Source organism: Streptomyces sp. NPDC006458, assembly GCF_040612135.1.
Lineage (GTDB): Bacteria > Actinomycetota > Actinomycetes > Streptomycetales > Streptomycetaceae > Streptomyces.
Window position 1 is genome coordinate 227,558 of sequence record NZ_JBEXPR010000009.1, and the last position, 48,744, is coordinate 276,301.

The window sequence follows — 48,744 nt, forward strand, 5'->3', positions numbered from 1 at the left end:
CCCTGAGGGGTTGGGTGGTTCGGGTGGGTTGTGGGGTGCGGGGCCGTCGTGGTTGTTCGCGCAGTTCCTCGCGCCCCTTGGGGAGGTGGGTTTCGTATTGTTCGCGCAGGTACCGCGCCGCTTCGAGGCGGCTCGGGTGCACCTCCCCAGGGGCGCGGGGAACTGCGCGACCAGCCACGGGCGGGCCGCAGTCGAAGTCCTTGAGGGGCGCGGGGAACTGCGCGAACAGCCATGGGGCACCCGCGCCCGGCCGGCGACGGAGGTCACACCCCGTCCACCCGCGCCAGCAGCCCGGCGAGGGCCACGTCGAACTCCGCGGGCCGTTCCAGGTTCGGCATGTGGGCCGCGCCCTCGACGACGCGCAGGGCGGAGTCGGGCAGGGCGGCGCGCAGCGCCTCGGCGTCCGCGACGGGTGTGTACTCGTCGTCCGCGCCGACCACGACCAGGGCCGGGACGGCGACCCGGTGTCCCGACAGTCTGGCCGCCGCCCACCGGCGTGCGCCGCTCTCCGCCCTCTACGTGCAGCCCGCCCTGCACAATCCGACCTCGTTCACGATGTCGGACGCGGGTCGGCGCCGACTGGCCGCGCGGGTCGCCGAGTTGGGTGTTCCGGTCGTCGAGGACCGCATCTGGTCCTTCCTGCGGCCCGGTGACACCCCGCTGGCCGCGTACGCCCCGCGGCTGACCCATGTCGTCGACGGTCTGTCCAAGCGCGTGGCCCCCGGACTGACCGTGGGCTTCCTCGTCGTACCGCCCGGCCGGGTCGAGCCGGTGGCGGCCGGCTTGCGTTCGGGCGGCTGGGGCGCGGCCCGGTTCGCGCTGGAGGCGGCCGTGCGCTGGATCGCGGACGGCACGGTGGAGCGGCTGGTCGCGGCCAAGCGAGCGGACGCGGCCGCGCGGCAGCGGCTGGTCGCCGAGCAACTGGCGGGCTTCGCCGTACGGTCCGACCCGCACGCCTACTACGCCTGGTGGGAACTGCCCGCGCCCTGGCGGGCGGACACCTTCACCGCCGCGGCCGCCGCGCACGGCATCGCCGTCACTCCGGGACCGGCCTTCGCCGTCGACCCCGGCCGCACCCCCGACGCGGTCAGGCTCGGGCTCGCGTCTGCTCCTCCGGACGATCTGGCGCGGGCGCTGCGGACGCTCGCCGCCGTCGCCCGGGGCGGACCCGGTCCGCGTAGCGGGTGAGCCAGGTCAGCCCTGCCACCGTGAGACCCAGGGCCAGCAGCAGCCAGGACACCGTGCGCAGGGTCTCGGTGAGGGCGTCGTAGACCGCGCCCGCGGCCGCGGCGGAGACCTCGGCGGGCAGGCCGGTCACGGTCAGATGTCGTCCCACGGCCACCGCGACGCCGAGCAGCGCGCCGCCGAGGGCCGTGCCGAGGGCGGTCGCGGTGACCGCGCGGCGGCGGCAGGTGGCGGCCGCGATCCCGGCGACGGCGAGCACGGCCGCGCTCAGCGGCAGCCAGAACGCGGCGATCTCCAGCACCCTCAACCCCTTCCGCATGCCGCTCAGTTCATCGGCGGGCAGCACGGCCACCGCCCGGTGCGTGACCGGGATGCGCCGGGCCAGCGGCACGTGTTCGGCGGCCAGTTGGTGTTTCACCCGGGCCGTGACCTGCGCCAGGTCCACGGTGACCGGGCCGGCGCCCTCGCCGTGCAGGGCGCGCAGCACGGCGTCGTGCGCGGACCGGTTCGCCTGGTCCCAGCCCGCGCGGAAGGCCGCGGTGCCGGCGAACGACCGTACGGCGTCGCGGAGATAGGACCGGGCGATGCCGGTGCCGGTCTCCCGGGCGAGTCCGTCCCCGACGGTGTCCGCGACCGCGTCCTGCACGGCCGGGTCGTCGGCCAGCGGTCCCATGGCGCGCACATAACGCCCGGTGTCCGCCAGCCCGTACGCCGCCCAGGCCGCCAGCGCGCCGAACGGCAGCAGCAGACAGGCCAGGCCGACGAGGGCGGCGGAGAGGGCGGTTCGCAGACGGGGGGACACGCCTTCCAGCCAAGTCGCGGCCCGCGTGCGGCGCGAGCGGGGCGCGGCCGTACGGGTGCCCAGGCGGCCCAAGGCTCTGGCATATGCCAGATGGGCTTTCAGGTACGGTCCCGAACGGCCCCCGGAACGCCCCGGAACGGGGTCCTAGCTGGGCGTTCCCCCCTCCGGTGGAGGGTTCACCCGAACGGGTGTTTCCTGGTTCTGGGGAAAGGAGGTCGATCATGCGCACCACTCCGGCCCTGCGGACCCTGACCGCGGCCCTGCTCGCAGCAGGTGGCACGCTCGCCGTCGCGGCGGCGGGCACCACGGCGGCAGCGGCGACCCCACCGGCGTACGCCGACGGACAGCACGACGGACACGGCGGCCGATCCCACGATCCGATCTGGGGCACTGTCGTCTCCGGCACCGACCTCAACCTGAGGCAGGCGCCCACCACCCACGCGCCGGTCGTCGGCTCGCTCTCACCGGGCAGCCAGGACCGCGTCCAGTGCAAGGTCATCGGACAGAGCGTCAACGGGAACCCGTACTGGTACTGGCTCGTCGGCGCCCAGGCATGGGCGAGCGCGGCCTTCGTCGAGACCGACGGTCACCACGTGCCGACCTGCGCGGACCCCTGTCCGCAATGGAAGGACGGCGAGTGGACCAACTGGGACGACCCGTTCTGGAACGACTCCTGGAGCGTTTCCGGCTCCGGGTCGTGGAGCGCCTCCGGCTCCGCCACCGGTTCCGGATCGTGGAGCGTGGGCGGCTCATGGAGCTGGAGCGTTTCCGGAGCCTCGTCAGGCGACTGAGACAGTCCCGGTCACCTGGTGAGTGGAGGGATGAGGGAAACGTGGACCCCGGCGACACACCGCCGGGGTCCACGGCCCTCTCCGACAAGCTCGACGGGACAGGCTCGACGGGGTGTCAGGAGATCCGATGCCCCTCGGCGTCCTCGTGCGTGTAGTAGCGGTAGAACAGCACCGCGAACACGCTCGCCGACACCACCAGCGACATCACGACCGAGCGCACGATGGACTCCCCGGTCTGCGCGTACAGGAAGCCGAAGGCACAGCCCGAGAACGCCGCCCACAGCACGGCGTGCAGCTCCCGGGGCAGCCCCGAGGCGACTGCCCGCACAGCGATCCACAGCACCGCGAACGCGACCGTGCTGACGAATCCCAGCAGGATGTTCCATCCGGTGATCTCGCCACCGGCGCGGTTGTTGGCCGCGACCCAGTAGCCGTAGATCAGCCCGAGTGTGACGGGCAGGGCCCAGTGCATGATCTTGTGGGTCCGTGCGCTGAACACGTCGGGCAGCCCGGCGGCGTTGACGCCGACGGGCACGGGTGCCGCATGAGCCATGAGAGGACTCCTCTCTCTCCTCGCCCCCGCCTTCCAGGGCACACCTGTGCGGGGTCGAAGGCAAGTCGATGGTCGCGGTGGTCGCTGCGCGGGCGAGCCGTGGTCACCGCTGGGTGGGGTGGTGGCTGTGTGTCTGTGGGTGCGGGTCGTTCGTGGCCGTTCGCGCAGTTCCCCGCGCCCCTGAGGAGCTGGGTGGCTCGTGCCCGTGCGTGGGTGCGGGTTGTTGGTGGGCGTTTGCGCAGTTCCCCGCGCCCCTGAGGGGCTGGGTGGCTTGTGCCTGTGCGTGGGTGCGGGTTCGTCGTGGCTGGTCGCGCAGTTCCCCGCGCCCCTAAAGACCGGCTGGTCCTCCTGAGGGGCGCGGGGGACGGCGCAGGTTCTTTAGGGGCGCGGGGAACTGCGCGGCTTTTAAGGGGCGCGGGGAACGGCGCAGGCTTTTGGGGGGCGCGGGGAACGGCGCAGGCTTTTGGGGGGCGCGGGGAACGGCGCAGGTTTTTTGGGGGCGCGGGGAACTGCGCGGGTTTTTGGGGGCGCGGGGAACTGCGCAAGCTTTTGGGGGGCGCGGGGAACTGCGCAGGGTTTTAGGGGGCGCGGGGAACTGCGTGGGTGGGGTGCGAACGGGCGCGGTCGGGTATGGACAGGACCCCGCCACTCAGCGCGCCCTCAGCGGAGCGGATGCGGCGCGTCCGGGCACATGCTTCGCTGAAGCCGTGAGCGGTGACGGCGGGCGGCGGCTGCTCGACCGGTATCCCCGGGCCGGGCACCGGGATGCCGTGCCCCGCAACGAACTGCTGCGGATCGGCGGTCACAGCGTCGCCTGGGTCCCCCCGCTGGTGCTGCTCATCGCCATCGTCGCCATCGACTACCAGACCCCGCGCGGCTTCCGGATCATCTCCTGGCTGGTGCTCGTGCCGGGCATCGCCGCCGCGATCTGCGGGCTGCGCGGCACCGTCGTCTACGCCGTGCTCGCCCCGGCCGTCTACCTGCTCGCCGACAGCACGCTGCCGGGCCAGTATCAGGCCGGCATGGCCGACTTCGTCCTCGCCACGCTCGGCGGCCTCCTCGCCATGGCCGCGTGCGGGGTCCGGGTCCGCGGGGAGCGCCGCATGGTGCACATGCGGGACATCGCCGACGCCACCCGCCGCACGGTGCTGCGCCCGCTGCCCCCCGGCTTCGGCGGCCTCGACCACGCCTTCGTCCACCTCGCCGCCGACACCGACGCCCGCGTCGGCGGGGACTTCTACGACATCCAGCCCGGCCCGCACGGCACCCGGGTGCTCCTCGGGGACGTCCAGGGCAAGGGCCTGGCCGCGGTGGACGTGGCGGCCGCGCTGCTCGGCACCTTCCGCGAGGCCGGGTACCACGAGGCGGACCTGGGCACGGTCGCCGACCGACTGGAGGTCCGGATGATCCGGCACCGGGCCCGTCTCGCCGAGCTCGGCAGTTCGGAGGGCGACCGCTTCGCCACCGCGGTCCTGCTCGCCTTCCCCGACGAGGCCCCGGACACGGTCGACGTGATCGTCTTCGGCCACGATCCCCCGCTGATCGTCGGCCCGCGCGGCGTACGCGCCCTCCCGCCCGGCGACACACTCCCCCTAGGCCTGGCCGAACTCAAGTCCGCAGCCGGCCCGCCGCCGGTCAACCGCGTGCCCCTCGGCCCCGGCGAGACGCTGTTGATGACCACCGACGGCGTCACCGAGGCCCGCGACCGCCACGGCGTCTTCTACCCCCTTGAGGACGAGGTCGCCGGGGTCGTGGCCGCCGATCCACGGACCGTCGAACCGCACCGCCTGGTGACCTTCGTCCGGGACGGGACGCTGCGGCACTGCGGCGGCAGACTGGCCGACGACACCACCGTGTTCGCCGTCCGGCGGCTGCGCTAGCGGACTCGCCCCCCGACGCCCTGTGTCGCGACCCGTTACGGTGTGGCACCGGTACGTGATCTACAGGGAGGCGACCATGCCCGGAACCGTGCTGCTGCTCGCGGCCTCGCCGGTGGGCCGGGGCAGATTCGTGGACGCGGCCTCGGTGCTGCCGGTCCTCGCGGCCGTGGCGCCCGCCGTGCTGGCCGGCACGGACACCGCGAACGTCGTCGAACTCGCCGACCCGCTGGACCCGCAGGCCGTGCTGACCCGGCTGCGCGCGGCCGCGGCCGCCCCGGGCCCGCTCACCGTCTTCGTCAGCGGCCAGCTCCAGCTCGACCGCCGTCAGCGCCTGCCCCACCTGGCCCTCGCCCGCACCACCCCGGCGACCGTGCGCTACACGGCCCTGCCCTGGCACTGGTTCCGGGAGGAACTGCGGCTGCGCTCGCCCGGGACCACGACGCTGGTGATCGACCTGCACGCGGACGCCGAGGCCTGGGAGCACCTGACGGCGCACCCCCTGGACTGCGGCCGCGACACGGCGGTGTACGGGCGCCTCGCCCCGCCGCCGGGCAGACGGACCGTGGCGCGGCCCTCGTACATGAAGGCCGTCGCGAGCGTGCTGCGCAGCGGTCACCGGCCGCCGCTGGAGCGGCTGCACGAGGAGGCGCTCGGCCGGGTGGCAGCCGAGGGCGAGACCGTCGGGACGGTGCTGAGCACGTGCCCGCCCGCCGCTCCCGGTGATCCGCACGTGGCGCTCACCAGCGCCGTGCGGGCCGGGCGGCACGCCGACGCCGACGCGCTGGCCGCCGGGTGGGAGCAGTCGGCCGTACGGGCGCACGGGCCCGGGTCGGCCGAGGCGCTGCACTGGACGGAGGTGCGGGCCGATCTGGCGATGCTGGCCGGGGACCCGGTGCGCAGCTGCCACACCTGGCTGGCGGTCGCCGCCGCGCGGCTCGCGGCCGGGCAGGCGCCGGACGCGCCCGCCGTGGAGGCGGCGGCCGACCGGGCGCATCACCAGTGGGGCCGTATCGACGACGGAGCGCGGGCCCGTGAACTCGGACCCGCGCTCGCGGAGTTGCGCTCCAGGGTGCCCGGTCGCAGGCAGGGCGCCCTGGAGGATGTGCGCGGGCGGCTCAGCCGGCTGGAGCCGGTGCCGCCGCCCGGCGCGGTTCAGTTCGTGAAGTAGAAGTACTTCCAGGCTCCGTGGGTGGTGGAGTTGACCGAGTCACCCGAGCTGCCGTTGATGTACGAGGCGCGGGCCCGCAGGCGCCAGCCGGTCTCGTGCGGGCCGAGCAGCTCGACCTTGGAGACGCCGGTGGAGCTCAGCGGGAAGTAGTAGCTGTTCGCGTCGTACCACGTGCCCTGGTAGTAGATCTCGAACGCGAGCTTCTGCTGACGGCCGGGGTACTTCGACATGACCGTGGTGAAGATCGGGTTCTTGGACTTCTTGTAGAAGTGGTAGGTCTGACCCCACGTGGACTTCTTCTGGTAGTAGCCCGTGAGGCCCAGCGAGACCCGCACCTTGGCGCCGACCGTGCTGGTCACCGTGCGCGGCTTGTAGCGGGAGTCGCCCGCGAACTTCGCGGTGATCTTGGCGTCGCGGGTCATGTCCAGGACGACCGAGAGGTTGCCGCTGGAGTTCACCGTGCCGGACCTCACCAGCCGGTTGGGCTTGTCCGCGCCGAACGGGTCGGCCCAGATCTCGACCTTGCGGTTCTTGTACGTGGTGCCCAGGTGCGCGGTGAAGCGTACGTCCGCGCCGTAGCTGTACACCTTGCCGTTGTTGTTCAGCGTCAGCGCGGGCGTGGCCCGGGAGACCTCGACGCTGTCCGTCGCGGAGGCGGCGAGGTGGGTGGCGTCACCGGCGTACGTCACCTTGTACGTGACCCTGGCGCCGGACAGCGGGGTGTCGCTGAAGGAGAACTTGCCGCCGGTGCCGAGGGACTTGGTGCCCAGGGACTTGCCGTTCGGGGACTCCAGGTCCGTGCGCACGACCGTGATCGGCGTGCCCGCGGGCAGCTTGGAGCCGGAGACCAGCGTGCCGCTGACCGTGAGGGGCTTGGCGCGCGGGGCGGTCGTCGGGACGTTGACCGTCGCCGTGGTCGGGTACTTGCGCGGCTCGTCGATGCGGCGGAAGCGGGTGCTGTCGCTGTTGCCGGTGAGCACGAACAGCTTGGCGCCGTCGGCGGACCAGTTCAGCTGGTGGCCCCACTCCGGCATCCACTGGTGGGTCAGGTTGCGCACGCTGGCGGGCTTGGCCGCGCCGCCGCTGAAGACGTACGTGTCGCCGAGGTCGTCCACGTCACGGACGGTCGCGGCGACCGTGCCGTCGGGGGCGACGTCCACCATCAGCGGCTGGTCCTTGGTGGGGTAGGTGCGCACCACGGACAGGTCGGACAGGCGGTACTCGGTCACCGCGCGGGAGCCGGGCCCGGCGACGACGACCGACTGGCCGTCCGGGGTGAGCGCGGCGTCCCGGTGGAAGCCGCCCGGGGTGGCGGAGACCTTGATCGCCGGGGTGCCCGTGGCGACGTCGTAGACGACGATCGGGGCCGAGCTGATGTGACCGTCCAGGGCGACGAGCGTGTTCGCGTTGTCCGGGTCGGCGTACAGCATGGGCGGGCCGGACCAGTCGTGCCCGCCGTCGAGGCCGAGGCGGACGGTCGGTGCGTCGGCGGCGGCGGCCTGCGCGGAGCGGGCCTGCGCGGCGGACGGCGTGTCCGCCGGGTCCGGGGTCTCGGTCGACGTCTCCGTGTCCGTCGGGTCCGGGGTCTCGGCCGGCGTGGTCGTCTCGGTGTCCGTCGGGCTCGGCGTGTCCGTCGGGTCCGGCGTGTCCGTCGGGTCCGGGGTCTCGGTCGGCGACGGCGTGTCCGTCGGGGTGTCTGTCGGGTCCGGGGTCTCCGTCGGGGTGTCCGTCGGCTCCGGGGTCTCGGTCGGCTCCGGGGTCTTCGGGATCAGGTCGACCGCGCCGAGACCGGAGTCCCACTGGTCGCCGTAGCCGAACCAGATCGTGCCCTCGGTGTAGGCGACGGTGGACGGGATGGTGCCGGTGCCCGTCGGGTACTCGGCGGTCTGCACGAGCAGCTCGGTGTCGATCGCGACGATCTTGTCGGCGCCCTGGACGGCCGCGTACAGGGTCTTGGCGTCCGGCGTCAGCACGAGATCGCGGACCTGCGGCAGACCGGTGAACGTCTTGACGACCGTGCCGGAGTAGTCGGTGACGACGATCCGGTTCTGGTACCGGTCGCTGAAGAAGATGCGCTGGTGGACGCCGTCCACGACGCTGTCGTCCGCCTCGGACACGGCGACCGGCCGGTCCGTGTCGGCGATCGCGGGCGTCGAGGTGAGGACGGCGGAACTGAAGAGGACCGCCAGGGCGGTGGCGGCCGGGAGAGTGCGGATACGCACGCTGGTTCCCCCCGGAACAAAAGAAAGGTGGGCCTCGCGGCAGTGGCGGAGCTGCTGTTGTGGGCGCTCTGTGTGCCGCGTGTGGCGATTGAGCGAAGAGTAAAGGATGGTGCTGACATCGAATCCTGCGGGGGTGCGTCGGGCAACGGAATTTTTGGGATTCCCGTGAGCACAGGGGAGTTGCCTCGTTACGCTGGGCGACATGGTTCACGTGCGCGAACTCGACCCGAACGCCTCGCCCTTGGACTACTTCGGCTATGAGCTCCGCAGAAAGCGGGAGGAAGCGGGCCTGACGCTGAAGGAACTGGGCGGCGTTCTCTTCTGCACGGGGTCTCTGATCGGCCAGATCGAGACCGCGTTGAAAGTGCCGCAACGGGAGTTCGCCGAACGGGTGGACGCGGCGTTGATGACCGACGGGTTCTTCTCGCGGCTGGTGGGGTTGGTTCTGCGGAGCCAGTTGCCCAGCTGGTTTCAGGCTTACGCCGAGATGGAGGGCAAGGCCACGTTCATCTCCTCGTATCAGTGCCAGGTGGTGTACGGGCTTCTCCAGACGCCGGAGTACGCTGCCGCACTCTTCGAAGTGGACCACCCCGGCAGGATCGACGAGCTGGTCGCGGCCCGCGTGGATCGGCAGCGGATGCTGGAACGCGAGCAGCCCCCGTCGTTGTGGGTGGTTCTCGACGAGTCGGTGCTGTATCAACTGGTCGGCGACCGTGACGTCATGCGCGGCCAACTCGCCAACCTGCTGCGCTATCGGAACAACCCCTGGGTGCACATCCAGGTGCTGCCTTACGAGGTGGGCGCACACACGGGAATGATGGGCTCGTTCAACGTCCTTCGCTTCGACGACCACCCCGATCTCCACTACTGCGAGAGCTACGACCAAGGGCACATGACCGCCAATCCGCAAGTGATCAGGGAGCGTTCGGTCGGCTACGCTCGCTTGCAGGCCGCTGCCCTCTCGCTGGAGGACTCGGCCGACCTGATCACCCGCGTGATGGAGGAACGCTATGCAGAACAGCCTGGATCCGAACCGCGCTGACTGGCGTAAATCTTCGTACAGCGGGACAAGCGGCGGTGACTGCGTCGAATGCGCCCCCCGCGGAGCCGCGCGCTGGCGCAAGGCCTCGTACAGCGGAAACACCGGCGGCGACTGCCTCGAAGTCGCCGACACTCCCTGCACCATCGCCGTGCGCGACTCCAAGAACCCCGCTCACGGCACCCTGTCACTCTCCCGCGAGGCCTGGGACGCCTTTCTCGGCCACCTGGCCCGCTGACTGCGCTCTCGTCGGCACGGCGCTGGACGCCGTGATCAGGGCGACCGCCGCGATGATCGCGGCGGCGAACGCGCGGGCGAGTCGCGCCGGTGGGCGTCCGTTGCGGGGCATGGAGCGGTAGAGCACGGCAACCTCGCAATACAGCGACCGGTTAAGCACCCTTAATTCGGTCTCCAACCTAGGGGGTTCCGGAGCCCGGCCGGAAGAGGGAAATTGATGGCCGGGCTCCGGACGGGAGTCTGATCAGCGGAGCAGCCAGGTCAGGGAGTTGGTCGCTGACACGAGCGCTGACGGGTCGCGCAGGGACGCCGACCCGTCAGTCACCGTGGCCCTGACGGTGTGCGGGCCGCGGCCCCGGATGCCCAGTTCGGCCGGCGTGACCGAGAGGTCGCCCGTCGCGCGGTCGACCCGCTTGCCGTCGGCGTACCAGGTGAGGCGAGGCGCCGCCAGGCCCGTGAGCGGGGCGAGCTCGACGGTGAGGCGGGTGCCCCGGGACACGGGGGCCGTGGTCGGCGTGCGCGGCGTCAGCGTGTCGGCGTGGGCGTAGAAGCCGGCGATCATCGCCTCGCGGCCGACGAGGTTGAATTCCGTCGAGGTCAGGGTCCGCATGATCGAGGTGTCGGTCGGTCGGAAGACGCCCGTCTCGTAGTAGCCGCCGCCCTCGTACGTGCCGACGGGCGAGCCCGTGGGGTCCTGCTCGCCCACCCAGCGGTGCCACTTGGCCGAGCCGAGGTCGCGGTGGGTGGAGAGGTTGATGTCGGGCGCCTCGGGGCCGGGGTAGGCGCCGTAACCGGCGTACTGGTACTCGTCGGCCAGGTTGCCTATGGAATGGCCCAGTTCGTGCGCGCCGATGAGGTAGGAGCGCTCGTTGTCGGAGGACATCGTGGCGATGCCCCGGTAGATCGCGCCGTCCGGGGGCGTGGTGAAGGTGTAGCCCGCGCCGCCGTACTTGGTGGAGTTGGCGACGACGAAGACGATGTCGGCGGCCGGAGCGCGGTTCGCCTGGGCGGTCACCGCGTCGGTGTCCACGCAGAGCAGGCGCTCGATCTCCTCGCAGAAGAAGTACGAGCCGAGGGCAGTGTCGCGGGTGACGTCGGCCGTGGGGTCGCCCGAGACGCCGGAGACCGGGGAGGCCGCCTCGACCAGCCAGATGTTGAACAGGCCGCGGTAGCTGCGGTACGGCTCGATCGCGAAGATCGCGTCCAGCGAGCGCCGGGCGTCGGCCGTGAAGTCGCCCTGTTCGGCGGCCGTGTAGCCGTCACCGATGACGACGAGGTCCAGGCGGGCCTTGGTCGGGCCGGTCCGCTGGAGCGGCTTGACCGGTGCGGTGGCGGGGGCCGCCGTGCGGTGGGCGCTGTCCTCGACCTCCACATGGCGGGGCCTGGCGTGCGGGCCCGCGAAGTACTCCACCTCGTGGGTCTCGCCTCTGGGCGCGGCCTGTGCCGCCGGGGCCGCCGTGCCCGCCGCCAGCAGGGCCGCCGTCGCGGCCAGGCCCGCGCCGAGCGAGGTCAGCCGGCGTTTCCTTGCGTCTCCGGTCACCGCAACCCCTCGAAAGCAATCGATTAAATGCGCTTAAGTGATTGATTAAGTTAGGGGCGGCAGGGGTAACGCACAAGGAGGAGAAAAGAGTTGGGTGCATTGATCGGCAAGCGGACTGTTGATAAGTGGACTTACTGGCATGATTGAGTGCATGCCTGAGCGGGACGATCCCGAGACCATCGGTCGCCGTGTGCAACAGTTGCGCCGTGAACGCGGGTTGACCCAGAAGCAGTTGGCCGAACCCGCGTACACGCCCGCGTACATCTCCACACTGGAGGCCGGGCGCGTGCGGCCCTCCGACGACGCGCTGCGCCATCTCGCCGCGCGGCTGGGCGTCGGCTTCGAGGAGCTCGCCACCGGGCGTCCCGCCCATCTCGCCACCGGCCTGCGGCTGCGGCTCACCGAGGCCCAGCGCACCCTGGCCGAGGGCGAGGCCGACGAGGCCGCCGGGCTCTACACCGCGCTGCTGGCCGAGGCCGAGACGCACAATCTGGTGGACGAGCAGGCCACCGCCCTGCTCGGACTCGGCGAGTGCGGCCTGGACACCGGGGACATCGTCGCCGCCCGCGAGTACTTCGAACGCGCCGAGCAGGTGCTGTGCGGCCGGCCGCTGCCCGCCCGGGTACCGGCGCTCAGGGGCCGCGCGGTCGCCCACTACCTCGCCGGTGAACTGCGCTACGCCGTCTACCTCCTGGAGTCCACCCTCGACGAGCTGAACCGGGGCGGACTGCACGACCCGGACGCCCTGCTGCTGCTCTACACCGGGGTCATCGCGCCGTACATGGACATGGGCGCGCACGCCCGCGCCGCGCAGGCCGCCGAGTTCGCGCTCGCGCTGGCCCCACGGGCGGGCGATCCGGCGCTGGTGGCCCGGATGCACCGCTCGGTCGCCCGGACACTGCTGGCCGAGGGCCGGGTCTTCGAGGCCGACGCCTCACTGGCCAAGGCCGCCGAGATGTACCGCCAGCTGAAGATCCGCACCGAGCTGGCCAACTGCCACTGGATGCGCGGCTATGTCTGCGCCCAGAACGGCGAGCTGGAGAAGGCCGAGAACGAGCTGCGGGCCGCCCAGGACATGCTCGCCTCGCAGCGGTCCGCCCTCTACAGCAGTCAGGTCGCCGTCGAACTGGCCGACGTGCTGCACCGGCGCGGCCGCTCCGAGGAGGCCGGTGAGCTGCTGCGCACCGTGCTCGACGACCTGTCCTCGGAGCGCGGCGCCGTGCACGCCGCGGCCGCCCACCGGCTGCTCGGCATCATCGCCGAGGACGCCCGTGACACCGAGGCCGCCGAGGAGCACTACGTGCGGGCGCTGAGCCTGCTGGAGCGGGCGGGGGCGGCCGGGGACCTGGCCGACCTGTGCCGGCTGCTCGGGGACCTGCTGCGGCGCACCGGCCGTGTGGAGGCCGCCCTGGACGCCTACCGCACCGGCCTCGGCCACCGCACGGCCCCGGGCACCACGACGCTGGGCCCCGCGCCCGCCCAGCCGCCGCTGTGACGCCGCGCGGGATCACACCTGGACGCGGCCCTGCTTGCGGACCTCCGCCAGCCGTTGCGCGCCCAGGCCCACCGCCGCCTCCAGCGCCTCGGGCGGAACGTCGCCCAGGCCGCCGGTGGTGACGGTGAACGCGTCCTCGCCCACCCGGGCCGCGGCCGCCAGCAGGGTCAGGGTGACCCATTCGCCGTCGGTCTCCTCGCTGACCGTCACCAGCAGGCCCTGACGCGCGTCCCCGACCTCCGGCAGCGGGATGCCGTCGACCGTCACCGACAGCGGGGTCCCGCGCGAGGAGGTCGCCGTGAACCGGCCGCACTTGCCCGGCAGCCCGCCCAGCCAGGCGAGCGCCCGGTCCACCTCCGCGGGGGGCTGGGCGGTGACCTGGTGGCGCAGCTGGGCCTCGTCCCAGCCGTCGTCCAGGCCCACCGCCGCACGGGCCGGGGCGCCGAGCAGCTCGTCCGTGTAGAGCGCGTCCAGCAGCCGTCCGCAGTCCGGCTGCGCGGCCTTCGCCTTCAGGAACGCGTCCCGCCAGGTCGCCGCGCCCTGCGTCGGTGTCCACGGCTCGCCCAGATCCGCCTCGCTGATCAGGGCCGCGTGGGCCTGCGCCTCGGTCAGGGCGGGTGCGCTGGGCGGCGGGGCGGGGGTGGATGTGCTCGATGCGGGCGTGGTGGCCTTCTGCCGGGCTGCGGGGGCGGTCGTGGTGCAGGCCGTGGCGGCCAGCACCGTGCCCAGCAGGGAGGCGAGGAGGGCGCTCGGGATCGCGGGGCGGGTCATCGGGGGTGCCTCCGGGGGGACTTGCGGCGGTGGACGTAGATCAACGGCACCATCGCGTCGCCCCCGCCACCAGCGCGGCGACCCGTCCGGGTGACCGGCCCGGGCCGGCGTGGCTCGTGCGTGTGTGTGGGTGCGGGTGGCCGACGGCCGTTCGCGCAGTTCCCCGCGCCCCTTGGGGGGCTTGCGTGCGTTTGCGGGTGCGGGTGGTCGGCGGCCCTTCGCGCAGTTCCCCGCGCCCCTGAGGAACTGCGTGGCTCGTGCGTGTGTGTGGGTGCGGGTGGCCGACGGCCGTTCGGAACGGTCGCGTCGGAGATGCCACCGCAGGGCCGGTTCGCGCGTCTTGTTCCCCGGTGACGATGTCGCCGCCGGGGGCCGTGGACAGGGGGACCTCCGGCACGACCGGCCGCGGGAGCCAAAAGCTCCTTCGGACCGTCAGGGATACGGGGGACCCGACAGCCGTGCGCTTGACACCTTTCACTCACCGTGACGTGGGGCGACCGGCCGTGGCCGCGCTGGCCTTCGCGACGGTCGCCGCCGCCGTCGTCCTCGGCCGCCCCGGCCTGAACACCGTGGTCGGCTGCGGGTACGGCAGCGAGCCGTGGCCCTCCCAGACGGCCCGGGACTGGGTGACGTACGCCGACCACGTGGTCGTGGCGACACCGGCCGGCGAACAGGACACCGGGCGGCAGGACTACGACCGCGGCCCGGTGGCCTACACCGTCGACCGGCTGGTCGCCTTCCGTACCGAGGGCGTCCTGTGGAGCACCGAACGCCCCCGCCACGCGATCGGCCGCGACTTCGACATGGTCGCCCCGGGCTGGCGGGTCCCCAGGGCGACCGGCGAGCGCGTCGAGGCGACCACCGGTGACGCGCCACGCCTGGAGACCGGCCACACCTACCTCCTCGCCCTGCGCTGGGACGAAGGCGGCTGGACCGTCCTCGGCGAGGGCGCCGCCGTGCCCTTCGACGACGGGGTCGCGGGCCGCGGCGAGTGGTGCGGGCGGGTCCTTACCGAGGCGGACGTGGCCGCAGCGGAGCGCTTCTCCCGCAAGGACGACCGAAGCCTGGAGAAGGCGCTGCTGGGCCGGGGAGAGGCGGCGGTGAGCAGGGAACTGGCGCGGGCGGAGGGCAGATGAGCGGCACCGGGTGAGCGCCCGTGCCCGCGGCGCCGGGCGGGCCTCAGCTCACCAGCGCCATCTCGTGGTCGGTGCCGTTCAGGCGGCGACCCGCGTCCTGCGTGCACGTCACGATGTCCTCGATGCGCACACCGAACCGGCCGGGCAGGTAGATGCCGGGCTCGATGGAGAAACACATGCCGGGGACGAGGGGCTGCTCCTCGCCCTCGACCATGTACGGGGGCTCGTGCGTGGTGACGCCGATGCCGTGGCCGGTGCGGTGGATGAAGTACTCGCCGTAGCCGGCCTTCTCGATGACCGCGCGGGCCACCCGGTCGATGAGCTGGCAGGCCACGCCCGGCCGTACCGCCTCGAAGGCCGCCTGCTGGGCCTCCTGGACGATGCCGTGGACCCGGCGCTCCTCGCCGGTGGGCTCGCCCACGTGGACGGTGCGGGTGGTGTCCGAGCCGTAGCCGTCCAGCAGGCCGCCGAAGTCCAGGACGACCATGTCGCCGTCCTCGATGACCCGGTCACCTGCCTCATGGTGCGGGTTCGCGCCGTTCGGGCCGGAGCCGACCACCGTGAAGTCCACCTGCTCGTGGCCGTGCTCGCGCAGCAGCCGGGCCAGGTCGGCGGCCACGTCGGTCTCCCGCCGGCCGGCGAAGCGCAGCGACAGCAGCTCCCGGTACGTGGCGTCCGCCGCCGCGCCCGCCGCCGCCAGCCGCGCCACCTCGTGCTCGTCCTTCACCGCGCGCAGCAACGGCAGGGCCGTGGTCAGGGCGCGGTACGAGGTCATCGGCAGGGCCTCCTGCAGGCCGAGCAGATGCAGCGCCCAGGCCGAGTCGGAGACGCCGTAACGGGCGTTGGGGCGCAGCAGGCCGGCCGCGGCCGCGTAGGGGTCCTGGCCGTCGCGCCAGTCCGTCACGCGCAGGGCGCTCGCGCCGGACGCGGCCTCGGCGTCGGGACGCTCCAGCGCGGGCACGAGCAGGCGGGGCTGGGCGTCGGGGGTGAGGACGAGGAGCGTGAGGCGCTCGGTGAGGGCGGTGGGCTGGTACCCGCACAGCCACACCATGTCGGGGCCGGGCGTCACCAGCAGCCCGGCCAGGCCCGCCTCGGCCGCGTCATGGGCGGCGCGGTTCATGCGTTCGGCGTACACCTGCTCGGTGAAGGGCGGGGGTGCCTCGGTCATGGTGTCGTCCCCTCGTCGGGCCGTCCGCGGTCGTCGCCTCGTGCCGCGGTGCTCTCTCCATTGGACGGGCCTTTCGCGTCGGCCGCGCGCGCAAACGACGCCGAACGGGTGATCTGGCGGGTCGGTGCGAGCGCCGCGCCGAACACCATGGCGTCTCGACCCCGCGGTCGGGCGGGTGGCTCGTACCTGTCCGCGCAGTTCCCCGCGCCCCTGGGGGTGGGTGCGGGCACGTCGTGGCTGTTCGCGCAGTTCCCCGCGCCCCTTGGGGGGTGGTCCTGGGGGGTGGTTCGTATGTGCGGGCACGTTGTGGTTGTTCGCGCAGTTCCCCGCGCCCCTGGGGTGGTGGGTGGCTTGTGGGTGTGTGGGGTGCGGGTGGTCGGTGGTTGTTCGCGCAGTTCCCCGCGCCCCTTGGGGGGTGGTCCTGGGGGGTGGTTCGTATGTGCGGGCACGTTGTGGCTGTTCGCGCAGTTCCCCGCGCCCCTGAGGGGGCGCCCGGGTGGTTTCCAGGGGTGTCGGTGGGCTCGGCGGCGCGTCAGGCCCCGCTCCGGCGGATTCACCCGGACGGCTCACCCGCCCTGCGCCCCCACCGCAACCCCCCGACCCTGGGCTCAACATCAACCGCAGCCGAGGGAGGGCCCGATGGCGTCGACGGACGTCCCCGCGGGGACAGCGAAGACCGGCCACGCCACAACCTCGCCAACGGCGCCACCGGCCCCGGCATGCTCGACGTCGTCCAGGAGGACATCGATGACCTGGAGACCGACGACACGGTGAGGCGGTGACCGGATGATGACCGAACTCGCCCGGAAGATCGCGGAGTTGATGCCGCGCGCGAAGGACGACCTCGCCGAGCTCGTCTCCGTCCCGTCCGTCGCCGATCCCCGCCAGTACCCGCCGGAGGAGTGCCGGCGGGCCGCCCAGTGGGTCGCCGACGCCTTCGCCGAGGTGGGCCTGCGGGACGTCCACCTCGCCGAGACGCCCGACGGCAGCCACGCCGTCCTCGGCCACCGCCCGCCCCCGCCCGGCGCGCCCACGGTCCTGCTCTACTGCCACTACGACGTCCAGCCCCCGCTCGACGACGACGCCTGGACCACCCCGCCCTTCACGCTCACCGAGCGCGACGGCCGCTGGTACGGGCGCGGCGCCGCCGACTGCAAGGGCAACATCGTCATGCACCTCACCGCCCTCAGGGCGCTCGGCGACGACATCCCGGTGGGCATCAAGTTCGTCGCCGAGGGCTCGCAGGAGCAGGGCACGGGCGGGCTGGAGGAGTACGTCACCCAGCACAGCGAGCAGTTCCACGCCAACGCCCTGCTGGTGTGCGACACAGGCAACGCCGAGGTCGGCACCGGCACCGCCACCGTCTCGCTGCGCGGCCTGACCAATGTCGTGGTCACCGTCGACACCCTGCGCGGCGAGGTCCACTCCGGCATGTTCGGCGGCCCCGCCCCCGACGCGCTGGCCGCGCTGATCCAGCTGCTGGGCACCCTGCGCGACCCGGAGTCCGGGGCCACCCGCATCGCCGGGCTGGACTGCGAGGGCGTGTGGGACGGCGTCGGCTACGACGAGGAGCAGTTCCGCGCGGACGCCGGCGTGCTGGACGGTGTGCGCCTCACTGGCACCGGCACCGTCGCCGACCGGCTGTGGGCGCGGCCCGCGGTCACCGTGCTCGGCATCGACTGCCCGCCCGTGGTCGGCTCGGCGGCCGCGGTGCCCGCCACCGCCCGCGCCCGGGTCGGTCTGCGGGTGCCGCCCGGCATGGACGTGGGCGCCGCCCGCGAGGCCCTCGCCCGGCAGCTCACCGGGGCCGCGCCCTGGGGCGCCCGGGTGACGGTAGAGACGGAGAGCTCCGGCGCGCCCTTCCGCGCCGCCACGCACGGCCCCGCCTACACCGCGCTGGGTACGGCGATGCGCGAGGTGTACGGCAAGCCGCTGGCCTTCCTCGGCCAGGGCGGGTCGATCCCGCTGTGCAACGTGCTCGCCGCAGCCTATCCGCGCGCGGAGATCATCCTGATGGGAGTGGAGGAGCCGCGCTGTCTGATCCACGCCCCGAACGAGAGCGTGGACCCGCGCGAGATCGAGCACATGGCGCACGTGGAGGCGCTGTTCCTCCAGGAGTTCGCGCGCCTCGCCCACCGCTGATCATGCCCGACCGGATCGAATCTCTTAGGGGCGCGGGGAACGGCGCAATCTTTAGGGGCGCGGGGAACTGCGCGACCGGCCACGCACGGCCCGCCGCCGAAGTCCAGGTCCAGACAGGCCTAGTACCGCACGGCCCGCCGCCGAAGTCCAGGTCCAGACAGGCCTAGTACCGCACGGCCCGCCCCACCTCGGCCTTCACCTCGCCGGACAGGTCGCGATTGCTGGTGGCGGTCGCCTTCCCGGTCTCACCCGAGGGCACGTCGGACAGCGTGACGACCACCGTATCGAGCAGATTGCCGCTCGTGTCGGTGAAGTTCACCTGCACCGCGAAGGACTTGGCGGAGCCCGCCGAGTTGTGCGCGCTCACCCCGACGGTGGCCCGGCCCGCGGAGTTGATCTGCGGCTCGGCCAGCCGGACGTCCTTGCTGACATCCGTCCCGCCCTTGATGTCGTCCAGCTTCCTGCCGGCCTCCGCGGTCGCAGACGCCAGCGCCTCCGGGGCCTGGGAGGCGGCGGACGCCACCTTCGACGCCGCCGACTGCACGGCCGAGGCGGCCTCGCTGACGGTCGACGAGGGGCTGTCGTCGTCCGAGCAGGCCGTCACGGCCGTACCGAGAATCAGGATCACCGCGGCACCGGCCGCCCGGCGGGTGAGGGAACCCGGCATGTCGCCTCCAAGGGTGCAAAGTCCCCTCCAGTGAAGGCCGCCGGGCACCCCTCCGCATGCCCGGGGCGGCCGTACGGCGCAATCCCCGGCGGCGGGCGGGGCGAGGCCGCACAACCCTGACGGCCCCGCGACGGTCAACAGGGCATGTCCGAGAGACACCCTGGACCGCATCGACGAGATCGTGGACCCGGGCACCGACCTCTACCGCGCGGACGGGGCGTGGCAGCCGCCGTCGCTGACGGACAGGTCGCAGCGCAGGCGCGCGGAGGCGGACCGCCCGGCGGGCACCTGAGCGAACGGGGCATGGGTGCGCCCCCGTGCCCCGCTCCCGAGAGGACCCCGCCCACCTCTAAGGTCATAGCCAGGCAAAGAGGATGCGGGAGAGCCGCCGACAGTGACCGGCCACAGAGGGAGTGCCGGGCTTCCGCACCACTGGTACGGGCAGCGCGTGGGCGGGGAAAGGCCGCGAAGCGGCACATCGGCCGGAGAGCCGAAAACGGCGGGCACGACAGAGGGAGACCGCATGACGTCACCACAGCCAGTCCTGGACCCCCCGACCTCGGCGGCGACATTCCTCATAGTCACGGTGAAAGAGGGCGGCGAACCCCAGACCCGCGCCCTGCTCGCCGAGTTGGAATCCCTGACCAGGGCCATCGGCTTCGGTCACCCCGCCGCCCGCCTCACCTGCGTCACGGGAATCGGCTCCCTCGCCTGGGACAGGATCACCGCGGGCGCCCCCCGCCCGCCGGGGCTCCACCCCTTCCGTGAACTCGCGGGCCCCCGCCACCGCGCCGTGTCCACGCCGGGCGACCTGCTCTTCCACATCCGCGCCGACCGCCAGGACCTCTGCTTCGCCCTCACCACGGAGATCCTCAAGCGACTGTCCGACCTGGCGACCGTCGAGGACGAGGTGCAGGCGTTCTCCTACCTCGACTCCCGCAATCTGCTCGGCTTCGTGGACGGCACCGAGAACCCCGTGGGCCCGACCGCCGCGGAGACGGCCCTGATCGGCGCCGAGGAACCGGGGTTCGAGGGCGGCAGCTACGTGATGGTGCAGAAATACCTGCACGAGGTGGACGCCTGGGAGAAGCTCACGGTGGAGGAGCAGGAACACGCCATCGGCCGCACCAAGTTGACCAACCTGGAGATCAACGCGCCCGGCTCCCACGTCGACGTGAACACCCTCACCGACCCGGACGGCGCCGAACTCCGCATCCTGCGCGGAGCGATGCCCTTCGGCCGCCCGGGACGCGGCGAGTTCGGCACGTACTTCATCGCCTACGCCCGTGACCCGGAGGTCACGGAGACGATGCTGAGGCGGATGTACCTGGGCACACCGGAGACCGGCCCGGACCCGCTGCTGGACTTCTCCCGCGCGGTCACCGGCACCCGGTTCTATGTGCCGTCGGCGACGTTCCTCAGGCAGTGCGACCGACACGCCACCTGAGCGTCTTCGCGGGCCTCGGCTGCCGCGCCAGCACGGTCACACGGTGCAGGTTGCAGCCGTCGGCCACGGCCCGCGTCCCGTCCGTCTGCTGGGCCTTGAGGGCGACGCTCACGAGGCTCAGCAGCAGATCCACGTCCGCGTCGCAGTCGAGATGCACGGTCACCCAGCGCGAGCCCGGCACCAGCCGTATCGCGGTGGAGGCTCCGAGGTCGGCGGAGAAGCGTCCCAGGGAGCGGTCGGTGAGATGGAGGTCGACGTCGTGGCCGGTGTGGAAGTGGACGATCTCGCCGTGCGAGGAGCGAAGCGCCTGGCCCGTACCACAGGTGGCCGGACCCGGAGAGAGGTCGGGCCAGACCGTGAGGCATTCCCGGGCGCGCTGGGCCGGAGTCATGGCTCCATGGTTGCTCTCCTACTCGTCATACACCAGAGGTTGAGCGCACCGTAACCCGGCCGTGAGCTTTCCCTCTCCTGGCGAATGGCCGGATCCGTACACAACGCACCTCGTCCCGGCGCCCTCTTCCCCGGTGTCAACCGTGGAAGAAAGGACGCGAAAAGGTGCGTACGAGACAAGCCGGACGAGTCGTTCTCGCCCTCGCCGTGGCGGGAGCGGTGCTGGCGCCGCCCGCTCTGGCCCAGGCGGCGGAGCCGCCCCGCGTCGATCTGCGGGCGGACGTGGACCGCGACGGGACGGCCGGCGTCACCGGCGTCACGGACGAGTCGGGGGAGGACACCTGGTCCGTCGGGCGGGGGGCGCTGTTCCTGCCCAACATCGACGACGACTCCCGGCGTTGCCGCCCTCCGGCCGCCGACACCCCCGACGCGGCGCTCGCCCGCTGCAACGACGCCGCCGACGGCAGGGTCAACGGCGCCGCGGACGCCGCCGATCTGGCCCGGGTACGGTCCGTGCCCGCCGCCGGCCTGTCCGACGACGCGACCGGCAGCGTCCAGGTGACGACCGGGGCCGGGCGGGTCAGGGTGTTCCTCAAGCGGGCCGACGCCTGGACGGCGGTGACCGGCGCGACCCGGCTGACCGCCCAGGAGCTGCGCGCGGGCGTGGAGTTCGGCGTCGAGGGCAGGGACGTGATCCGCGACAGCGGCGTCTGGGACGGGCGCGCGGTGATCCGGCTGACGGTCACCTCCGCGGCCGGCACCGCCGCCGACGACGTGACCCTGCGCGCGGCCCCGCTGCTCACCCACCACAACCTCCAGAACACCCAGCGGGTGCTGGTCACCGAAGTCCGCGGCAACGACCCCTACGCGCGCGGCCAGCAGCAGTTCGTCAAGGGGCTGTTGCGTCAGGTCCAGGCGGCCGGGGTGACCGCGCCCGTCGTCAAGTTCCGCCAGTACGGCGACGTATGGGCGCAGGACTTCGTGGAACCGGCGTACGTCGGGATGACCGGGGCCGGCGGGCGCCCGCAGACGATACGGGTGATGCTGCGCTCGGCGCAGGCCCGCCCGGCCGGGCGGGAGCTCTACACCAGGCTGCGCGGCCCCGGCATCGGCGTCGTGCAGGCGCGCGGGCGCGAGACGCGGGGCTGGGAGACGCTGAACTCCTTCGGCAACCTGGAGACCATCCCGCCGTACACGGCCCAGGGCGGCCGCTCCTACCCGGCCGGCCGGATCATCATGGGCAGGCGCGAGAGCGGCGGCGCGCGGCCCTCGCGGGAGATCCGCGCGCTGCTGCGCTCCCAGGGGCTGCAGAACCCGCTGCTGCTGGACACCTCCTGGCTGCACGTCGGGCACGTCGACGAGTTCGTGCAGTTCCTGCCCGCCGACACCCCGCGCGGCTGGCGGATCGGGATCGCCGACCCGCAGGCCGGTCTCGACCTGCTGCGCATGGCCCAGAGGGAGGGGCACGGCGGGACGCGGATGTTCTCGGTGAAGGCCGCCGACGGCATGCTGCCGCCCCAGGAGACCATCGCGCAGGCCCTCGCCTCCCGGCACCTGGTGTCCGACAACACCATGGCCGCCGAGCGCATCCGGGCCAACCTCGACGTCCTCAAGCGGGAGACCGGTGTCACCGACGCCGAGATCGTCCGCGTGCCCGCCCTCTACACCCGGGGCATCGAGTCCGACGCGAGCGGCACCCGCATGCCCCTGCTGCGGCGCGTCGGCGGCACCCTCGACGGGATGCGGGACCACGGCCAGCAGGGACTCCTCGCCCGCGACGGGGCGGCCGCCGTGCCGACCGTCACGACCAGCGCCTACGTCCCCGGCGCCGTCAACGGCATCCTGCTCGCACGCGACCGCTACCTCGCCCCGCGCCAGTGGGGCCCGGTCATCGGCGGCAAGGACGTCTTCACCGCGGCCGTGACCGCCGCCTACCGCAAGGCGGGCATCAAGGTCTCCTACATCGACGACTGGTACACGTACCACCTCGGCATGGGCGAGGTGCATTGCGGCACCAACACCCTGCGGGACACCTCGGCGCCGTGGTGGGGCGCTCCGGCCGCCCGCTGATCCGGGCCGCCCACTCTCCGCGGGCCTTTGCCGTCTCTTTACAACCCGGCAGGGGCCCGCGTCGTCTCTCCGCTCGATCCGTCACCGAGGTCACCGACGAAAGAGAGCGAAGCGATGCGACGAACCGTGCCGGGTGCCCTGGCCGTGGCCTGTGCCGCCGTGCTGGCGGGAGGCGGCGCCGCCTTCGCGGACAGCACCCCGTCCCCGGTGCCCACCCCGCCGCCGAGCGAGAGCGCCGACGGCGGCGGGAGCGGCAGCGGCATGCCGAGCGCCCAGCCCACCGCGATGCCCTCGCCCAGCGAGAGCACCGTGCCCTCCGCCGCGCCCTCCCCGGTGCCGACCGGGGCGCCGGGCGGCGGTCAGGTGTCCGTCGTGCCGAGCGGGGCGCCCGACACCGGAGAGGTCTCCACGGCCGGTTCGAACGGCGGCGGCATGGCCGCGGGCGCCGGCGCGGCGGTGCTCGTCGCGGGCGGCGCGGTCACCTTCGTCGTACGGCGCCGGCGGGCGACCGGGGCGTGAACCGGCTCGTCCGGGGCGTGAACCGGCTCGTCCGGGGTGTGTTGACCGCCGCAGCCGCGACCGCGCTGCTCGCGGGCTGCGGGGGCGGCGGCGCGGAACCCGGTGGCGCGGGGACCACGGCAGCGTCGAAGGCCACGGCCGGGTCCGACGCCACGGCCGGGTCCGACGCCGCGGCCGGGTCCGACGCCGCGGCCGGGTCGGGGGGCACGGCCGCCGCACGGCCGCTGGAGCGCTCGGAGCCGGTGCGGCTGCGCATCCCGGCCGCCGACGTCGACACCCCGGTCATGGGCCTCGGGCTGGCCGCGGACGGCGGTGTGCAGGTGCCGCCGGTGACCGAGCACGACCGCGCGGGCTGGTACCGGCACTCGCCGACGCCCGGCCGCAAAGGCCCGTCGGTCCTGCTCGGCCATGTCACCGTCGGCCCGTACGGCGACGGCGTCTTCCGCCACCTGGACCGGCTGCGGCCCGGCGACCGGATCGAGGTGACGCCGGCGAACGGCCGTACGGCGGTGTTCGCGGTCAGCGCGGTACGCACCGTCCGCAAGGCGGAGTTCCCCGTGCGGGACGTCTACGGCGACACGGCCCGCCCCGAGCTGCGGCTGATCACCTGCGGCGGCCCGCGCAGCGGCGGCGAGTACCGGGACAACGTGATCGCCTTCGCGACCCTGACGTCCGGCACCCCCTGACCCACCGCACCACCCCCACCGGCATCCTTCCCCCTGTGCCCTCACGACCCTGGAGAGCGTTGAAACGGTCCCGCGACGAGGCGGCGTCGGAGCTGTTCGCCGCCCTGTACCCGCGTCTCGCCGGCTGGTGCCGCCGTCTCGTCGACGACGACGGGACGGCACATGAGATCGCCTCGGAGGCGTTCACCCGGCTGTGGGCACGCTGGACGAAGGTCGACGAGCCGCGCGGTTTCCTCTACGTCACCGCGGCCAACCTCGTCCGGGACCACTGGCGCAAGCTGGAGCGCGAGCGCAGGGCCGTACGCCAGGTCACGCACGAGGCCGCGGTTGCGGGCCCGGTGGAACAGACCGACTCGTCCGTGCGCCTGCTGGTCCAGTCGCTGCCCGACCGGCTGCGCACCCCGATCCTGCTGCACTACTACGCTGACATGCCGATCCGGGAGGTGTCCGTGCTGACCGGGCGCAAGGAAGGAACCGTCAAGGCCGACCTGCACGCGGCCCGCGAACTGCTCCGCGTCCACCTGAGGAGAAGCCTTGACCACACGCTTTGACGGCGAGGAGGAGTCCGGCGGCCCGGACGACCCGCTCACCGTGCTGCTGGGCCCGCCCGCCGGTCATCTGGCCCCGCCCCCGGGCCACTTCGAGAAGGTCCGCCGCACGGCGTCCCGCCGCCGACTGCTGCGCACCTCGGCGGGCGCGGCCCTGACCTGCGCGGCCCTCGCCCTCGCCGCGCTGCCCCTGTACCTCACGGGCCCGGACACCCCGGCGCGCCCGGCTCCGCCCCTGGCCCCGCCCCCGGCGACCGGTGCGCCCGCCCCGTCGGCCAGTTCCCCGGCGCCGACGACCGGCCGCCCGTCCCCGGCCCCGTCCGCGCCGCCCTCGGAGCAGCCCACGGAGACCTCCCTGAGCCCCTCGGCGGGGCCGGGCGGGCAGGGCCCGGCGGAGAGCTCGACGGGCTCGGGCATGGTGAGCCCCTCGGCGCCGCTGCCCACGCCCACGCCCACGCCGACGGCCCCGACGCCGACCCCTACGTCGTCGCCGAGCACGTCCGCGTCACCGCGCTGACGGTCCGGGGCCGCGGCGCGTCCTCGCCGACGGGTCCGTCAGCCGAGGCAGAGCACCAGCACGCAGAGCTGTGAGGGCGAGGTGGAGGCCGGGGCCGGGGCGGCCGGGGCGCTGTCGTCCTCGGGTGCCGCGGGCGGGGTGGTGGGCGTGGCCGTCTGCTGCCCTGCGGGCGCGCTGCTCGCACGCTGCTCGGGGACGGTGACCACCACCGAGGGCTGTCCGGTGCTCTGCGGCCGCGGGGCGCTGGTGACCGACGGCCGGGGAGCCGCGACGGTGGCCTGCGGAGCGGACCGGGACGCCCTGTGCGGCGCGCTCGCCGTTACCTCGCGGCCGGCGTCGGGGGAGGCGGAGGGCCGGGGCGCGCGACGCGTGGCCGGTGGCACGGCGTCCGGCCCGGTGTTCTCCGGTGCCTGCGCCTCCACCTCGCCCATGGGGCGGTTGTCGGGCGCGGCGGCCGCCTCGACGCGGTCGGGCGCGTGGCGGTTCGCCGCGGAGAGCGTCAGCCCGCCCCCGACCAGCGCGACGGCCGTCGCGACCACCGCCCGGCGCTTGTTCTTCTTCCACCGGGCCAGTTGTCGCCGCCGCGCCGCGCGTCCCGGCCGCGACGACTCGGGGGCGGGGGCGGTGGTCTGCGGCGCCGGTTCCTCCTGCGGCGGTCGCATGGCCGCGGACGTATGCGCGATGGTGGCGGGCGGGGCTATGTCCGGCGCGTACGCGCCGCAACCAGGGCACACCAGGGCGCCGTTGAGGTGCCGTCGGCAGGTGGAGCAGTAGTCCATGGCGGTCTTCCTCGCACGGTGATCGACGGCCAGCCACGCTAACGAGCCTCTCCGTGCACTGTGTGCAGCCCGTGTGACACTCCTGCACGGATTCGCCCGCGCACCCTCCACACCAGCCCGCGCAGTTCCCCGCGCCCCTTTGAGAGTCCGGCCGCGGGCCGTCCGTGGCTGTTCGCGCAGTTCCCCGCGCCCCCAAGAGCCCGCGCAGTTCCCCGCGCCCCTTTGAGAGTTCGGCTGCGGGCCGTCCGTGGCTGTTCGCGCAGTTCCCCGCGCCCCCAAGAGCCTGCGCAGTTCCCCGCGCCCCTTTGAGAGTCCGGCCGCGGGCCGTCGGTGGCCGTTCGCGCAGTTCCCCGCGCCCCCAAGGGCCCGCGCAGTTCCCCGCGCCCCCAAGAGCCCGCGCAGTTCCCCGCGCCCCCAAGAGCCCGCGCAGTTCCCCGCGCCCCCAAAACGCTCCCGGGCCTCCTGGGCCCAGCCGGGGACCTCTCAAGGGGCGCGGGGAACTGCGCGAACAGGCATCGACGACCCGCACTCGCGGACGTGCACGAGCCAGGCACCCCCAAGGGGCGCGGGGAACTGCGCGAACGGGCGCCTACGACCCGCACTCGGACGCGTCCGTGCCGACCCTGATCGTCTTCGCAGTGGCCCCCTCCACACCGACGGAACGCTGCGTCTCCGCGGCGGGCGTCGGGCGTGCCGGGCGTTCGGTGCGCCGGGCCCTGCGGAGAGCGCGGGTTCAGCCCTTCTTTCCCGACCGGCGCGCAGGCAGCTTGCCCAGTTCCCACAGCAGCAGCAGCGCGAGCGCGGTCAGCACGGCCCAGCCGAACTGCCGCGCGTTGATCTCCGTCGTCCCCAGCATGCGGCGGAAGCCGTCCATCTGGGTCACCAGCACCGCCAGGACCAGCTGGGCGAGCGCCACCCAGTTCATCTGGCGGCTGTCGAACGTGGACGGCGTCAGCACGGACCGCGTCTCGCTGCGGCACTCGAACGCGGCCACGACCAGACAGAGCGCGAAGGCCGTGAACGCGATGGACTGGCCGGTCTCCGCGCTGTCGTAGAGCGACTCGCCGATCTTGATCAGCCCGAGCAGCCCGCAGGTGATCGCCAGCCCCCCGAGCCCGACCGTGACCAGCACCGGCCGGGTCAGCACCGACTCCCCGCGCGGCCGCGGCCTGCGGCGCATCAGCCCCGGGCTCTCCCGGTCGAAACCGAGCGCGAAGCCGAAGGAGGCGTTGACCACGAAGTGGATCCACAGCACCTGCGGCGGCGTGAAGGGCTCACCGCCGACGATGTTCAGGACGGTCGCGCCGAGGAACGTCAGCACGAAGGTGACCAGCAGGAGCAGCACGAACCGGATGTACTTCGTGAGGTTGTCGAAGATCGTCCGGCCCTGCTCCACGGCGTAGACGATGGTCGCGAAGTTGTCGTCGGACAGGATCATGCGGGCCGCGTTCTTCGCCACGTCCGTGCCGCTGCCCATCGCGATGCCGATGTCGGCGGCCTTGATGGCGGGCGCGTCGTTGACCCCGTCCCCAGTCATCGCCACGACCTCGCCCTTCTTCTTGAGCGTGTCGGCGAGCAGCACCTTGTGCTCCGGCGCGACCCGTCCCACCACCCCGATGCCGTCGATGCGCGCCAGCCGCTCCCGCTCGCTCATCGCCGCGAAGTCGGCGCCCAGCAGGGCCTCGCCGGGAATGCCGATCTGCCGGGCGATGGCCGCCCCGGTGGTGACGTCGTCGCCGGTGATCAGCCGCACCCTGATATGCGCCGACCGCGCGTCCGCCACCGCGGCCTTCGACTCCTCGCGCGGCGGATCGACCATGCCGACCAGGCTGGTCATCCGCAGCTCGGTCACGTACGAGAGCAGGTCGCCGTCCGGGTCGAAGGCGGCCGGGTCCAGATCCCGGGTGGCCGCGGCCATCACCCGGCGCCCCTCGCCGCCCATCCGCTCGGTCTGCGCCTCGGCCCGCTGCCGCAGCTCCGCGTCCCACGGGACGCTCTCACCGGCCGCGAGCGCGGTGGCCGCCCGCGCCATCACCGCCGGGGCCGCGCCCTTGACGAAGCACCGCACGACCGGCCGCCCGGAGCCGTCGGCCGCCGAGTGGAACGTGGCCATGAGCTTGTACTCGGGGTCGAACGGCAGCGTCGCGAGCCGGGGCAGACCTTCCCGGGTGGCGTCCGCGTCGAGCCCCGCCTTGTGGGCGAGCACCAGCAGCGCGCCCTCGGTGGGGTCGCCCACCACCTCGCCGTCCACCAGCTTCGCGTCACTGGCCACGACGTACGGCAGGATCGCGTCCTCGATGCCCGCGGAGGACCCCGCGGCGTGGTGGATCCGCCCCTGGAGCCCGTAGCCGGTGCCCGAGACCGTGTACCGGTCGGTGGGGCTGATCACCTCGACCGCGGTCATCTGGTTCATCGTCAGGGTGCCGGTCTTGTCCGAGTTGATCGCCGAGGTGAAGGCGAGGGTCTCGACCGACGGCAGTTCCTTGACGATGGCGTTGCGCTTCGCCAGGTTGAGGCTTCCGACGGACAGGATCGCCTGGGTCACGGTCGGCAGTGCCTCGGGGATCGCGGCGATGGCCAGCGAGACCGCGCTGACGAACAGCGCGTCCCAGGCCTCGCCCCGGCTGCGCCCCAGCGCGAACATCACGATCATGGTGAGGCCGGCCGCCCCGGTGATCCACAGTGTCAGCCGGTCGAGCTCCCTGGTGAGCGGCGGCACCTCCTTCTCGGTGGCCGCGAGCATGCCGGAGATCTTGCCGAGTTCGCTGTCCACGCCGATGGCGGTCACCACGAGCAGCCCGCTGCCATGCGTGACCGGGGTGTTCATGAACGCCATGCAGGTCTGGTCGCCCGGCGGCAGCGGCCGCCCGCCCGGCAGGGTGCCGGTGTCCTTCGCGGCGGGCACGCTCTCCCCGGTCAGCGTCGACTCGTCGATCTGCAGGGCGCTGGCCATGATGATCCGCCCGTCCGCCGGCACCTGGTCCCCGGCCGACAGGAGCACGATGTCACCGACGGCGAGGTCCTCCGCGGGGATCTCGGCCTCCGTGCCGTCCCTGCGCACCCGCGCGGTGGCCTTCAGCATCGACTGAAGGGCGTTCATCGCGCTCTCGGCCTTGCCCTCCTGACGCAGGCCCACGACCGCGTTCAGCAGGGTCAGCACGACGAGCAGGATGCCGGTGGTCCACTCCTGGATCACGAACGACACCACCGCCGCGACCACCAGGACGATCTGCATATAGCTGCGGTACTGGGCGAGGAACCGGCGCCAGGTCGGGGTCCGGGCCTCCTCGGGCAGCGCGTTGGGGCCGTGCGCGGCGAGGAGATCGGCCGCCCGCGCGGCGGTGAGACCGACCGCCGGATCGACGCCGAGGGCCGTCACGACCGCCTCGGGGGACCGCGCGTACCACTCGGCCTCCTGTGCCGCCCGCCCCCGATCTCCCACCGGATCCTGATGCACCGTCATCGCCGCCTCCGATCACCGCCGCCCGCCGGACGGGTCCTGGCGGTGCTTCTTCCGGCCCGCCGGGCGGGTCCTAGTGGCGCTTGTTCCCGCCCGCCGGTGCGTGCCGGGCCGCGTACGGGTCGGCCGGCTGACCCTCGGGAGCCTCCCGCTCCAGGTTCCGCTTGGCGACGAGCAGCTCCTTGCGAGCCGTCTTCGCCACCTTCGGGTACCGCGGGTCGATGTCCATCAGGGTGTGCGCGAGGACCGCCGCGGTGCAGATCCGGGCGAACCACTTGCGGTCCGCCGGCACCACGTACCAGGGCGCCCACTTCGTGCTCGTCGCCGAGAGCATCTCGGAGAACGCGTGCTGGTAGTCGTCCCAGTAGCCGCGCTCCCGGACGTCGGCCGCGGAGAACTTCCAGTTCTTCTCCGGCAGGTCGAGCCGCTTCAGGAAACGCGTGCGCTGCTCCTCCTTCGACAGGTTCAGGAAGATCTTCACCACCCTGAACCCGTTGTCCGTGAGATAGCGCTCCCAGTGGTTGATCTCCCGGTACCGCTGCTTCCAGAACTTCGCTCCCCGCGCGTGGCCGGGCAGTCGCTGCCGCACCAGCAGGTCGGGGTGCACGCGTACGACGAGCACCTCCTCGTAGTGCGAGCGGTTGAAGATGGCGATCTCGCCGCGCTCGGGCAGGCGCCGGGCGTAGCGCCACAGATAGTCGTGGTCCAGCTCCTCGGCGGACGGCACCTTGAAGCTACTCACCCGCACGCCCTGCGGATTGACCCCGCTCATCACATGCCGGATCGTCCCGTCCTTGCCTCCGGCGTCGAGCGCCTGCAGACACATCAGCACGCCGTACGTGTCCTGCGCGGCGAGCCGCTCCTGGTACTCCGCCAGCAGCTCGACGCCGCTGCGCAGCAGTTCGACGCCGTCCCGTTTGCGCAGCCCGCCCCTGTCCCGCGGATCGAAGTCACGCCCCAGCCGGACCGTCGACCCCGGGCGCACCCTCAACGGCTCGATGAACCGCGCGATCCGCTCAGCTCTCCTGTCCTCCATCACCGATCAGTTCCTCTCCGGCACGTCGTCCGTCCTTCGGGCCGCCTGGTGTCCCCCCGCTCCCGCGCAGCGTCCTGCGGACCCGCCGCTCCACCAGGATCGGCACGAAGGCCCTGATCCTGGCGGGCCGGAACGCGTCGTACGCCTCCCTGACCGCGGCCTCGATCACGCCCTCGTCGACCGCGGGCCAGCCGGCTTTGAGCGCCGTGACCAGCTCGCGCACGGCGAGGGCTTCGTCGGGTGGCACGGGGGAGGGGGAGGGAGCCGGGGCCGGGGAGGGGGGAGGCGGGGGAGTCAGGAGGGCCGGGGGGCGCGGTTGACCTGGCAGGTCGGGCAGGTCGGGCAGGTCGGGCAGGTCGGGTAGATCCGGCAGGTCCGGCAGGTCCGGCAGGCGGCCCGTTGGATGTGGATCCTGTGCGTGGAGGGGGGCGGGCAGCTCCCGCGCCCCCTCGTCGATCGTCTCGTCGGTGGTCATGGCCGCGCGGTCCCCGCGTCGACGTGCCGAAGCACCCGGCCCGCCCGGGGGGCCCGTTCTCGCGTTCCGCCGCTGACTGTCACGCATTTCATACGCCGACGGCCTCCAGCCCCGGGCAGCCTCACCGGCGCCGTCGCGGGCGAGCCGATGCCCACCCTCATTCTGGGATCGGCCGGACAAGATCGCCCCCCGGAGAGGGACCCGGACCTGCGGCGCCGCGGACGGCGACGCGCGAGGCCACGAGGCGGGCGGCGCGGCGGACGGCGACGCGCGGGGCCACGAGGCGGGCGGCGCGGCGGACGGCGACGCGCGGGGCCACGAGGCGGGCGGCGCGGCGGGCCGCGGGGAACCGACGTCCCGCGAGGCGGGCCGCGGGGAACCGACGGCGTTCACAAGCCCCTGCCGTATACGAGGCCGGAACCCGGACCGTAGTCTTTCCGTCTTGTTCCGATGAACTGCTGTTCATAGGAAAGAAAGCGGCTCCGCTCGAAAGGTGACGAGCAAAACCGCCCCCATATGACCCATATCTAACGAAGCAGCCAAAGTTGACACACATACCACCGCAGAACCTTTCGCGAATACCCCAGGCGCCCGCGCTCCCCGCATGGCGTCGACCGCGGACGCGGCTCTGGGTGGTGGTGGCTGTCACAGCCCTCGGATTTCTCCTCGCGCTGGAATTCACCGCGCGGCACTACGGCGTTCCGGGGCCCATCACCAATCAGGCACGTGAGGTGATATTCCGTCCTAAATCGGGCGGTCTGCTGTATGCCGCCATGGCGTTGATGATGGTGGTGCTCACCTGGCGGCAGCGGTTCATCGCGTTGGCCGCGGCGATCGGTGTCGACCTCGGCTTCCTTGCGGTCCGCTGGGGGGTCGACGCCAGGGCGACGGAGGGGCACCCCTTCGGCAACGGCGCGCTGTGGGTGATGCTGGGCGTCGCGGCCGTCGCCGTCACCCGCCGTACCGGCCGGGAACGGGCCCTGCTGCTGAAGGGCGTGGGGCTGGGGCTGCTCCTGATGGCCGGCCGCAAGACCGGCGACATCTGGCTGCTCATCACCTCGAAGACCCGCCCGATGGTGCTCGACCAGTACGTCGCGGCCGCCGATCAGGCCCTGGGCAACCCGTCATGGCTGGTGGGCCGCCTCGTCGAGGCCGCCGGCCCGATCGGCTTCAACGTCCTCGACTTCGTGTACGGCCAGCTGCCGGTGGCCGCGGTCGTCGCCGCGCTCTACCAACTGCGCCATGTGGCCGCCGAACGCCGCTTCCCGCGTCACCACCTGGTGCGCACCTTCCTGGTGATAGGACTCATCGGCCCGGCCTTCTACATGATCTACCCGGTGGTCGGCCCCCTCTTCGCCTACGGCACCGGCACCCAGCACTGGATGGATGTCAGCCTCTGGGCGCCGGAGATGCCGCCGACCGAGCCCTGGGCCGTGGCGACCGTCTGGCCCCAGACGTTCCCGTCGGTCGGCCTCCCGAGCCCCGTGCCCTTCGACGGGATCACCCCGCGCAACTGCATGCCCAGCCTGCACACGGCGTGGGCGACCGCGATCTTCATCCACTCTCGGAAGGGCCCGTGTCTCCTGCGCTACGCGGGAACGTTCTGGCTGATCGCCACGCTGGCCGCCACCCTCGGCTTCGGCTACCACTACGGCGCCGACCTCGTCGCCGGCGTGGTCTTCACCCTCACCGTCGAGGCGGCTCTGCGCACGTTCGACCGCGACTGGGACCGGGCGGGCGTCCGGCTGGTCGCCTACGGCACGGCGATCTTCACGGCCCTCCTGCTGTCCTACCGCTTCCTGTCCGTGCAGATGGCCCACCACCCGTGGCTGTTCGGCCCCCTGCTCATCCTGGCGATGACCTCGGTGATCTACGCGTACGTCCGGACGACCGCCCTGTGGGAACCGAAGCCCGCGCCGGCCGGCGCCCGGGCGCCGGAGCCGCAGCCCGAGCTGATCTGACCCGCCCCCAGGCGCCGGACCCCCCGAAGACCCCCAGGCCGACCGGCCTGGGGGTCTTCGTCGCACCGGGTGACGAGGGCGCGTCCCGCTCCCGCTCCCGCTCGCAGAAGCAGTCGGCCGGCTCGGCCACCGCCGCCTACCTGACGACCAGCGCCGCGATCCTCACCCTCCACCTGGCCCGGCCCACCCCCGACCGCCTGACCGAACAACTCGTCTACCTCGCCGCCTCCGCCCTCACCGCCTCCGCCCTCACCGGCACAGCCCGCTTCCTCCTCCTGCGCCTCTACGTCTTCGCCACGCACGGCGGCAGGACGACACACGCGCGGGGGCGGCGGGGCCGCCGGGAGGCTGCCGCCGGAGCGGACCCCGGCCGTCGTCAGCCGCGGTGGCTCCTCGGCGGCGGCTCCTCAGCGGACCGGGAAGCCGAAGGCGTAGCCCTGGTCCTTGAGCCAGGGCAGGACGCGGCGCAGGGCCTCGACCGTCTGGGAGCGGTCGCCTCCCGCGTCGTGGAAGAGGAGCGTCGGGCCGTTGGGCAGCTCGCGCTGGACGGTGGCGACGATGGCGTCCGCGCCCGGCCGCTCGAAGTCCTTGGTGTCCACGTTCCAGCCCAGCGGGCGCATGCCCCGGGAGGCGGCGAGCGTGCGGCTGTAGGGGGTGAAGGCCCCGCCGGGCGCCCGGTAGTACATCGGCCGTACGCCCCCGGACGCCTCGGTGATCATGCGTTCGGCGTCGAGTATCTGCTGCGACTGGTAGGCCTGGGACTGCTTGTCCATGGTGGTGTCGTGCGACACCGAGTGGTCGCAGAGCCGGTGCCCGGCCGCGACCACCTTCTTCACCAGGTCCGGGTGGGCCTGCGCCTGCGTCCCCACCATGCAGAACGTGGCCTTCACCCCGTACTCCCGCAGCACGTCGAGCACTTGAGGGGTCCAGACGGGGTCGGGGCCGTCGTCGATGGTGATGTTGACGCCGCGCGCCCCCTTGTCGGAGGAATGCGCGATGGTCACCGCGACCGGCTTGGCCTTGCTGCCCGGCGCGGGCGACGAGGCCGCCCCGGGCGACGAGCCGCCCACGTCACCGGCCTGCGCGGTCCACACAGAGGCGCCGACGGCGAGCATCGTCACCCCGAGCGCCGCCCCGACCACCTTGCCGTACCAGCCCCGCCCGCCGCCGTGCCGCGCCATGTCCGCCCCCGCCTTCGCCCAGTACCTCGCCGATGCCGGTCGCGTCGCGACCACCGGGTAGGACGAGGGCGGGAGGCCACGGGATGCGTCCGTTACCAATCACGGACGATCCCGGGGGAGTTCGCGGACAACTCAGGCGAGGTGTGCAGCTCCATGAGAGGAACCGCACTCCTCGCCGCGGCACGACTGACATGACCTACGCGGGATCCTGCGCGTCCTCGATGGGCAGGGTCTCGTCGTCCCCGAAGTCGGGGGCCTGGAAGGGGTTGGTCACCGGGGGCGGCGAGGCCGCGGTGGTGCCGCGGGGCTGCCCTTCCGGGGCGGAGAACAGCGATGTCGAATCGATGGGAGAGCTCTCTTTCGTTGCAGGCCCGTCAAGGGGCCTGGTGTGCCGTGACCGGGCACAGCGGTCCTACAGCTTGGTCATCTTTGCGTAGGGGCTCAGGATCCGCATTTGCGCCGAGCCGAAATCCACGTGCGCCGCGATCCCGTCCTCGATGCCGATCACTCGGCCGAGGCCGTACATGTCATGGGTGACCTGATCGCCCACAGCGAAGTGCTTGGGGGCCGGTACGACCGGGGCCTTGAAGGGGCTGGTGGGCAGATGACGCTTCGGCGCGGCAGGCTTTGTCATGGCTCAGTATGCGCCCATGTCTGTCCCGTTCGCTGTGGCCGTCGGCACAGATCCTTGCGGGAACGACCGCTTCACGCCGCTGACCTGGGGTTTGGCGATAAACAAAGAACCTCGGGCTACGACACCGATGCTGTCCTCACCCCTGCCGGCGGCACTTTTCCGGGCCGTACTCCCGTTCGGCAGCCACAGGCGTTCCGTATACGGCCGCCCGAGTGATCAGCCGGAGCCGGAACTGCCCGCCCCCTCGCTCGCGGCACGGCGGTACTCGGCGTTGATGCGCTGAGCCTCCTCGAGCTGGTCCTCAAGGATGACGATGCGGCAGGCGGCCTCGATCGGGGTGCCCCTGTCGACCAGCTCGCGGGCCCGGGCGGCGATCCGCAGCTGGTAGCGGGAATACCGGCGATGTCCTCCCTCCGAGCGGAGAGGAGTGATCAGCCGAGCCTCGCCGATGGCTCGGAGGAAGCCCGGGGTGGTGCCGAGCATCTCGGCTGCCCGGCCCATCGTGTATGCGGGGTAGTCGTCGTCGTCCAGACGATCATTAAGAGGATTGTCCGCTGTCATGTCACCTCGCTGTGCAAACGCGTCGAGGGGCCCTGGTGCCGTACGGCACCAGGGCCCCGAAGGAAATTCAACACCATCTGTCGGCCCTATTGCTGTGCCGACCTTCTGTTTCCGCTACCCGACCCGGCAGGCGGGGAAGCGGGGGATCGCAGCTGCGTGACCGGGGACCACCTTCCATTCCGGGGTCTTGCGGTACCCGGGCCGAGTGCTGATCGGACCGGGCGATCCTGATGGCGTCTGCTCCTCCGTTCCTCTCTGAACCAACCACTGGGGTGAACCGGTACTGCTGTCGGCAGCTCCTCGACGTGCGAGCCGCCCAGTGCGGCTCCCCGTCTCGTCACCGTTCTGGGAACACCTTGGCTTCGAGGCTTGAGAGCCGCACTGACCTGCGTACTTCCTCTTTCTGGCACCCGCCGGTTCATGTCCGGCGGGTCTCGTTCGACCGTGTCTACAAGAAGGAGCGTAGCCACGCCAGGATCGAATGTCTACTCTGCCAAGAGTAGATTTCACCTTCCTAGCGGAGGAAGAACCCTGCCACCTGCGGCAGTGGGCGATCAGTGAATAGGCTCTGCTGTCATGTCGAACCCTGATGAGCTGCTCGTCGCCATCTCCGCCGCGGTGGAGTCCGAGCCGAGCAACCAGATGGCGCTGACCGTGGTTGTCGGCGGTGCCGTCATCACCGGTCGTCTGGCCCCCGAGGCCGTGTGGAGGGAGCGGGTGGCGGAGGTCCTGCGGGACTCTGACCGTCTCGGCCCGTTCTCCGACGTCTTCGCCCGCGGGCCGGTGGAGAACCGGCCCGGTCACGGCGAGACGCCCACGCATCTGCACTTCCATCTCGCCCGGATCCTCCAGGGCAGCCTCGGGATCCCGGAGACGGGCGGCATGTACCGAGTCGCGATCAAGGACGTCGGCGCATGGACCGTGGGCGATCTCAGCTACTCCGACCGGTGAGACGCCATCTTCGCCCCGTGGCCCGGCCGCGAGTTTCCGAGCGGACGACGACATGACGGTGGGGGCCCTGCCGACCTGCGTCGGCAGGGCCCCCACCGGGATCCTGAGTGCGATTCTACGCGGTTCTACGCGGTTCTACGCGGTTCTACGCGGTTCTGCGCGGTCCTCATACCGCCATGTGCGGACCGCCCGGGGCGAGCGGATCAGTGAGAGAGGGCCGAGAGGGCGCGGACGCCCGGAACCCGGCCGTACTCGCCGGCGCCGCCTGGGCGGGCGCCGGGCGAGAACATCGTTCCGTCGAGGACGTCACGCAGACGGATCCGGTCCGTGTATGTGGAACTGTCACGGAGGACGGCGAGCCGGACCAGGGTGATCTGGCCCGTGCTCTGGTCGTCCCCGTCGCACACGGTCAGATACTCGACACGGGCACCGGCCATGACGGCCAGAGCCACCTCGACGGTCATGTCGTCGGATACCCGAGGCCCGTGCGCTTCGATGTCGTCGACCAGGGTCACGGGGGCGGGGTCCAGCGTGCGGGCCCGCGTCTGAGCTGACGTCAACGGTGTCTCCTTCGGTAAGGGCTGGTCGGCTTGGTGGCCATGGCGGCCCCAGGGAGACCATGGCGGCTCCAGGGAGGGCACGGCGGCTCCAGGGAGACCACGGCGGCTCCGGGGAGGGCACGGCGGCTCCAGGGGGCACGGTGGCCCCAGAGAGAGCACGGCGGCCCCAGGGAGAACGGTGGCCCCGAGAGCCGTACCGGAACTAGGCAGCCGACTCGTTCCCGGGCCGCCGCTGTGCCCCGCGGCGCACCCCCGCGCCGACGGGCCGGCCCTGGCCGCTGCGGCCCCGGCGGGCCCTGGACGCCGAAGACGCGCGGCGGGGGCGTTCCACGACCGGCGCGGTGATGAACACCGGGACGCCGGAGGGCGCCTGGGCGCCGGTGATGCGGCTCAACTCCGCCTCGCCCGAGCGGACCGGGGTGATGTGCGGGGTGATGCCGGCCGAGGCCATCAGACGGCTCATGCCGCGCCGCTGAGCGGGCGTCACGAGGGTGACGACGCTGCCGGACTCGCCCGCGCGGGCCGTACGCCCGCCACGGTGCAGGTAGTCCTTGTGGTCGCTGGGCGGATCCACGTTGACGACCAGGTCGAGGCTGTCGATGTGGATGCCCCGGGCCGCGACGTTGGTGGCCACCAGGACGGTGACGTGACCGTCCTTGAACTGCGCCAGGGTCCGGGTGCGCTGCGGCTGGGACCTGCCACCGTGCAGGGCCGCGGCGCGGACACCGCTGTTCAGCAGGTGCTCGGTCAGCCGGTCCACGGCGTGCTTGGTGTCCAGGAACATGATGACCCGGCCGTCCCGGGCCGCGATCTCGGTGGTCGTACGGTGCTTGTCCGCCTCGTGCACGTGGAGTACGTGATGCTCCATCGTGGTGACGGCACCGGCCGACGGGTCGACGGAGTGGACCACCGGGTCGGTCAGATAGCGGCGGACCAACAGGTCGACGTTGCGGTCCAGGGTGGCCGAGAAGAGCATCCGCTGGCCGTCGGGGCGCACCTGGTCGAGCAGGGCGGTGACCTGCGGCATGAAGCCCATGTCGGTCATCTGGTCGGCCTCGTCGAGAACCGTCGTGGCGACGTCGACGAGTCGGCAGGCGCCCCGGTCGATGAGGTCCTTGAGCCGACCGGGCGTCGCCACGACCACCTCCGCACCGGCGCGCAGCGCACCGGCCTGTCTGCCGATGGACATTCCGCCGACGACGGTGGCGAGCCGCACGCCCACTGAGCGGGCATAGGGCGCGAGCGCGTCGGTGACCTGCTGGGCCAGCTCACGGGTGGGGACGAGGACCAGGGCCAGTGGCCGGCGCGGCTCGGCGCGCCGGCCCGCCGTACGGGCCAGTACCGCGAGGCCGAAGGCGAGGGTCTTGCCCGACCCGGTGCGGCCGCGACCGAGTACGTCACGACCGGCCAGGGAGTTCGGCAGGGTGGCCGCCTGGATCGGGAACGGAACGGTCACGCCTTCATGGCCGAGTGTGGTCAGCAAGGGCGCCGGCATGGCGAGTTCGGCGAACGACTCGACGGCGGGCAACGCGGGCGTGACCGTCTTCGGCAGCGCGAACTCGCCCTGCGCGGCCCGTCGGTTTCCGTAACCCTCGGAACGGCGCGGTCCGCCGGAGCGGGCTGCTGCCGGTCCGCCGGAGCGGCCTGCGGCAGCACTTCCTCCGAAGCGGTCATATGTGCGAGCAGTGCGTGCGCGAGGGGCGCGTGCGCGGTTCATGCGGAACCTTCCTCGATGCGGGCACCTATCGAGGGATTTCCGCAGCAGAATGAGCGGCGCAGAGAATCGCGATAGCGAGCCGGAAATGACAGGGGGGAATCACCCTGAAAATAAAACCAGCTGGGGCCCGCACCCCAAGGTGCGGGCCCCAGCTGTGAAGTTTGCGTCAGTGCCGGTGCGTCAGGCCGGAACGATGTTCTCGGCCGTCGGGCCCTTCTGGCCCTGGGCGATGTCGAACGACACCTTCTGGCCTTCCAGCAGCTCGCGGAAGCCCTGGGTGGCGATGTTCGAGTAGTGGGCGAAGACGTCGGCGCCGCCGCCGTCCTGCTCGATGAAGCCGAAGCCCTTTTCCGCGTTGAACCACTTGACGGTGCCAGTAGCCATTTCATTCTCCTTCGGAGGCGTTTTCAGGAATGCGCCCTGTGCGGATTCCGTGTCGCCGTGATGATCGGCCGTCGGAAGAATCTTCTGGCAACCACACCTGCAACTGACGTCGACAGTAGCACGTCGGCATCGACCCTGCGTGGTAAACAATTCTGCGCTGAAGTGAGCCTCAGGAATATTTCTCCTGCGCCGCGTCGATTTCTCACTTCGCGACCACAGATATTCGTTTCCGGGGTGCGGTGTTGTCGCCGGGCGATTCCGGCTCACGGCGCTGTCACCTCCTTCGACGGTCCGTGCGCGGCCGCTGCCGTGCTCGGCGCACGAGAGGCCGACGAGCACGCCGAGACCCCGGAGGCGAGACGAAGCCCACACGGCGGCGCGCGCCGGGGCCACGACCCGCCCTTCGCCAGATCGAGCGGGCCGCGTCGGTTCCTGCGGTCGAGCGAGCCTTGACGAGATCACCACGGCATCACTTCCTGCCCGGTCAGAGACACAGAAGCAGCGACCAGGCCGAGGAACTCCTCGGGCCGCGCCTCACGGGATCCGGATCCGTGTGCAGGTCGGCCCGCGCTGGCTGCGTGATTCACACCGGTCGTCGGTTCCGTTACTCGCGTTGACGGCCGTGATGCTGAGGCCCCCCACCTGCGGTGAAAGCGCCATCGGCATGCTGACTCGCTGCTCGACCGTGCCCGTGTCGTCAGGTCTGAGCTCACTCGAGTAGTCGTCGACCGAGCCCCGGACGGGCGTGTCCAAGTCAGGCCCGGTGGCGGTCACGTACACCTGGATGGTCGCCCATGTCTCCACACCGTCGGCGTGCACGTGGAAGCTCAGTTGCAGATGGGACCGTGGGCCTTCGATCTTGACGTCGGTGATGTTGGGGCGTCCGTTCCCGTCGGCAGCCGTGGCCGCGCCGATCACCGCCACGCTGAGAGCCACCATGTAGAAGATCACGCCGAGGACGAGAACGCCGGTCTCCCACAGGTTGCCCCGCCGGGTGGGGTGGACGAGCAGGGCGACGATGCTGCAGACGATGGCGAGGATGGCGCAGAGCGAGGCCACGTAGATCGGCCATGACTTGTTGTTCAGGGCGACGAACACGACGTCGCTGGAGAGCCCGAGAGCCGTCATGATCCCGGCGACGGTGATCAGCGCACCGGCCAGGATCTTGGCGACGTCGTCCAGGCGTTTTCCGACTCTGGCCTGGATCTCGTCGGGCGTCGGCGCAGCCTGGTTGTCGTCACCCGTGTTCGGCACCCTCATTGCGGCCCTCCACGCCGTAGGCCCACGCGGGCAAGGCCATACACCGCTGGCCGCGCCCGACAGAGAAGCAACCCGGCTCGTGGCACCCGCCCGACCTGCTCGCCGGGCGGGTGGGTAAGCCTGCCGGCCCCAGTCCGGCCGTGGCCTGTGAGCAGGTTGCCGCAACCTATCGGCTGGTCGCCGTGACTGTGCCGCGGACACTCCCACGCCAGGGGTTCTTTGGTGGCGGTTGCAGTACCGACCCGCGGCTGAGCGGCGTCGAAGACCGGAGCACACACGTGGCCGGAGCACACACGTGGCCGGCCCCCGCTGTTTCCTCGTGGGGGGCCTGGGGCAGCTGGAAGAAGGCATCTCGCCCCCGGCCCCCGGGAATTGCCCCTGTCCAAGAACCGCACCAGAGACTTCGGCGGCGACGATGACCCCCTGCTGCCCCACACCGCCCTGACGCCTCCCGGCGGGCGCGAACGGGGCGAGGCCGGGATCCGGTCGAAAGGATCTCTTGATGGCCGAGTCAAGGGGCTGTGTCCGTCGCCGGTGCTGTCAGGCGTCGGTGCCGGCGGCCTCTTCGAGCAGGGCCAGGGCCTGGTTGTGGAACCGGCGTTCGGCATCGCGGCACGGGGCGTTGAAGAAGGCTTGTTGAGCTTCGGCAAGATCGCAGTTCAAGAGCCCCATGGTCACGAACACGGCTTCCACGCCGTGGCAGCCGTTGTCTTTGAGGAACTGCTGGAGTGTGTCCGTGTCGCCGGTCGTCTCCCAGACTGGCCGGGCGGTTTCCTGCATGGCTGCGATGCGCGCTGATCGTTCAGCCTCGAAGCTCACTGGACCCGCCTCTCTGGGATGGGTCCGCAGACTATCGCCGGTGGTGGGGGCGTTGGTCCACCGGCTACTCCTCGGGCTCCCAGGCGATCAGCTGCTCGAACACCTGCGGGTCGCCCTCGATCTTCAGGTCGCTCAGCGTGAGGCGGCCCCAGACGAAGAGGAGCAGCTGCTCGGCCGTGCCCCTGGCCGAAGCGGAGGCGGGCGCGGCGTCGTCCGTAAGGGGTGCGGGCCAGGCGCCGGTGCCGTCCAGCGCGAGGAGCCAGGAGCGGCCCTCGGTGGCGTGGTAGTGGATGGTGGCGGCCTCGTGCGGCCAGGCCGCCGGGGTGGAGTTGCAGGTGTCGAGAAACTCGGCCACGCCGTCGATCGCGACGTCCGCCGGCATCGGCTGCACGGCGCCTGCGGCGAGCTGGGCGTCGTAGGTGTGCACCAGCACCTCGTGCACCCGGCGCCGGGCAACGCCCCAGGCATTCGCCGGCGACACGCCGGCGCCCCACCACACCCAGCACTCGCGCTCCGGGCCGGCCTCGCGCAGCGCACTCAGCAGCAGCTCGTTCGACTCGGCGTACCAGGCCAGCAGCGCCTCGATCTCGCGCGGCAACTCCGCGGCATCCTTGGCCGGCGGAGCCTCGGCCGGACCCGCGGCGACGATCGCGGCCCACCAGCGCTGGCCCGTACCCAGGTGCTGCACCAGATCGAACAACGTCCACTCGGGGCAGGACGGCACCGGCGCGTCAAGGCTGGGCGCGGCGGCAACCGCACTCCGGAACTCGGCCGACCGCTCGTCGATCAGTTGCAGCAGGACGGAATACTCAAGACTCTCTGTCACATCGCTTGGCTATCACCCCAGCTCAGCCGACCGCACCCTATTTTCCAGGCCGTCAGCTGCGGGAGTGCGAGCACCTGCTAGAAAGCCTGGTCGTAGCCATATCCCCTTCCTGGCTGGCCCGTTGAACAAGTCGGGTGTCCGGGCCGTCCTCCTCCCCGCCTTCCTCCACAAAGAGGTGCGGCAGCACCTTCGCCTGGTTCGCTGAGAAGGCGCCCCGACGGGTTGGTCTTCGTGGGGGAGGAGGGTGCTCCCTTCCGGCGCACCTCGTTCGGCCGGAAGTAGCGTCGTGCTCGCGTTGCCGCCGGGCTCCCGGACGGCTTGCGGCGACCTCGTCCGCGCCGAGCGTGCGAAGCGCCACAAGGACAAGGATCACGGCCCCGCGCACCACAACGAGAAGCCCACGGGCAGCTGATCGCGCCCTTGTGGTGCGGAGGTGGTGCGCGCCCCGCCCACCGGTCCAGACAACAAAGAACCCCCGGGCCTCTGACCTGGGGGTTTCGCGTGGAGCGGGTGACGAGAATCGAACTCGCGCTCTCAGCTTGGGAAGCTGATGTTCTACCATTAAACTACACCCGCGCAGACGCCGACGTGATCGGTGTCGTAACGCTCGCTCACTCTACCCCATGCCAGGCCCCCGGCGTTCGAGCCGAGGGGCCTGAGTCGGTTTCAGGGACGCGATGTGGCTGCGGGGGGCGGGAGTTGGGGCGTACGGTGGGGGCGTGGGAGTGGGTCCGGGCGGGCCGGAGTGCCGCCTGGAGAGGCGTCCCTTTCATCCCGTAATGTGGCCTTCCGTCGTCACGGGATTTCAGCCGGAGTGACGCGGCTCTTGGGGAAGGGACTCTAGGACTTGATGGAAAGCACCCTCGTCCGCTGTGCCGATGGGCACGTCTTCAGCACCGCTTCGTTCCCGATGCAGCAGGCCGAGCGGCTCGGCCCCGGCCGGCTGGTGCGGTGTCCGCGCTGCGCCCGCCTGCGCAGCGTCGTACCGGTCACGCTCCAGAAGCGGTGACCGCCGGGCGCGGGTGACCGCCCGGCGCCGCGGTGTCGTTCCGGTCGCCCTTCCCGAGCGGTGACCGGCGCGTACCCGCGGTGATCGGCGGGCGCCGGCCGTCCGCATCCCCCGCGCGCGGAGTCGTCACGATTGTGGCGGGTCCGCGCGCCTTGCGTATCCTCGGGGCGTGCTTCTCTCAGACAAGGACATCCGGGCCGAGATCGACGCCGGGCGGGTACGGATCGATCCATACGACGAATCCATGGTGCAGCCGTCGAGTATCGACGTGCGGCTGGACCGGTACTTCCGGGTGTTCGAGAACCACCGGTACCCCCACATCGACCCCGCCATCGAGCAGGCCGACCTCACCCGGCTGGTCGAGCCCGAGGGGGACGAACCGTTCATCCTGCACCCGGGCGAGTTCGTGCTGGCCTCGACGTACGAGGTCATCACCCTGCCCGACGACCTCGCCTCCCGGCTGGAGGGGAAGTCCTCCCTGGGGCGGCTCGGGCTCGTCACCCACTCCACCGCCGGGTTCATCGACCCCGGCTTCAGCGGTCATGTCACCCTGGAACTGTCGAACCTCGCCACGCTCCCCATCAAGCTGTGGCCCGGGATGAAGATCGGCCAGCTGTGCATGTTCCGGCTCAGCTCACCGGCCGAGTCCCCCTACGGCAGTGAGCGGTACGGGTCCCGGTACCAGGGGCAGCGCGGACCGACCGCCTCCCGCTCCTTCCTCAATTTCCACAGGACCCAGGTATGAGCGGCGTCCGGGAGAACCTGACGAACGAACGCTTCGGCGCGGCCGTCCGTGAGCTGGCGCAGACCATCGCCGACGACGGCTACAAGCCCGACGTCGTGCTCTCCATCGCCCGCGGCGGCGTCTGGAGTGTCGAACCCCCGGTCGTGCAGCGGGCCGGGCAGGTGCTCGACGCCTGAGGGCATTCGATCGCGTTCGAGCCCGCTCAGGGACACGAAAAAGGCCCCCGTCCCGGGGGCCTTTTCACGCCGTCGAGGACGGCGTCAGAACGTGCCCAGCTTCACGATCGACAGCAGGGCGACCAGCTGGATCGCGGAGGCGCCCAGCGCCTTCGGCCAGGGCAGGTCGTGGGAGCGGCTGACCATCATCGTCAGCAGGGCGCCGGCGGCGATCCAGGTGGCCCAGCCGACCACCTGGACGAAGGTCGCGTCGCCGCCCGCGAACATGGCGAGCACCAGACGCGGCGCGTCCGTGAGGGACATGACCAGCATGGAGAGGCCGACCGTCGGCTGCCACGCGCCGTCGCCGCCGAGCTGGCGGGCCAGGGTGTGGGTGACGACGCCCAGGACGAAGGAGCTGAGCACCATCGCCACCGCGGTCGTCAGGACGATCGGCACGGCGTTGGACAGCGTCGCGCTGATCGCGTCCTCGCGGGCCCCGTCGAAGCCGAAGACGGCGAGCAGGCCGTAGAGGAAGGTCACGACCAGGGCCGGGCCCCACACCGCGTAGTCACGCATCTGCAGGAAGGTCTGGCCGGGCGCGACGACGATGCCGCGCAGCAGGGCCTTCCAGGGCAGCCGCGGCCCGACCGGGCCGGCCGGGGGCGTGGCACCGGCGTGGTACGTCTCGCCCTGGCTGTAGTGCTCGTCGATCGAGAAGGCCTGGGTGTGGCCCGGGTTGTTCGCCGCGTACGGGTCGTGGGCGCCCTGACCGTACGGGTCCTGGCCGCCGCCGAAGTACTCCGGCTCGCCGTGGTTCCCCCAGTCGCCGCCCTGCCCGCCCGGCGGCTGCTGCCGCCTGGCCTGCGGGTACGGCTGCGGCGCCGAGGGGTAGCCGTACGACGGGCCGCCGCTCTGCGGGGCACCGCCGTACGACGGGCCCTGGGGCGCCTGCCGTCCGTACGGGGGGTGTTGCGGTCGCGCTTGCGGGGCGCGGTCGTCCCGGCCGCCGCGTCCGATCCTGAATCCAGCCACGCCTTCGAACGTACCTGGTCCCGCAGAGTGACGTGCCGGACCCGGCCCCACAGGCCCGGCTTTGCGGCCGAGCTGTGACATCCCCTACGGCTGTCCCGTACGGGACGGGGACCAGGTCGGCGCCCCGTCCCCTACGTATCCTCCGCGCAGCCCTCGCGCATCCCCCGCGCATCCCCCGCGCATCCCCTACGGGGCTCACCCGGCCGTGTCCCGGGCAGTCCCCCTGGTCCTCTCCCGGCAGCCCTCTCCCGGTCCTCTGCCGGTCCTCTGCCGGTCCTCTCCTGCGACCGCTCAGTCCGCGAAGTTCGCGCCGAACGCGGGCACGCCCGCCGTCGAGACGCCCGCCGCGTAGGGCGTGATGACACGCGAGCCGGAGGCGGTGATCTTCGTGCCGCCGGAGCGCAGGTAGGTGACCGTGCCGTCGCCCGCGTTCTCGGCGGAGCCGACGATCAGGTCGGCGCGGCCGTCGCCGGTGACGTCGTCGAGCTTGACGTCGTAGCCGAACATGTCCTTGTCCTCGTTGGTGCCGGGCACGCCCGCGGTGTCCTGGGAGAAGACCTGGCCGCCGGAGGTGACGTTCAGACCGGACCGGGAGCCGTACAGGACGGTGACGACGCCGGTGTCCGCGTCGTCGCCGACGCTCTCGCCCGCCGCGCCGACGGCCAGGTCGAGGAACCCGTCGCCGTTGATGTCGCCGAGGTCGAGCTCGAAGCCGAACCAGTCGGTGTTCTCGGCGGTGCCGGGGACGTTGCCGGTGTCCTGGGTGATGCCGACGACGGAGGCCGGGCCGGAGGCCGAGCCGTAGGTGATCCAGACCTTGCCGCCCTTGGCGGAGTACGGGATCGGCGTGCCGTCCTGCTCGGTCGTGTCGGCGTCCCAGCCGCTGACGATGTCGCCGTAGCCGTCGCCGTTGATGTCGCCGATGCCGGTGATCACGCCGGGCTTGAGGGACTTGGCGGCGGAGACGCTGAGGCCGTTCGCGGTGCCGGGGACGTAGTAGTTGTGGTTCCAGCCGGCCTGGGACGTGGTCTCGTAGCCGTCGACGATCAGGTCGGTGCGCTTGTCGCCGTTGACGTCGCCCGCGGTGAGGTTGATCGGGCCGCGGGCCGTGCCGCCGGACCTGACCGGGGCCTTGAAGGTGGTGCGGGCGCGGCCGGCGGCGCCGGAGGCGGTGATGCCGCCCTTGTAGACGTAGACGGTGTTGGTGGTGTTGCCGACGGCCAGGTCGGCCTTGCCGTCGCCGTCGAAGTCGCCCGCGGCCAGGTTCTTGCCCCAGTTGTCGTGCGAGCCGGGGGCCGGGTCGGCGATCAGCACGCCGCGTCCGGTGATGCCGGAGGCCGAGCCCCACAGCACGGTCAGGGTGCCGCTGTCGGCGTCGCCGCGGACGTCGTCCCAGGGGGCGGAGACGGCGACGTCGTCGTAGCCGTCGCCGTTGAAGTCGGCGTAGGCGTGCTCGGAGCCGAAGCCGTCGTCGGTCTCGGCGGCGTCCGGGGTGCCGGTGGAGTTCTGGCTGATCAGCGACCGCTTGGTGGCGGACACCCCGCTGGCGGAGCCGTAGAGCACGGCGAACTGCCCGGCACGGACCTTGCCGCTGACGGTCGCGCCCCAGACGGAGAAGCCGACGTCGCCGAAGCCGTCGCCGTTGAAGTCGGCCTGCGGGACGTGAGCGGAGTCGGCGGCCGTGGCCGGGGCCGACGTGAACGCGAGGAGACCGCCCGTCAGCGCGGCCGCCGTGGCCGTCGCGAGGGTCAGTCGCAGATGCTGCTGCATGCGGAGCTCTCCTGCTGCATGCGCGGAGCCCGGTCGGGCGTCCGCGGACGATGGGGGTGGACCGGCCGGGCGCGCTCACCGTCGCCGGCGCGCGACCCGGGGTCGACGAACAGGAGACCTGTGTGGAGTCCTTCGGGTTGCGAGGGATTTCGGCCAGTCTGTGAGGCCGCCGCCGTGGCCGACGGGGCGCGCCTGCTCCGAGAACCGGTCCCTTCGGTCCGCCGGAGAACGCCCCCGCAGTCCCTTCGGTCCGCCGGAGAACGCCCCCGCAGTCCCTTCGGTCCGCCCAAGAACGCCCCCGCGGTCCCTCGGTCCGCCGGAGAACGCCCCCGCGGTCCCTCGGTCCGCCGGAAAACGCCCGCGCGGTCCCTCGGTCCCCCGGGAAACGCCCCCGCGGTCCCTCAGTCCGCCAGGAACTCCCCCGTCGAGAACGTCGCGGCCGGCGACTCGGCGATCACCGTGTCCTTCGCTCCCGGATACACCGCAACCCTGTCCTTCGTCTCCCCGAGATACGTCCGCACCACCAGGTCCGCCAGCCCGTCCCCGTCGAAGTCCGCCGCGGCCAGCACCCGCGAGGTGCCGCGCGCGGTGGGCTCGACGCGCACCAGGTCCTCGCCTGACGGTCCCTCCGTACGGCCGTGGAGGACACGGATGCCCGAGCCGCTGGAGACGAGCTCGCCCAGGCCGTCCCCGTCGAAGTCGGCGGTGTCCAGCAGGGAGCCGCCGACGGCGAGCGTGCCTCGGGCGGCGGCCGGGAGGTCGTAGCGCAGGGCGGTCTCGCCGATGCCGCCGACGGCCGCGTCCAGGTCCGCGCCGCGCCCGAAGCGGCCGAGGGCCACGTCGAGGCCCTCCGGCAGGAGCGTGCCGGGGCCCGCCGGGCCGGTGGGGCCGCCGAGCACGAGCGCGGCGGTGGCCCGGCCCTCGGCGGCCCGGACGATCAGGTCGTCGCTGCCGTCACGGTCGACGTCGGCGACCGGGCCGGTCGGCAGGTTGCCCGGCACGTGGACCGGCGCGCCGGCCGTGCGTGGGGCGCCCTGGCGGCTGAACGGGCCGCGCAGGAAGCTCAGTTGCCAGTCGGAGGCGTGCACGACCAGATCGGCCTTGTCGTCCCCGTCGAAGTCGCCGCACACCGGTTGGTCGGGCCAGTCGTTACCGGCCCGCGCGGCGGCGGGGATCACGAGCTTGACCGCCTTGCCGGTCAGGCCGCGCGGGGAGCCGAAGAGGATCTGGAGCGGGACGGGCGGCTGTCCCTGCCCGTCGAAGGGCGGGTCGGTGGACACCACGAGGTCGGTGAAACCGTCCGCGTCCAGGTCGCAGCTCGCCTCCGCGTCGAACACGGCCGGCAGCTCACCGTCCGTGGGGGCCGCGTTGCGGGCCGGGCTCAGCAGCTGTCGGGCGCCGGGGGTGAGTCCGTGCGGACCGCCGTAGACGATGCCGATCCCGGCGTCGTCGCTGTGCGCCTGCGCCTTGACCAGGTCGTTGAGGACGAGATCGCGGCGGCCGTCGCCGTTGAAGTCGTCCGGGACGTCGCTGCCCCTGCCGCCGGGAATCGGGAGCGGGGCGGGGGCCTGGGCGGCCTTCACCTCAGGACTCTTCTCCGGGCCCTTCGCGTCGTCGCCGGGCAGGGGCGGCCCGCAGGCGGCGAGGAGAACAAGACAGCCGACGGCCGCCAGACCCGTTCCGAGGGTGCGCATGCTCACCGTCCGTCTCGCCAGCCCCGTCGACAACGACTCAGTAGTGAAGCACGCGTTCAAAGGGGTGGACACCCCCGGGTCACCTCCGTGTCACCCCCGGGTCCATATGGACCGATTAGGGCCCGGGGGCGCCGCTCGCGGGGGAGCGGAAGGAGGCCCGGCGGGGCTCAGTCGTCGATCGCCGCCCCGTACCGCGCGTTCACGCCGGAGACCCCGAACGTGCCCAGCCCGTACGTCCACGATCCCGACGTCGTCAGCCCCGCGGACCCGGCGGAGAAGACCCACACGGCCCTGTCGGCGGTGTTCTCGCCGGGCGCGGCGGCCAGCAGGCCGAAGCGGCCGCCGTCGTTCCCGGCCCGCCCGCATGGCCCTGGCCTGCCCGCCCGGCCCTGCCTGGCCCGCCCGCACGGCCCCTGCCAGGCCCGCCGGCGCGACCGCCCGCACGGCCCTGCCAGGCCCGCCGGCCCTGCCCGGCGCGACCGCCCGCACGGCTACGGCCTGGCCTCGGCCCTGGTCCGGTCCGGGTCCGGTCCGGGTCCGGCCCTGGTCCGGTCCACGGGAAACGCCGACGCCCCCTGCCGGTGGGGCAGGGGGCGTCGGTGGCGCCTCGGGCGAGGGTCACTTCACCGGTTCGCGTTCGGGTGTGTGTTCCTCTTCGGTGGTGCCGGTGGGGTCGGTGGGGGTTGTGACGGAGTCCAGGAGGAGCTGGGCGACGTCGACGACCTGGATGGATTCCTTGGCCTTGCCCTCGTTCTTCTT

The 48,744-nt window shown here is 72.4% G+C and carries 42 protein-coding genes, 1 tRNA gene, 5 pseudogenes and 1 CRISPR repeat array; of the genes and pseudogenes, 22 read left to right on the forward strand and 26 right to left on the reverse strand.

The features are described 5' to 3' along the window. Positions 1-263 precede the first annotated feature (263 nt). Positions 264-464: pseudogene (locus tag ABZZ79_RS15000) on the reverse strand (alpha/beta hydrolase); the annotation flags it as partial. Between the two features lie 4 nt (positions 465-468). Between ABZZ79_RS15000 and ABZZ79_RS15005 the strand changes: the two are divergent. Continuing rightward, positions 469-1,188, forward strand: a pseudogene (locus ABZZ79_RS15005) (aminotransferase class I/II-fold pyridoxal phosphate-dependent enzyme); the annotation flags it as partial. Here the strand turns inward: ABZZ79_RS15005 and ABZZ79_RS15010 are convergent. Then, positions 1,088-1,987, reverse strand: a complete 900-nt coding sequence (locus tag ABZZ79_RS15010) for a hypothetical protein (RefSeq protein WP_356689349.1) — start codon at positions 1,985-1,987, stop codon at positions 1,088-1,090. The pseudogene ABZZ79_RS15005 and the gene ABZZ79_RS15010 overlap by 101 nt on opposite strands. A 221-nt stretch (positions 1,988-2,208) precedes the next feature. On the opposite strand from ABZZ79_RS15010, the gene ABZZ79_RS15015 reads away from it, so the two are divergent. Beyond that, positions 2,209-2,778 (forward strand): SH3 domain-containing protein, encoded by a 570-nt coding sequence (locus ABZZ79_RS15015; protein WP_356689350.1) that lies wholly within the window; start codon positions 2,209-2,211, stop codon positions 2,776-2,778. 115 nt (positions 2,779-2,893) lie between these two features. Here the strand turns inward: ABZZ79_RS15015 and ABZZ79_RS15020 are convergent, their stop codons facing one another. After that, complete coding sequence (locus ABZZ79_RS15020; protein ID WP_356689351.1) at positions 2,894-3,331, reverse strand: hypothetical protein; 438 nt, start codon at positions 3,329-3,331, stop codon at positions 2,894-2,896. A gap of 707 nt (positions 3,332-4,038) precedes the next feature. Between ABZZ79_RS15020 and ABZZ79_RS15025 the strand changes: the two genes are divergently transcribed. Both ABZZ79_RS15025 and ABZZ79_RS15030 read left to right on the forward strand, forming a co-directional pair. Further along, positions 4,039-5,211 carry a PP2C family protein-serine/threonine phosphatase gene (locus tag ABZZ79_RS15025; protein WP_356689352.1) on the forward strand — a complete coding sequence of 391 codons (1,173 nt, stop codon included), beginning with the start codon at positions 4,039-4,041 and terminating at the stop codon, positions 5,209-5,211. A 76-nt stretch (positions 5,212-5,287) separates the two neighbouring features. Then, complete coding sequence (locus tag ABZZ79_RS15030; RefSeq protein ID WP_356689353.1) at positions 5,288-6,379, forward strand: hypothetical protein; 1,092 nt, start codon at positions 5,288-5,290, stop codon at positions 6,377-6,379. Here ABZZ79_RS15030 and ABZZ79_RS15035 read toward each other — a convergent pair. Further along, complete coding sequence (locus ABZZ79_RS15035; RefSeq protein ID WP_356689354.1) at positions 6,364-8,601, reverse strand: Ig-like domain repeat protein; 2,238 nt, start codon at positions 8,599-8,601, stop codon at positions 6,364-6,366. The genes ABZZ79_RS15030 and ABZZ79_RS15035 overlap by 16 nt on opposite strands. Positions 8,602-8,803: 202 nt before the next feature. Between ABZZ79_RS15035 and ABZZ79_RS15040 the strand changes: the two genes are divergently transcribed. Next, on the forward strand, positions 8,804-9,643 hold the full coding sequence (locus tag ABZZ79_RS15040; protein WP_356689355.1) for a helix-turn-helix transcriptional regulator: 840 nt from the start codon (positions 8,804-8,806) through the stop codon (positions 9,641-9,643). After that, on the forward strand, positions 9,612-9,878 hold the full coding sequence (locus ABZZ79_RS15045) for a DUF397 domain-containing protein (protein ID WP_356689356.1): 267 nt from the start codon (positions 9,612-9,614) through the stop codon (positions 9,876-9,878). The genes ABZZ79_RS15040 and ABZZ79_RS15045 overlap by 32 nt, the downstream gene beginning before the upstream one ends. A 243-nt stretch (positions 9,879-10,121) precedes the next feature. Here ABZZ79_RS15045 and ABZZ79_RS15050 read toward each other — a convergent pair whose 3' ends face one another. Next, complete coding sequence (locus ABZZ79_RS15050) at positions 10,122-11,417, reverse strand: M64 family metallopeptidase (RefSeq protein WP_356689357.1); 1,296 nt, start codon at positions 11,415-11,417, stop codon at positions 10,122-10,124. A gap of 151 nt (positions 11,418-11,568) precedes the next feature. Here ABZZ79_RS15050 and ABZZ79_RS15055 point away from each other — a divergent pair, with 151 nt between their 5' ends. Then, on the forward strand, positions 11,569-12,912 hold the full coding sequence (locus ABZZ79_RS15055) for a helix-turn-helix transcriptional regulator (protein ID WP_356689358.1): 1,344 nt from the start codon (positions 11,569-11,571) through the stop codon (positions 12,910-12,912). A 12-nt stretch (positions 12,913-12,924) separates the two neighbouring features. On the opposite strand, the gene ABZZ79_RS15060 is transcribed toward ABZZ79_RS15055, so the two are convergent. Next, a complete protein-coding gene (locus ABZZ79_RS15060; RefSeq protein WP_356689359.1) occupies positions 12,925-13,683 on the reverse strand; it encodes a hypothetical protein in 759 nt (252 codons plus the stop codon). 488 nt (positions 13,684-14,171) lie between these two features. On the opposite strand from ABZZ79_RS15060, the gene ABZZ79_RS15065 reads away from it, so the two are divergent. Next, complete coding sequence (locus tag ABZZ79_RS15065; RefSeq protein WP_356689360.1) at positions 14,172-14,819, forward strand: hypothetical protein; 648 nt, start codon at positions 14,172-14,174, stop codon at positions 14,817-14,819. A gap of 43 nt (positions 14,820-14,862) precedes the next feature. Here ABZZ79_RS15065 and ABZZ79_RS15070 read toward each other — a convergent pair whose 3' ends face one another. Continuing rightward, on the reverse strand, positions 14,863-15,987 hold the full coding sequence (locus ABZZ79_RS15070; protein WP_356689361.1) for an aminopeptidase P family protein: 1,125 nt from the start codon (positions 15,985-15,987) through the stop codon (positions 14,863-14,865). Positions 15,988-16,174: 187 nt separating this feature from the next. Continuing rightward, positions 16,175-16,469: a CRISPR direct-repeat array (repeat unit 25 nt; unit sequence TGTTCGCGCAGTTCCCCGCGCCCCT). 304 nt (positions 16,470-16,773) lie between these two features. Between ABZZ79_RS15070 and ABZZ79_RS15075 the strand changes: the two genes are divergently transcribed. Continuing rightward, positions 16,774-18,129: a dipeptidase gene (locus ABZZ79_RS15075; protein WP_356689362.1), complete on the forward strand. Its 1,356-nt coding sequence runs from the start codon at positions 16,774-16,776 to the stop codon at positions 18,127-18,129. Positions 18,130-18,292: 163 nt separating this feature from the next. On the opposite strand, the gene ABZZ79_RS15080 is transcribed toward ABZZ79_RS15075, so the two are convergent. Then, on the reverse strand, positions 18,293-18,796 hold the full coding sequence (locus ABZZ79_RS15080) for a hypothetical protein (protein WP_356689363.1): 504 nt from the start codon (positions 18,794-18,796) through the stop codon (positions 18,293-18,295). 154 nt (positions 18,797-18,950) lie between these two features. Here ABZZ79_RS15080 and ABZZ79_RS15085 point away from each other — a divergent pair. Further along, a pseudogene (locus ABZZ79_RS15085) lies at positions 18,951-19,088 on the forward strand (aldo/keto reductase); the annotation flags it as partial. A 231-nt stretch (positions 19,089-19,319) separates the two neighbouring features. After that, positions 19,320-20,243 carry a Dyp-type peroxidase gene (locus ABZZ79_RS15090; RefSeq protein ID WP_356689364.1) on the forward strand — a complete coding sequence of 308 codons (924 nt, stop codon included), beginning with the start codon at positions 19,320-19,322 and terminating at the stop codon, positions 20,241-20,243. Here the strand turns inward: ABZZ79_RS15090 and ABZZ79_RS15095 are convergent. After that, a complete protein-coding gene (locus ABZZ79_RS15095; protein WP_356689365.1) occupies positions 20,215-20,634 on the reverse strand; it encodes a luciferase family protein in 420 nt (139 codons plus the stop codon). The genes ABZZ79_RS15090 and ABZZ79_RS15095 overlap by 29 nt on opposite strands. Positions 20,635-20,798: 164 nt before the next feature. On the opposite strand from ABZZ79_RS15095, the gene ABZZ79_RS15100 reads away from it, so the two are divergent. The 5 genes from ABZZ79_RS15100 to ABZZ79_RS15120 all read left to right on the forward strand — a co-directional run bounded on the left by ABZZ79_RS15100 (position 20,799) and on the right by ABZZ79_RS15120 (position 24,973). Next, entirely contained in the window at positions 20,799-22,703 is a 1,905-nt protein-coding gene (locus tag ABZZ79_RS15100; RefSeq protein ID WP_356689366.1) for a protein-arginine deiminase domain-containing protein, read from the forward strand. Between the two features lie 114 nt (positions 22,704-22,817). Next, the gene (locus tag ABZZ79_RS15105; protein ID WP_356689367.1) at positions 22,818-23,222 is read left to right on the forward strand and encodes a sortase-dependent protein; all 405 of its coding nucleotides are present in this window, start codon (positions 22,818-22,820) and stop codon (positions 23,220-23,222) included. A 41-nt stretch (positions 23,223-23,263) separates the two neighbouring features. Next, positions 23,264-23,908 carry a class F sortase gene (locus ABZZ79_RS15110; protein ID WP_356689368.1) on the forward strand — a complete coding sequence of 215 codons (645 nt, stop codon included), beginning with the start codon at positions 23,264-23,266 and terminating at the stop codon, positions 23,906-23,908. 59 nt (positions 23,909-23,967) lie between these two features. Continuing rightward, positions 23,968-24,459 carry an RNA polymerase sigma factor gene (locus tag ABZZ79_RS15115; protein WP_356689369.1) on the forward strand — a complete coding sequence of 164 codons (492 nt, stop codon included), beginning with the start codon at positions 23,968-23,970 and terminating at the stop codon, positions 24,457-24,459. Then, positions 24,443-24,973 carry a hypothetical protein gene (locus tag ABZZ79_RS15120; RefSeq protein WP_356689370.1) on the forward strand — a complete coding sequence of 177 codons (531 nt, stop codon included), beginning with the start codon at positions 24,443-24,445 and terminating at the stop codon, positions 24,971-24,973. Before ABZZ79_RS15115 ends, ABZZ79_RS15120 begins: the two co-directional genes overlap by 17 nt. Before the next feature lie 38 nt (positions 24,974-25,011). Here ABZZ79_RS15120 and ABZZ79_RS15125 read toward each other — a convergent pair whose 3' ends face one another. The 4 genes from ABZZ79_RS15125 to ABZZ79_RS15140 all read right to left on the reverse strand — a co-directional run bounded on the left by ABZZ79_RS15125 (position 25,012) and on the right by ABZZ79_RS15140 (position 30,723). Beyond that, positions 25,012-25,752, reverse strand: coding sequence for a hypothetical protein (locus tag ABZZ79_RS15125; protein ID WP_356689371.1), 741 nt, complete (start codon positions 25,750-25,752; stop codon positions 25,012-25,014). Positions 25,753-26,485: 733 nt separating this feature from the next. Beyond that, the gene (locus ABZZ79_RS15130; protein WP_356689372.1) at positions 26,486-29,215 is read right to left on the reverse strand and encodes an HAD-IC family P-type ATPase; all 2,730 of its coding nucleotides are present in this window, start codon (positions 29,213-29,215) and stop codon (positions 26,486-26,488) included. Positions 29,216-29,285: 70 nt separating this feature from the next. Next, positions 29,286-30,248: a polyphosphate kinase 2 family protein gene (locus tag ABZZ79_RS15135; protein ID WP_356689373.1), complete on the reverse strand. Its 963-nt coding sequence runs from the start codon at positions 30,246-30,248 to the stop codon at positions 29,286-29,288. Then, on the reverse strand, positions 30,229-30,723 hold the full coding sequence (locus ABZZ79_RS15140; RefSeq protein WP_356689374.1) for a three-helix bundle dimerization domain-containing protein: 495 nt from the start codon (positions 30,721-30,723) through the stop codon (positions 30,229-30,231). Before ABZZ79_RS15140 ends, ABZZ79_RS15135 begins: the two co-directional genes overlap by 20 nt. A gap of 635 nt (positions 30,724-31,358) precedes the next feature. Here ABZZ79_RS15140 and ABZZ79_RS15145 point away from each other — a divergent pair. After that, entirely contained in the window at positions 31,359-32,684 is a 1,326-nt protein-coding gene (locus ABZZ79_RS15145; RefSeq protein ID WP_356689375.1) for a phosphatase PAP2 family protein, read from the forward strand. A 110-nt stretch (positions 32,685-32,794) separates the two neighbouring features. Then, positions 32,795-32,980, forward strand: a pseudogene (locus ABZZ79_RS15150) (hypothetical protein); the annotation flags it as partial. A gap of 111 nt (positions 32,981-33,091) precedes the next feature. Here the strand turns inward: ABZZ79_RS15150 and ABZZ79_RS15155 are convergent. The 3 genes from ABZZ79_RS15155 to ABZZ79_RS15165 all read right to left on the reverse strand — a co-directional run bounded on the left by ABZZ79_RS15155 (position 33,092) and on the right by ABZZ79_RS15165 (position 35,060). Then, a complete protein-coding gene (locus tag ABZZ79_RS15155; protein ID WP_356689376.1) occupies positions 33,092-33,865 on the reverse strand; it encodes a polysaccharide deacetylase family protein in 774 nt (257 codons plus the stop codon). Positions 33,866-34,277: 412 nt separating this feature from the next. Beyond that, entirely contained in the window at positions 34,278-34,499 is a 222-nt protein-coding gene (locus ABZZ79_RS15160) for a hypothetical protein (protein ID WP_356689377.1), read from the reverse strand. 216 nt (positions 34,500-34,715) lie between these two features. Further along, positions 34,716-35,060, reverse strand: coding sequence for a MerR family transcriptional regulator (locus tag ABZZ79_RS15165; RefSeq protein WP_356689378.1), 345 nt, complete (start codon positions 35,058-35,060; stop codon positions 34,716-34,718). A gap of 576 nt (positions 35,061-35,636) precedes the next feature. Between ABZZ79_RS15165 and ABZZ79_RS15170 the strand changes: the two genes are divergently transcribed. Continuing rightward, the gene (locus ABZZ79_RS15170) at positions 35,637-36,011 is read left to right on the forward strand and encodes a hypothetical protein (RefSeq protein WP_356689379.1); all 375 of its coding nucleotides are present in this window, start codon (positions 35,637-35,639) and stop codon (positions 36,009-36,011) included. Between the two features lie 203 nt (positions 36,012-36,214). Here ABZZ79_RS15170 and ABZZ79_RS15175 read toward each other — a convergent pair whose 3' ends face one another. From ABZZ79_RS15175 to ABZZ79_RS15205, 7 genes are all read right to left on the reverse strand, one after another. Next, the gene (locus ABZZ79_RS15175) at positions 36,215-36,571 is read right to left on the reverse strand and encodes a CBS domain-containing protein (protein WP_356689380.1); all 357 of its coding nucleotides are present in this window, start codon (positions 36,569-36,571) and stop codon (positions 36,215-36,217) included. Between the two features lie 202 nt (positions 36,572-36,773). Further along, complete coding sequence (locus ABZZ79_RS15180) at positions 36,774-38,288, reverse strand: DEAD/DEAH box helicase (protein WP_356689381.1); 1,515 nt, start codon at positions 38,286-38,288, stop codon at positions 36,774-36,776. 180 nt (positions 38,289-38,468) lie between these two features. Continuing rightward, positions 38,469-38,672, reverse strand: a complete 204-nt coding sequence (locus ABZZ79_RS15185) for a cold-shock protein (RefSeq protein WP_028799214.1) — start codon at positions 38,670-38,672, stop codon at positions 38,469-38,471. Positions 38,673-39,206: 534 nt separating this feature from the next. Further along, a complete protein-coding gene (locus ABZZ79_RS15190; RefSeq protein WP_356689382.1) occupies positions 39,207-39,932 on the reverse strand; it encodes a hypothetical protein in 726 nt (241 codons plus the stop codon). Between the two features lie 540 nt (positions 39,933-40,472). Beyond that, positions 40,473-40,751, reverse strand: coding sequence for a hypothetical protein (locus ABZZ79_RS15195; RefSeq protein ID WP_356689383.1), 279 nt, complete (start codon positions 40,749-40,751; stop codon positions 40,473-40,475). Positions 40,752-40,815: 64 nt separating this feature from the next. Then, complete coding sequence (locus tag ABZZ79_RS15200; protein ID WP_356689384.1) at positions 40,816-41,577, reverse strand: maleylpyruvate isomerase family mycothiol-dependent enzyme; 762 nt, start codon at positions 41,575-41,577, stop codon at positions 40,816-40,818. 502 nt (positions 41,578-42,079) lie between these two features. Next, positions 42,080-42,153, reverse strand: a tRNA-Gly gene (locus tag ABZZ79_RS15205). A 274-nt stretch (positions 42,154-42,427) separates the two neighbouring features. On the opposite strand from ABZZ79_RS15205, the gene ABZZ79_RS15210 reads away from it, so the two are divergent. From ABZZ79_RS15210 to ABZZ79_RS15220, 3 genes and pseudogenes are all read left to right on the forward strand, one after another. Continuing rightward, positions 42,428-42,586: a hypothetical protein gene (locus ABZZ79_RS15210; RefSeq protein WP_356689385.1), complete on the forward strand. Its 159-nt coding sequence runs from the start codon at positions 42,428-42,430 to the stop codon at positions 42,584-42,586. Between the two features lie 169 nt (positions 42,587-42,755). Further along, positions 42,756-43,331, forward strand: coding sequence for a dCTP deaminase (gene dcd, locus ABZZ79_RS15215; protein WP_356689386.1), 576 nt, complete (start codon positions 42,756-42,758; stop codon positions 43,329-43,331). Beyond that, positions 43,328-43,456, forward strand: a pseudogene (locus tag ABZZ79_RS15220) (phosphoribosyltransferase); the annotation flags it as partial. The gene dcd and the pseudogene ABZZ79_RS15220, both read left to right, overlap by 4 nt. Before the next feature lie 135 nt (positions 43,457-43,591). Here the strand turns inward: ABZZ79_RS15220 and ABZZ79_RS15225 are convergent. The 3 genes from ABZZ79_RS15225 to ABZZ79_RS15235 all read right to left on the reverse strand — a co-directional run bounded on the left by ABZZ79_RS15225 (position 43,592) and on the right by ABZZ79_RS15235 (position 47,985). Then, complete coding sequence (locus ABZZ79_RS15225; protein WP_356689387.1) at positions 43,592-44,602, reverse strand: YIP1 family protein; 1,011 nt, start codon at positions 44,600-44,602, stop codon at positions 43,592-43,594. A gap of 210 nt (positions 44,603-44,812) precedes the next feature. Continuing rightward, a complete protein-coding gene (locus ABZZ79_RS15230; protein ID WP_356689388.1) occupies positions 44,813-46,291 on the reverse strand; it encodes a VCBS repeat-containing protein in 1,479 nt (492 codons plus the stop codon). 401 nt (positions 46,292-46,692) lie between these two features. Next, positions 46,693-47,985 (reverse strand): VCBS repeat-containing protein, encoded by a 1,293-nt coding sequence (locus ABZZ79_RS15235; RefSeq protein ID WP_356689389.1) that lies wholly within the window; start codon positions 47,983-47,985, stop codon positions 46,693-46,695. Positions 47,986-48,744 lie beyond the last annotated feature (759 nt).

Excerpts from the sequence above, each read along its gene's own strand:
- ABZZ79_RS15130 (WP_356689372.1), bottom strand. The coding sequence starts at position 29,215 with ATGACGGTGCATCAGGATCCGGTGGGAGATCGGGGGCGGGCGGCACAG.
- ABZZ79_RS15070 (WP_356689361.1), bottom strand. The coding sequence starts at position 15,987 with ATGACCGAGGCACCCCCGCCCTTCACCGAGCAGGTGTACGCCGAACGC.
- ABZZ79_RS15180 (WP_356689381.1), bottom strand. The coding sequence starts at position 38,288 with ATGAACCGCGCACGCGCCCCTCGCGCACGCACTGCTCGCACATATGAC.
- ABZZ79_RS15185 (WP_028799214.1), bottom strand. The coding sequence starts at position 38,672 with ATGGCTACTGGCACCGTCAAGTGGTTCAACGCGGAAAAGGGCTTCGGC.
- ABZZ79_RS15135 (WP_356689373.1), bottom strand. The coding sequence starts at position 30,248 with ATGGAGGACAGGAGAGCTGAGCGGATCGCGCGGTTCATCGAGCCGTTG.
- ABZZ79_RS15160 (WP_356689377.1), bottom strand. The coding sequence starts at position 34,499 with ATGACAAAGCCTGCCGCGCCGAAGCGTCATCTGCCCACCAGCCCCTTC.
- ABZZ79_RS15140 (WP_356689374.1), bottom strand. The coding sequence starts at position 30,723 with ATGACCACCGACGAGACGATCGACGAGGGGGCGCGGGAGCTGCCCGCC.
- ABZZ79_RS15040 (WP_356689355.1), top strand. The coding sequence starts at position 8,804 with ATGGTTCACGTGCGCGAACTCGACCCGAACGCCTCGCCCTTGGACTAC.
- ABZZ79_RS15235 (WP_356689389.1), bottom strand. The coding sequence starts at position 47,985 with ATGCGCACCCTCGGAACGGGTCTGGCGGCCGTCGGCTGTCTTGTTCTC.
- ABZZ79_RS15030 (WP_356689353.1), top strand. The coding sequence starts at position 5,288 with ATGCCCGGAACCGTGCTGCTGCTCGCGGCCTCGCCGGTGGGCCGGGGC.
- ABZZ79_RS15225 (WP_356689387.1), bottom strand. The coding sequence starts at position 44,602 with ATGTCACAGCTCGGCCGCAAAGCCGGGCCTGTGGGGCCGGGTCCGGCA.
- ABZZ79_RS15060 (WP_356689359.1), bottom strand. The coding sequence starts at position 13,683 with ATGACCCGCCCCGCGATCCCGAGCGCCCTCCTCGCCTCCCTGCTGGGC.
- ABZZ79_RS15190 (WP_356689382.1), bottom strand. The coding sequence starts at position 39,932 with ATGAGGGTGCCGAACACGGGTGACGACAACCAGGCTGCGCCGACGCCC.
- ABZZ79_RS15095 (WP_356689365.1), bottom strand. The coding sequence starts at position 20,634 with ATGACTCCGGCCCAGCGCGCCCGGGAATGCCTCACGGTCTGGCCCGAC.
- ABZZ79_RS15075 (WP_356689362.1), top strand. The coding sequence starts at position 16,774 with ATGATGACCGAACTCGCCCGGAAGATCGCGGAGTTGATGCCGCGCGCG.
- ABZZ79_RS15015 (WP_356689350.1), top strand. The coding sequence starts at position 2,209 with ATGCGCACCACTCCGGCCCTGCGGACCCTGACCGCGGCCCTGCTCGCA.
- ABZZ79_RS15165 (WP_356689378.1), bottom strand. The coding sequence starts at position 35,060 with ATGACAGCGGACAATCCTCTTAATGATCGTCTGGACGACGACGACTAC.
- ABZZ79_RS15105 (WP_356689367.1), top strand. The coding sequence starts at position 22,818 with ATGCGACGAACCGTGCCGGGTGCCCTGGCCGTGGCCTGTGCCGCCGTG.
- ABZZ79_RS15045 (WP_356689356.1), top strand. The coding sequence starts at position 9,612 with ATGCAGAACAGCCTGGATCCGAACCGCGCTGACTGGCGTAAATCTTCG.
- ABZZ79_RS15125 (WP_356689371.1), bottom strand. The coding sequence starts at position 25,752 with ATGGACTACTGCTCCACCTGCCGACGGCACCTCAACGGCGCCCTGGTG.
- ABZZ79_RS15055 (WP_356689358.1), top strand. The coding sequence starts at position 11,569 with ATGCCTGAGCGGGACGATCCCGAGACCATCGGTCGCCGTGTGCAACAG.
- ABZZ79_RS15020 (WP_356689351.1), bottom strand. The coding sequence starts at position 3,331 with ATGGCTCATGCGGCACCCGTGCCCGTCGGCGTCAACGCCGCCGGGCTG.
- ABZZ79_RS15080 (WP_356689363.1), bottom strand. The coding sequence starts at position 18,796 with ATGCCGGGTTCCCTCACCCGCCGGGCGGCCGGTGCCGCGGTGATCCTG.
- ABZZ79_RS15090 (WP_356689364.1), top strand. The coding sequence starts at position 19,320 with ATGACGTCACCACAGCCAGTCCTGGACCCCCCGACCTCGGCGGCGACA.
- ABZZ79_RS15210 (WP_356689385.1), top strand. The coding sequence starts at position 42,428 with ATGGAAAGCACCCTCGTCCGCTGTGCCGATGGGCACGTCTTCAGCACC.
- ABZZ79_RS15230 (WP_356689388.1), bottom strand. The coding sequence starts at position 46,291 with ATGCAGCAGCATCTGCGACTGACCCTCGCGACGGCCACGGCGGCCGCG.
- ABZZ79_RS15170 (WP_356689379.1), top strand. The coding sequence starts at position 35,637 with ATGTCGAACCCTGATGAGCTGCTCGTCGCCATCTCCGCCGCGGTGGAG.
- ABZZ79_RS15155 (WP_356689376.1), bottom strand. The coding sequence starts at position 33,865 with ATGGCGCGGCACGGCGGCGGGCGGGGCTGGTACGGCAAGGTGGTCGGG.